This is a genomic window from Bradyrhizobium commune, assembly GCF_015624505.1.
In the GTDB taxonomy this organism is placed as follows: Bacteria; Pseudomonadota; Alphaproteobacteria; order Rhizobiales; family Xanthobacteraceae; genus Bradyrhizobium; species Bradyrhizobium commune.
On record NZ_CP061379.1, the window covers coordinates 5,455,570 to 5,513,240 of the forward strand.

At 64.8% G+C, this 57,671-nt stretch carries 47 protein-coding genes and 1 pseudogene (2 of these 48 only partly in view); 28 read left to right on the forward strand and 20 right to left on the reverse strand.

From position 1 onward, the window contains the following. Nucleotides 1–1,754 carry the 3' portion of a beta strand repeat-containing protein gene (locus IC761_RS25645; protein ID WP_195799470.1) on the forward strand. It extends 1,708 nt beyond the left edge of the window, so the window shows 1,754 of its 3,462 coding nt (coding positions 1,709–3,462); the start codon falls outside the window, past its left edge; its stop codon occupies nt 1,752–1,754. A 187-nt stretch (nt 1,755–1,941) separates the two neighbouring features. Then, on the forward strand, nt 1,942–5,418 hold the full coding sequence (locus IC761_RS25650) for an indolepyruvate ferredoxin oxidoreductase family protein (RefSeq protein ID WP_195799471.1): 3,477 nt from the start codon (nt 1,942–1,944) through the stop codon (nt 5,416–5,418). Nucleotides 5,419–5,555: 137 nt separating this feature from the next. Here IC761_RS25650 and IC761_RS25655 read toward each other — a convergent pair. From IC761_RS25655 to IC761_RS25670, 4 genes and pseudogenes are all read right to left on the reverse strand, one after another. Beyond that, a pseudogene (locus IC761_RS25655) lies at nt 5,556–7,279 on the reverse strand (FAD-dependent oxidoreductase). A gap of 59 nt (nt 7,280–7,338) precedes the next feature. Beyond that, the gene (locus tag IC761_RS25660) at nt 7,339–8,358 is read right to left on the reverse strand and encodes a S1C family serine protease (protein WP_195799472.1); all 1,020 of its coding nucleotides are present in this window, start codon (nt 8,356–8,358) and stop codon (nt 7,339–7,341) included. An 89-nt stretch (nt 8,359–8,447) separates the two neighbouring features. Further along, nucleotides 8,448–8,897 (reverse strand): hypothetical protein, encoded by a 450-nt coding sequence (locus IC761_RS25665; RefSeq protein ID WP_195799473.1) that lies wholly within the window; start codon nt 8,895–8,897, stop codon nt 8,448–8,450. 7 nt (nt 8,898–8,904) lie between these two features. Continuing rightward, entirely contained in the window at nt 8,905–10,503 is a 1,599-nt protein-coding gene (locus IC761_RS25670; protein WP_195799474.1) for a GMC family oxidoreductase, read from the reverse strand. Between the two features lie 200 nt (nt 10,504–10,703). On the opposite strand from IC761_RS25670, the gene IC761_RS25675 reads away from it, so the two are divergent. After that, a complete protein-coding gene (locus IC761_RS25675) occupies nt 10,704–11,492 on the forward strand; it encodes a thermonuclease family protein (protein ID WP_195799475.1) in 789 nt (262 codons plus the stop codon). A 238-nt stretch (nt 11,493–11,730) separates the two neighbouring features. Here the strand turns inward: IC761_RS25675 and cyoD are convergent, their stop codons facing one another. The 4 genes from cyoD to IC761_RS25695 are packed head-to-tail and all read right to left on the reverse strand — an operon-like array spanning nt 11,731 to nt 15,581. Next, entirely contained in the window at nt 11,731–12,120 is a 390-nt protein-coding gene (gene cyoD, locus IC761_RS25680; RefSeq protein WP_195799476.1) for a cytochrome o ubiquinol oxidase subunit IV, read from the reverse strand. Further along, a complete protein-coding gene (locus tag IC761_RS25685; RefSeq protein ID WP_195799477.1) occupies nt 12,117–12,758 on the reverse strand; it encodes a cytochrome (ubi)quinol oxidase subunit III in 642 nt (213 codons plus the stop codon). The genes cyoD and IC761_RS25685 overlap by 4 nt, the downstream gene beginning before the upstream one ends. Next, the gene (cyoB, locus tag IC761_RS25690) at nt 12,758–14,758 is read right to left on the reverse strand and encodes a cytochrome o ubiquinol oxidase subunit I (protein WP_195804770.1); all 2,001 of its coding nucleotides are present in this window, start codon (nt 14,756–14,758) and stop codon (nt 12,758–12,760) included. Before cyoB ends, IC761_RS25685 begins: the two co-directional genes overlap by 1 nt. Beyond that, nucleotides 14,748–15,581 (reverse strand): cytochrome ubiquinol oxidase subunit II family protein, encoded by an 834-nt coding sequence (locus IC761_RS25695; protein ID WP_195799478.1) that lies wholly within the window; start codon nt 15,579–15,581, stop codon nt 14,748–14,750. Before IC761_RS25695 ends, cyoB begins: the two co-directional genes overlap by 11 nt. A 234-nt stretch (nt 15,582–15,815) precedes the next feature. Here IC761_RS25695 and IC761_RS25705 point away from each other — a divergent pair, with 234 nt between their 5' ends. Then, the gene (locus IC761_RS25705; protein WP_246791314.1) at nt 15,816–16,625 is read left to right on the forward strand and encodes a carboxymuconolactone decarboxylase family protein; all 810 of its coding nucleotides are present in this window, start codon (nt 15,816–15,818) and stop codon (nt 16,623–16,625) included. A 1-nt stretch (nt 16,626) separates the two neighbouring features. Next, nucleotides 16,627–17,427, forward strand: coding sequence for an SDR family NAD(P)-dependent oxidoreductase (locus IC761_RS25710; RefSeq protein WP_195799479.1), 801 nt, complete (start codon nt 16,627–16,629; stop codon nt 17,425–17,427). 64 nt (nt 17,428–17,491) lie between these two features. On the opposite strand, the gene IC761_RS25715 is transcribed toward IC761_RS25710, so the two are convergent. Next, entirely contained in the window at nt 17,492–18,793 is a 1,302-nt protein-coding gene (locus tag IC761_RS25715) for a PQQ-dependent sugar dehydrogenase (protein ID WP_195804772.1), read from the reverse strand. Nucleotides 18,794–18,995: 202 nt separating this feature from the next. On the opposite strand from IC761_RS25715, the gene IC761_RS25720 reads away from it, so the two are divergent. From IC761_RS25720 to IC761_RS25730, 3 genes are all read left to right on the forward strand, one after another. Further along, nucleotides 18,996–20,189, forward strand: coding sequence for a urate hydroxylase PuuD (locus IC761_RS25720; protein WP_195799480.1), 1,194 nt, complete (start codon nt 18,996–18,998; stop codon nt 20,187–20,189). Nucleotides 20,190–20,344: 155 nt separating this feature from the next. After that, the gene (locus IC761_RS25725; protein ID WP_195799481.1) at nt 20,345–21,202 is read left to right on the forward strand and encodes a VOC family protein; all 858 of its coding nucleotides are present in this window, start codon (nt 20,345–20,347) and stop codon (nt 21,200–21,202) included. A 201-nt stretch (nt 21,203–21,403) separates the two neighbouring features. Continuing rightward, nucleotides 21,404–22,360 (forward strand): lytic transglycosylase domain-containing protein, encoded by a 957-nt coding sequence (locus IC761_RS25730; protein WP_195799482.1) that lies wholly within the window; start codon nt 21,404–21,406, stop codon nt 22,358–22,360. Nucleotide 22,361: 1 nt separating this feature from the next. On the opposite strand, the gene IC761_RS25735 is transcribed toward IC761_RS25730, so the two are convergent. Genes IC761_RS25735 through IC761_RS25745 form a run of 3 tightly spaced genes read right to left on the reverse strand, consistent with a single transcriptional unit; the run spans nt 22,362 to nt 25,305 of the window. Continuing rightward, entirely contained in the window at nt 22,362–22,745 is a 384-nt protein-coding gene (locus tag IC761_RS25735; protein ID WP_195799483.1) for a cupin domain-containing protein, read from the reverse strand. Between the two features lie 11 nt (nt 22,746–22,756). Continuing rightward, nucleotides 22,757–23,461 carry an SDR family oxidoreductase gene (locus tag IC761_RS25740; protein ID WP_195799484.1) on the reverse strand — a complete coding sequence of 235 codons (705 nt, stop codon included), beginning with the start codon at nt 23,459–23,461 and terminating at the stop codon, nt 22,757–22,759. Between the two features lie 44 nt (nt 23,462–23,505). Beyond that, on the reverse strand, nt 23,506–25,305 hold the full coding sequence (locus IC761_RS25745; RefSeq protein WP_195799485.1) for a thiamine pyrophosphate-binding protein: 1,800 nt from the start codon (nt 25,303–25,305) through the stop codon (nt 23,506–23,508). Nucleotides 25,306–25,529: 224 nt separating this feature from the next. On the opposite strand from IC761_RS25745, the gene IC761_RS25750 reads away from it, so the two are divergent. The 4 genes from IC761_RS25750 (at nt 25,530) to IC761_RS25765 (ending at nt 31,267) form a co-directional block, all read left to right on the forward strand. After that, nucleotides 25,530–26,438, forward strand: coding sequence for an IclR family transcriptional regulator (locus tag IC761_RS25750; RefSeq protein ID WP_195799486.1), 909 nt, complete (start codon nt 25,530–25,532; stop codon nt 26,436–26,438). Nucleotides 26,439–26,579: 141 nt separating this feature from the next. Next, a complete protein-coding gene (locus IC761_RS25755) occupies nt 26,580–27,824 on the forward strand; it encodes an ABC transporter substrate-binding protein (protein WP_195799487.1) in 1,245 nt (414 codons plus the stop codon). Nucleotides 27,825–27,854: 30 nt separating this feature from the next. Further along, on the forward strand, nt 27,855–28,730 hold the full coding sequence (locus tag IC761_RS25760) for a branched-chain amino acid ABC transporter permease (RefSeq protein ID WP_195799488.1): 876 nt from the start codon (nt 27,855–27,857) through the stop codon (nt 28,728–28,730). Further along, nucleotides 28,727–31,267, forward strand: a complete 2,541-nt coding sequence (locus IC761_RS25765) for a branched-chain amino acid ABC transporter ATP-binding protein/permease (RefSeq protein WP_195799489.1) — start codon at nt 28,727–28,729, stop codon at nt 31,265–31,267. The genes IC761_RS25760 and IC761_RS25765 overlap by 4 nt, the downstream gene beginning before the upstream one ends. Before the next feature lie 67 nt (nt 31,268–31,334). Here the strand turns inward: IC761_RS25765 and IC761_RS25770 are convergent, their stop codons facing one another. Beyond that, the gene (locus tag IC761_RS25770; RefSeq protein WP_195799490.1) at nt 31,335–32,309 is read right to left on the reverse strand and encodes a Bug family tripartite tricarboxylate transporter substrate binding protein; all 975 of its coding nucleotides are present in this window, start codon (nt 32,307–32,309) and stop codon (nt 31,335–31,337) included. Nucleotides 32,310–32,720: 411 nt separating this feature from the next. Between IC761_RS25770 and IC761_RS25775 the strand changes: the two genes are divergently transcribed. The 8 genes from IC761_RS25775 (at nt 32,721) to IC761_RS25810 (ending at nt 37,531) form a co-directional block, all read left to right on the forward strand. After that, nucleotides 32,721–33,320, forward strand: a complete 600-nt coding sequence (locus IC761_RS25775; protein WP_195799491.1) for a hypothetical protein — start codon at nt 32,721–32,723, stop codon at nt 33,318–33,320. Continuing rightward, nucleotides 33,317–33,586, forward strand: coding sequence for an HGGxSTG domain-containing protein (locus IC761_RS25780; protein WP_195799492.1), 270 nt, complete (start codon nt 33,317–33,319; stop codon nt 33,584–33,586). Before IC761_RS25775 ends, IC761_RS25780 begins: the two co-directional genes overlap by 4 nt. A 332-nt stretch (nt 33,587–33,918) precedes the next feature. Further along, nucleotides 33,919–34,113, forward strand: coding sequence for a hypothetical protein (locus tag IC761_RS25785; RefSeq protein ID WP_195799493.1), 195 nt, complete (start codon nt 33,919–33,921; stop codon nt 34,111–34,113). A gap of 70 nt (nt 34,114–34,183) precedes the next feature. Next, nucleotides 34,184–34,834, forward strand: coding sequence for a Fic family protein (locus IC761_RS25790; RefSeq protein ID WP_195799494.1), 651 nt, complete (start codon nt 34,184–34,186; stop codon nt 34,832–34,834). 241 nt (nt 34,835–35,075) lie between these two features. After that, complete coding sequence (locus IC761_RS25795) at nt 35,076–35,324, forward strand: hypothetical protein (protein WP_195799495.1); 249 nt, start codon at nt 35,076–35,078, stop codon at nt 35,322–35,324. Nucleotides 35,325–35,707: 383 nt separating this feature from the next. After that, nucleotides 35,708–36,589, forward strand: a complete 882-nt coding sequence (locus IC761_RS25800) for an NmrA family NAD(P)-binding protein (protein WP_195799496.1) — start codon at nt 35,708–35,710, stop codon at nt 36,587–36,589. 15 nt (nt 36,590–36,604) lie between these two features. Beyond that, a complete protein-coding gene (locus IC761_RS25805) occupies nt 36,605–37,093 on the forward strand; it encodes a MarR family winged helix-turn-helix transcriptional regulator (RefSeq protein ID WP_438265054.1) in 489 nt (162 codons plus the stop codon). 36 nt (nt 37,094–37,129) lie between these two features. Continuing rightward, complete coding sequence (locus IC761_RS25810) at nt 37,130–37,531, forward strand: hypothetical protein (RefSeq protein WP_210338484.1); 402 nt, start codon at nt 37,130–37,132, stop codon at nt 37,529–37,531. A gap of 53 nt (nt 37,532–37,584) precedes the next feature. Here the strand turns inward: IC761_RS25810 and IC761_RS25815 are convergent, their stop codons facing one another. Beyond that, nucleotides 37,585–37,722 (reverse strand): hypothetical protein, encoded by a 138-nt coding sequence (locus IC761_RS25815; protein WP_195799497.1) that lies wholly within the window; start codon nt 37,720–37,722, stop codon nt 37,585–37,587. A 177-nt stretch (nt 37,723–37,899) separates the two neighbouring features. Here IC761_RS25815 and IC761_RS25820 point away from each other — a divergent pair, with 177 nt between their 5' ends. From IC761_RS25820 to IC761_RS25845, 6 genes are all read left to right on the forward strand, one after another. Further along, nucleotides 37,900–39,411, forward strand: a complete 1,512-nt coding sequence (locus IC761_RS25820) for a CYTH and CHAD domain-containing protein (protein ID WP_195799498.1) — start codon at nt 37,900–37,902, stop codon at nt 39,409–39,411. Nucleotides 39,412–39,463: 52 nt separating this feature from the next. Further along, a complete protein-coding gene (locus tag IC761_RS25825; protein ID WP_195799499.1) occupies nt 39,464–39,832 on the forward strand; it encodes an avidin/streptavidin family protein in 369 nt (122 codons plus the stop codon). A 56-nt stretch (nt 39,833–39,888) separates the two neighbouring features. Beyond that, nucleotides 39,889–41,508, forward strand: a complete 1,620-nt coding sequence (locus IC761_RS25830) for an inorganic phosphate transporter (RefSeq protein ID WP_195799500.1) — start codon at nt 39,889–39,891, stop codon at nt 41,506–41,508. A 126-nt stretch (nt 41,509–41,634) separates the two neighbouring features. Then, nucleotides 41,635–42,882, forward strand: coding sequence for an MFS transporter (locus IC761_RS25835; RefSeq protein WP_195799501.1), 1,248 nt, complete (start codon nt 41,635–41,637; stop codon nt 42,880–42,882). Between the two features lie 96 nt (nt 42,883–42,978). Continuing rightward, nucleotides 42,979–44,184, forward strand: coding sequence for a M20/M25/M40 family metallo-hydrolase (locus IC761_RS25840; protein WP_195799502.1), 1,206 nt, complete (start codon nt 42,979–42,981; stop codon nt 44,182–44,184). Nucleotides 44,185–44,325: 141 nt separating this feature from the next. Beyond that, complete coding sequence (locus IC761_RS25845) at nt 44,326–45,474, forward strand: amidohydrolase (RefSeq protein ID WP_195799503.1); 1,149 nt, start codon at nt 44,326–44,328, stop codon at nt 45,472–45,474. A gap of 453 nt (nt 45,475–45,927) precedes the next feature. Here the strand turns inward: IC761_RS25845 and IC761_RS25850 are convergent, their stop codons facing one another. The 5 genes from IC761_RS25850 to IC761_RS25870 form a co-directional block, all read right to left on the reverse strand. Continuing rightward, the gene (locus IC761_RS25850) at nt 45,928–48,429 is read right to left on the reverse strand and encodes a two-component system VirA-like sensor kinase (protein WP_195799504.1); all 2,502 of its coding nucleotides are present in this window, start codon (nt 48,427–48,429) and stop codon (nt 45,928–45,930) included. After that, the gene (locus IC761_RS25855) at nt 48,426–49,256 is read right to left on the reverse strand and encodes a cytochrome-c peroxidase (protein ID WP_246791316.1); all 831 of its coding nucleotides are present in this window, start codon (nt 49,254–49,256) and stop codon (nt 48,426–48,428) included. Before IC761_RS25855 ends, IC761_RS25850 begins: the two co-directional genes overlap by 4 nt. A 325-nt stretch (nt 49,257–49,581) precedes the next feature. Beyond that, a complete protein-coding gene (locus tag IC761_RS25860; protein WP_195799505.1) occupies nt 49,582–50,187 on the reverse strand; it encodes a DUF1127 domain-containing protein in 606 nt (201 codons plus the stop codon). Between the two features lie 108 nt (nt 50,188–50,295). After that, nucleotides 50,296–51,021: a response regulator gene (locus tag IC761_RS25865; RefSeq protein WP_195799506.1), complete on the reverse strand. Its 726-nt coding sequence runs from the start codon at nt 51,019–51,021 to the stop codon at nt 50,296–50,298. A gap of 317 nt (nt 51,022–51,338) precedes the next feature. Beyond that, nucleotides 51,339–52,289: a cytochrome c gene (locus IC761_RS25870; protein WP_195799507.1), complete on the reverse strand. Its 951-nt coding sequence runs from the start codon at nt 52,287–52,289 to the stop codon at nt 51,339–51,341. Between the two features lie 332 nt (nt 52,290–52,621). Here IC761_RS25870 and IC761_RS25875 point away from each other — a divergent pair, with 332 nt between their 5' ends. Together IC761_RS25875 and IC761_RS25880 are read left to right on the forward strand one after the other, a co-directional pair. Next, a complete protein-coding gene (locus IC761_RS25875; protein ID WP_195799508.1) occupies nt 52,622–53,974 on the forward strand; it encodes a glycosyltransferase in 1,353 nt (450 codons plus the stop codon). Nucleotides 53,975–54,057: 83 nt separating this feature from the next. After that, complete coding sequence (locus IC761_RS25880) at nt 54,058–55,413, forward strand: multidrug effflux MFS transporter (protein ID WP_195799509.1); 1,356 nt, start codon at nt 54,058–54,060, stop codon at nt 55,411–55,413. On the opposite strand, the gene IC761_RS25885 is transcribed toward IC761_RS25880, so the two are convergent. Continuing rightward, on the reverse strand, nt 55,344–57,671 hold the 3' portion of the coding sequence (locus IC761_RS25885; protein WP_195799510.1) for a DEAD/DEAH box helicase. The gene runs 780 nt beyond the window's last position; 2,328 of the gene's 3,108 nt are visible here — the last part of the coding sequence; its start codon lies off the right edge, out of view; its stop codon occupies nt 55,344–55,346. The two genes, IC761_RS25880 and IC761_RS25885, sit on opposite strands and share 70 nt — an antisense overlap.

Consider the following 57,671-nt stretch of genomic DNA (forward strand, 5'->3'; position numbering starts at 1 on the left):
GCGCGACCATCACGGACCTCGCCGGCAATGCCGCTGACTATAGCGGCCTGTCCGTAAGCCTTCCCGGCCTGTCGGTCCGGCCGACCGCCGTCACGGCGGTCGTTGCCTCGCCGGGGAGCGGCGTCGAGCAGATTGGCCAGACCATCACGCTGACGCTGGTGTTCAACCAGGACATCACCGTGTCAGGCGGCACACCGACGTTCACGCTCAACAATGGCGGGACGGCGGTCTATGACGCGGCCGCGACCGCGGCGCTGGGCGATCCGACCAAGATGGTTCTCAGCTACACGGTTGCGGCGTCGGACTCGCCGACAAACGGCCTCGCGATCGTGGGCGGCGACCAGAACGGCGCCGTCATCGTCGATGCGGCCGGACACGGGCCGGACTTCACGGGCGCCTTCACCAGTTTCCCGGCCATCCAGGTTCAGTCGGGTGCGACGGTCGTCTCCGTGGTCGCATTACCTGCCGGCGGTGTCGAGCATGTCGGCGATACCATGACATTCACGATCGGCATGGACCGCGCCGTGACGGTCTCGGGGGGAACGCCGACGCTGAAGCTCAGCAACAGCGGGACGGCCGTTTATGATGCCGCAGCGACCGCAGCCCTCGGCGATCCAACCAAGCTGATTTTCAGCTACACGGTCGCGGCGTCGGATGGGTCGGTGAGCAGCATTAACCCCCTGTACGTCGCGTTCGGCAGCCAGAACGGCGCTGCGATCCTGGATCTCAGCGGTGCGGCCTCCGATTTCTCCGGGACGCTGACCGGATTCCCGGGCATTCAGATCGACGCGACGCCGCCGGTGACGGTGACGTCCTTCGTTGCTTCGCCCGCGAGTGCGTTCGAATTCCCCGGCAACACCGTCGTGTTCACGATGACCATGAGCGGGCCCGTCACGGTCTGGGGCGGCACACCGACGTTCACGCTCAACAACCGCGGGACGGCGGTCTATGACGCGGCCGCGACCGCGGCGCTAGACGATCCGACCAAGCTGATATTCAAATACACCGTTCAGGCATCGGACTTGATAGCGAACGGCCTGTCCGTTGTGCGCGGCGACCAGAACGGCGCCATCATCTTCGATGCGGCGGGGCACGGTCCCGATCTTTCCGGGGCATTCACGAACTTTCCGGGCATCGCGGTTTCGACGCCGGCGACGGGAGTCATTTCAGCCTCGGCCTCGCCTTCGAGCGGAACCGAGGAGCCCGGCGATGTCATCACGCTCACTTTCAGCATGAGCCGGGCCGTGACCGTGACGGGCGGCACGCCGACCTTGACGCTCAACGACGGCGGGACGGCCACCTACGACGCGGCCGCGACCGCAGCGCTGGGCGATCCAACCAAGCTGGTGTTCAGTTATGCCGTCCATGCCGATTATAACGTGCACAATGTGGATTCGCTCGCTGTCGTCCAGGAGAACCAGAATGGCGCGGTCTTCGCGGACGGTAACGCGAGACCGCCGGACCTCTCTGGCTTCACGAAGCCTTTCGCGAATCTCGCAGTGAAGGTCGGCATCGACCTCACCAATGTCGCGTTCGGCGCCAGCACGACGCTCGGCTATGCCGCCAACCCGGACAACAGTGGCGGACTGCTCACGGTGAGCGACGGCACTCACAGCTCCGCGATAACCCTGCTGGGTCAGTATGCCGCGGCGGATTTCCATGCCTGGAGCGATTTCCACAGCGGCACGCTCGTCACCGATCCTGCGCTGACGGGTGCGGCAGCCGCGACGTTCCTGTCGTCGCCGCACACCTGACGCGCTTTCCGGATCGTGTGCCTGCTGTCCTCCGCGACAAGCCATGACGAGCAGGAGCGCCACGGATGCGGCCCGCGATATTGACTTCGCCGGCCCATGCTTTTGACTGTCTCATCCCGCTTCGCAAGCCGCACCTCATACCGCGGCGCAAAATCCCCGACTGGATCAGACAACAAAGGCCCTTGAAATGACGCTGATGCAGGTCGAGCTGGACGACAAATACCGGCTCGAATCGAAGCGGATCTTCCTGTCCGGTACACAAGCCTTGGTCCGCCTGCCCATGTTGCAGCGCGAACGCGACCGGCTTCAGGGGCTCAACACCGGCGGCTTCATCTCGGGCTATCGCGGCTCCCCGCTCGGCATGTACGACCACGCGCTGTGGCGCGCGAAGTCGCACCTCCAGCAACACGACATCGCCTTCGTGCCTGGCCTGAACGAGGATCTGGCGGCGACCGCGGTCTGGGGCAGCCAGCAGGTCGGGCTGTTTCCCGGCGCCAGGGTCGATGGCGTGTTCGGCATCTGGTACGGCAAGGGCCCCGGCGTCGACCGTTCCGTCGATGCGCTCAAGCACGCCAATGCGGCCGGCACCTCGCTCAATGGCGGTGTGCTGGCGCTCGCCGGCGACGACCATGGCTGCCAGTCCTCCACGCTGGCGCATCAGAGCGAGCAGGTGTTCGCGGCAGCGTTGATCCCCGTGATCAATCCGGCCACCCTCCAGGACTATCTCGATCTCGGCCTCTACGGTTTTGCGCTGTCGCGCTTCTCCGGCTGCTGGGTCGGCTTCAAGGCGATCAGCGAGACCGTGGAAAGCTCCGCGTCCATCTACAGCGATCCAGAACGCATCCAGATCAGGCTGCCCGATGATTTCGAGATGCCGCCCGGCGGCCTCAACATCCGCTGGCCCGACCCGCCGCTGGAGGCCGAGCGGCGCCTGTTCGGCCCGAAAATGGCGGCGGTGCAGGCTTTTGCCCGCGCCAACCAGCTTGACCGTATCGTGCTGGATTCAAAGCCGGCGCGGCTCGGCATTGTCGCGACCGGCAAGGCCTATCTCGACCTCCGCCAGGCGCTCGCCGATCTCGGCATAACCGACAAGGACGCACAGGATCTGGGCTTGCGCATCTACAAGGTCGCGCTGACCTGGCCACTGGAGGAAAGCGGCGCGCGGCGCTTCGCCGAAGGGCTTCAGGACGTGCTGGTGGTCGAGGAGAAGCGCGGCTTCATCGAAGACCAGCTGATGCGAATCCTCTACAATGTCGATGCGTCGAAGCGCCCGACCGTCACGGGAAAACGCGATGAGAGCGGGGCGCCGCTGCTGCCGAGCGAAGGGGAGTTGACGCCGACCATCGTTGCGTCCGCGTTGGTGGCGCGCTTACGCAAGCTCGGCCATCACAGCCCGATGCTGGAGCAGCGGCTGGCGCGGCTCGAAGCCTTCGACAAACCCGTCACCACCAGCGCGCCGATCAAGCTGGCGCGCACGCCGTTCTTCTGCTCGGGCTGCCCGCACAACTCCTCGACCCGCGTGCCCGAAGGCAGCCGCGCGATGGCCGGCATCGGCTGCCACGGCATGGCCCTGAGCATGCCGACGCGCCGCACCGATCTGATCTCGCATATGGGCGCGGAGGGCGTGAACTGGATCGGCCAGTCGCCCTTCACGAACGAGAAGCACATTTTTCAGAATCTCGGCGATGGCACCTACACTCATTCCGGGCTTCTTGCCCTTCGTGCCGCGTCGGCCGCCGGCATCAATATCACCTACAAAATCCTCTACAACGACGCCGTTGCGATGACCGGGGGCCAGCCGGCCGAGGGCGGTTTCAACGTCGCGCAGATCGCGCGCCAGGTCTGGGCCGAAGGCGTCAAGCGCCTCGCGATCGTCTCGGACGATCCGACTAAGTACCCCAAGGGCAACTACTTCCCGCAAGGCGCGACCATCCATCACCGCCGCGAGCTCGATGCTGTGCAGCGCGAGCTGCGCGACATCAAAGGCCTGACGGTCGTCATCTACGACCAGACCTGCGCCGCGGAAAAGCGCCGCCGCCGCAAGCGCGGGCTCTATCCCGATCCCGCCAAGCGCGCCTTCATCAACGATCTCGTCTGCGAAGGCTGCGGAGATTGCTCGCAAGCCTCGAACTGCGTCTCAGTACAGCCACTGGAAACCGAGTTCGGCCGCAAACGCCAGATCGACCAGTCGAACTGCAACAAGGATTTTTCCTGCGTCGAGGGCTTTTGCCCGAGTTTTGTGACCGTGCATGGCGGTTCGCTGAAGCGCCTCAAGACCTCTTCGGTCGATTCCGGACAGCTGTTCGCCGACCTGCCGCTGCCGCCGGCGCGTGAGCTCGACGCGCCCTACAACATCCTCGTCACTGGCATCGGCGGCACAGGGGTCATCACCATCGGCGCGCTGCTCGGCATGGCAGCCCATGTTGACGGCCGCGGCTGCTCGGCGTTGGATTTTACCGGCCTGTCGCAGAAGAACGGCGCGGTGATGAGCCATGTCCGCATCGCACCGAAGCCGGAGGACATCTCCGCCGTCCGCATCGCCACCGGCGGCGCCGACGTGATCCTCGGCTGCGACATGGTCGTCTCGGCCGGCCCGTCCGCACTCAGCCGTGCCGAGCGGGGCGTGACCAAGGCCTATGTCAATGCCGACCTCCAGCCGACCGCGAGCTTTGTGCAAAACCCCGATCTCGATTTCGAGATGGGCACGATGCAAACGGTGCTGCGCGACGCCGTCGGCGACAAGAATCTCGACATCATCGACGCGACGGGCATTGCCGCGGCGCTGATGGGCGACAGCATCGCGACCAACCCCTTCATGCTCGGCTTCGCCTTCCAGAAGGGCACTATCCCGCTCTCGCTCGAAGCCCTGCTCCGTGCCATCGAGATCAACGGCGCCGCGATCGAGATGAACAAGCTCGCTTTCACCTGGGGGCGCCTCGCCGCCCACGACATGTCGCGGGTGCGCAGCGTGCTCCAGTTCAAGAGCCGGGCGTCCGCGCCGACAAGATCGCTCGACGACATCATCGCGACCCGCGCGGAGTTTTTGGCCGGCTATCAGGACAAGGCCTACGCAGATCGCTACCTCGCGGCCGTCGCCAAGGTGCGCAAGGCGGAGACCGCTGCCTTGCCCGCGTCCACAGAGCTAACCGAGGCGGTGGCCAAGAATCTGTTCAAGCTGATGTCCTACAAGGACGAGTACGAGGTCGCACGGCTCTATACTGATGGCAGCTTTGCCAAGAAGGTGTCCGAAAAATTCGACGGCAACTTCACACTGAAATACCACCTGGCTCCGCCGATCTTCGCGCAGCGCGACAAGACCACCGGGCATCTCAAGAAGAAGGAGTTCGGCGGCTGGATGATCCACGCGTTTCGCGTGCTCGCCATGCTGAAGTTCCTGCGCGGCGGAGCGTTCGATCCGTTCGGCCGTACCGAGGAACGCCGGATGGAGCGGAAGCTGGTCGCGGATTATCTCGGCATGATCGACCAGCGGACGGCCGGGCTGAAGGCGGAGCAGATCCCGCTGCTGGCAAGGCTCGCGCGCGTGCCCGAGACGATTCGCGGCTTCGGTCACGTCAAGGAAGCCAATATCAAGTTGGCGGCAGCGGAGAAAGCGCGACTGGAAGCGGAGCTGGAAAACAGCCGCTTCGCGGCAGCGGCGGAGTAGCGGGGAAAGCCCGAGTTCTCTCCACGTCATTGCGAGGAGCCCTTGCTGCGAAGCAATCCAGAATCCCTCCGCGGAGGCAGCCTGGATTGCTTCCTTCGCTCGCAATGACGGTGATTGTGGAGACGGCCCAGCGACAGTCAGATAGAGGCCGTTTCCGCACTCATCCCGGCCGCCACACCCTCCGCAAGATGCCGCCCAGCGATATACCCGAACGTCAGCGCCGGCCCGAGTGTGATCCCTGGCCCAGGATAGTTGCCGTTCATGATCGAGCCCATGTCATTGCCGCAGGCATAGAGCCCCGCGACCGGCGTGCCGTTCTCGCGCAACACGCGTGCCTGCGCATCCACTTTCATCCCAATGGCGGTGCCGAGATCGGCCGGATAGATCCGCATCGCGAAGAACGGCGCGCGGACGATGGGCGCGACGCAAGGGTTCGGCCTGTGAGCGGCATCGCCAAGGTGGCGCTGATAGATAGTGCTGCCGCGGCCGAATTCAGGATCGCGGCCCTCCTTTGCATCGGCGTTGTAATTTGCAACCGTCGCTGTGAGCGCGGGCGGCTTGATGCCGATCTTCGCCGCGAGCTGCGCGATGTCCGCCGCCTCGATCAATTCGCCGCTCGCGACATAGCGCAGAATGTTGCGCGTAAACGGCTTGATGCGGCCGACGCCGTAGCTCCACAGGAATTGCCGGTCGCAGATCAGATAGAACGGCGGTCCAGCTCGCCATTGCCGTTGCGGAGCATGGCAAACACGAACTCGTGGTAGGACAGCGCCTCGTTGACGAAGCGACGGCCGGCCGCGTTGACGGCAATCAGGCCGGGCTTGGCGCGGTCGGTGACCGTATGCGGGAAGACGCCTCGGCTGCCGTCGGCGCGGGTGAACAGCGAGGCCGGCACCCAATAGGCCGGACTCGTCGCATCGGCGTTGAGCGCAGCGCCGGCCGCGGTCGCGAGCCGAAGCCCGTCGCCGGTGCCGGACGTGCTGGTCGCCGAGACAAAGCCTACAGCCGGCGGAAAGAAACGTTTGCGCAAGGCCGGATCGTGCGAGAAGCCGCCGGTCGCCAGGACAACGCCACGGCGCGCGGCAATCAGGCGATCACGTGAGCCGTGGCGGATCACCACACCGCTGACGCGATCACCCTGCATCGAGAGATCCTCAACGTCAGTGCTGAAGAGGATCTCGACCTGCCGCGCCAGCAGTGAGGCGTATAGCCGTGCCGCGAGCGCATTGCCGAGATGCAGCGTCGTGCCGCGCGGCGAGCGAAGCCGCTGCAACGCGTATTCGGAGACGAGCCTGGCCGCGCGCAGGGTCGAGCGCAGCGATTTTCCGGCCTTGCGTAGATGCGGGATGTCGAGCCGGTTGACCATCATCCCGCCGAACAGCGTGAACTCCGGCAGCGGTGGCCGCAGCCGCGCGAAGTTTTTGCCCAGCCGCATGCCGTCGAAAGCAACCGGCTCCAGCACACGCCCGCCGGACGTCGCGCCCAGCCGTTCCGGATAATAATCGGGATATGCTTTCACAGGCTGGAGCCGCACCTCTGTCCTGTTCTCGAGATAGGCGACAGCCTCTGGCCCGCGCGCAAGGAAGGCGGCGCGCAGGCTGGCATTGGCGGGCTCGGGCACCGTGCTCGACAAATATTGAACGGCGTCAGCGACGCTGTCGGAGAGGCCCGCCTCTCTCATCTTGGGATTGGCGGGAATCCAGACCATGCCGCCGGACCAGGCGGTGGTGCCGCCGACAAAGGCGGTCTTCTCGATCAACAGCACGCGAAGGCCTTCGGCGGCGGCCACCGCCGCAGCCGTCATGCCGCCCGCGCCGGCACCGATGACAATGACGTCGTAGATCTCATGCGCCGGCATCATGCGGCGAGTTTCCCGGGACAAGGCATGACATCGTCATACCCCGCCTGGGGCGTCAGAGGCTAGCGCTGCGGCTTGCGCTCGATCGGATCGATGTCGATCGCCCGCAGGCGGCCAAGCCGCAGCACGTCCACGGCGAGCCGTCGGCCGATCCGGTCACGGTCGAGCACACGGATCAGGTCGTCGACCCCGTTGATCTCGACACCGTCGAGCCTGATCACGACATCGCCGGGCAGCAGGCCCGCTTTCGCTGCCGGGCCGTCCGGTTCGATCTGCGCCAGCAGCGCGCCCATCCTGTTCTCGACGCCGGCCAGCACAGCGTGCCGCCGCGGGACCGGCGCGGTCTGCCCGGCCACGCCGATGAAGGCGCGGCGGACGTAACCGTGGCGGATGATCTCAGACAGCACGAATTGCGCGGTGTTGCTGGCCACCGCGAAGCAGATGCCTTGCGCGCCGTTGATGATGGCGGTGTTGATGCCGATCACCTCGGCATTCGACGACACCAGCGGACCGCCGGAATTGCCGGGATTGAGTGCGGCATCGGTCTGGATCACGTCTTCGATGGTACGGCCGCTGACCGAACGGATCGAACGGCCCAGCGCCGAGACCACGCCCGCGGTCACGGTCGACTCGAAGCCGAGCGGATTGCCGATCGCAATCACGAGCTGGCCGCGGCGCAGGCTCTTGGAGTTGCCGAGCGCGGCATAGGGCAAGTCGCGCACGCCGTTGGCGCGCAGCAATGCCAGGTCGGTGTCCGGATCAACACCGAGCACCTGGGCGTCTCCAACATGGCCCTCGACATCCCGCAGCCGGATCTCCTTGGAGGAGCCGACCACATGGCTGTTGGTGAGCACGAGCCCGTCCGGCGAGATCACGATGCCCGAGCCGAGCCCACCGCGCTCGCGGCCGTTCGGCGTCTTTGGCCCGGTCTCGACGCGCACGACCGCGGGGCCGACGCGGTCGGTGACGTCGATCACGGCATTGGAATAGGCGTCCAGCAAGGTCCGGTCATCGACCGGAACAGCCGCCGCCGTTCGCGATGACGAACCGTCATCGGCGATATCTGAGGTAAAATCCAACATGGCAAGAGTCCTTGAGGCTCACACAGATGGTGGCCTGATCTCTCTCCCGCAAGTGGCCCACCGGGGGCAAGGCCGGACTGCCCAGGTAGCTAGGGCGCGCGCCGCAGCGTGCCTGACCTGGCCTTGACCGGATCGAGCAGCGACCAGTCGCCATCCGGCAGCACATAGCCCTTGGGGAACGGTGCGCGCAGCTCCAGCCCAAGCGATCGCAGCACGCGATCGTCGCGGTAGTAGCATTGCAAGACGACGCGGACGAGGGTCGCGGCGGCCGCGCCGCCGGTCGCTCGGAACTGCTGCGCCACTGCATCGCGCCTAGCGGCATCGAGCTCGGCAAGCGGTTGGCCTGCGAGCCGCGCCAGATGGTCCAGCGCCGCTGCCACCAATTTGGTGTCGCGGCCGAGCGTCGCAAGGATGTCTGCCTGGATCGCAGGATCGTCGGCGCCAGGCACCTTGTACTCGTCGCTGGTTGGAACGATCATCGCAGCAATGGTGCGAAGATCGCTGCATTGGACGCGTGTCAATTGACTGTCTGCGGACATGACGGCCTCAATCGAACAGATTGGCAAGGCGGCTTTTCATCTGATCAGCGATGTAGAGCGCAAGCGCCTGGATGGTGGACGTCGGATTCACGCCGCCCGAGGTGACGAAAATGCTGCCGTCGACGATGAAGAGGTTTTTCACGTCGTGCGCGCGGCCCCATTCATTGACGACGGACCTCTTGGCATCGGTGCCCATCCGCGCGGTACCGAGCAGGTGCCAGCCGCCCCACGGGATCGGCGAGTTAATGCAGATATCGGTCGCGCCTGCCATTTCCAAAACCTCGCGGCCGCGCGCGAGCGCATGGTCCATCATCTTCCGGCTGTTCTCAGAGATCGTGTAGTCGATCTTCGGCGCGGGAATGCCGTGGCTGTCCTTCAACACCGGATCAAGCGTGACCTGATTATGCTCCTCGGGCAGGTCCTCACAGATCGCGGAGAAGCCGAGCCTGTGGCCGTTGAGCTTGCGAAAAACGCGATGGTGGTCGGCGCCCCAGGGCAGAATGCCCTTCTGCTCGCTGACGACAGCCTCGAACACGGGACCTGCGCCACGCACGAACTGGACGCCGTAGCCGCGCACGAAGCCGCGCGACAGGTCCGTGTCGTACCACTCCTTGCTCCACAGGCAGGTCGGCGGTGCGCGGTTAGAGTCGGTCGGCTCCTTCACATAGCCGTAGATCTGCGCATAGGGATGGAACATCAGGTTCTTGCCGACGAGCCCCGACGAATTGGCAAGGCCGTTCGGAAAGCGGCTCGACTTCGAGTTGAGCAGCAGCCGCGGCGTGCCGACGCCATTGCAGGCGATGATCACGACATGAGCCGGCTGGAACTGCTCGACGCCGTCCTTGTCGTAATAGACCACGCCCGAGGCCATGCCGTTCTCGTCGGTGGTAATCTCCCGCACCCGGCAATGGGTGCGGAGCTCGACGCCGGCGCGGACCGCGTGCGGCCAATAGGTGATGTCGGTCGAGGACTTTGCGCCTTGCGCGCAGGCCGGCGTGCAATGGCCGAGATTGATGCAGCGCGCACGGCCCTCATAATCCATGGTCGCGACCGTCGTATCCGACGGCCACCAGTGCCAGCCGAGCTTGTTCATCGCCTTGCCGATGATGGCGCCGGACAATCCCATCGGCTGCTGCGGCATCGGCGGATGTGTCAGCGGCGACAGCGGATCGCCTGATAACCCCGACGTACCCATCATGCGGTCGTTCTCTTCGAAGAACGGGGTCAGCGCGTCGTAGTCGATCGGCCAGTCGTCGGCGACGCCGTCCAGCGTCTTCACCTTGAAATCGGAGGGATGCAGCCGCGGCCAGTGCGCGGTGTACATCACGGTCGAGCCGCCGACGGCATTATAGTTCACGACCTTGATCGGCGAATTGTCGTCATTGATCGGATAATCCTCGGGCCGGCCGCGGACGTTGGGGCTCGACGACCATTCGCCGTAGAACTTGGCCTCCCAGTCGCGGCCCGTGCTCGGATATTCCGCCGGGTTCATCCAGCCGCCCTGCTCCAGGCAGAGAATGTGCATCTTGGTCTCGGCCAGCGACCACGCGACCGCGGCGCCAGACGCGCCGGCGCCGATGATCAGGACGTCTACGGGATCGTTCATCGAGCTTCTTTCCTCCCGCCCTCGCCGCTTCCCGGGCGATTCGGCCACCACGACTTGCAAGGCCTGCAAACGATAGGATCAGAGCGACCAGCGAGTAAAGACACAGGTCCGGAATGTCGCACTTCGCCGGGCGCAGACCATTGGTGTTGCCACATCCGGATGCTAGGAACGACGGGAAAGAGCAATCCCAGCGAGACCGCATGTCCTTCCAGATTTCCTTTGCCGCCGCACGCGCTGTCGCGCTCGTCTTGTTTCTCGCTCTATCAGGAATTTGGACCCCGTCCGGACCAGCCTCGGCGCTGACCGCAGCTGCGACCGTCCGGGACGCCAACTCGATCCAGCTCGGTGACGTCACCTACCGGCTCGACGGCGTCGATGCGCCGGAGCTGGACCAGGTCTGCATCGACGACCACGCCGATCCCTGGACTTGCGGGATCGAGGCCCGCGAACAGCTCACCAAGCTCATCAACGGCAGATCCGTGCATTGCGACGACGTTGGCCCTGAGAAGAACTTTGGCAAGCGCCACCGCGCGATCTGCACGGCCGAGGGCGACAAGGTCACGTTGAACGAGCAGCTGGTGAAGCTCGGCTATGCCATCGCCCGCGAGCCGATCAAGGCCAACGTCAAGCCGGCGGCGGATGAGGCCAAGACGGCCTCGGCCGGGATCTGGAAGGGTTGTTTTGTTGGACCGCAAGAATTCCGCACCGGCAAGAAGGACGGCACGCTGCTGGGCGCCGCCTGCCGTTCCGACCGCGACAAGGAGATCCGCGCGGTGCTGTTTCCGGACGAGCTGACGGCGCCGCCAAGCTGCGCCATCAAGGGCAAGCTCGCGGTGCGCGCCCGCGTCACCGGCAATATCGGCATCTATCATTTGCGGGGCTGCCCGAGCTATGCCGCGACCTCGAAGCCGGACCGCTGGTTCTGCTCGGAGGACGACGCGCAGGCCTCCGGCTTCCGCAAGGCCTACAATTGCCGGCGGCCAAAGTGAACAATTGGTTCACGCAGCCGTGAGTGGTAGCCGGAGACAGTATTGATCCGGAATTGAACTCTAGCGCGAGTTGCCGCACTTATAAACGTGCGCACGCGCCTTGCGCGAGTGCATCCTTGGCAGCAATCCGGCTTCGGATTGTCCTTGCTCGGGCGTTTCCTCCCTAGACTTGGGCCGCTTGTCACACACAAGCGGCTCTTCTTTTTTGGACCGCGCTATCTGCGCTTTCCTGCTCGCGTTAGCGATGCATCGGCATGATCTGGTCCATCGGCGGCATATTCTGGTTGAGATGCGACATGATCCAGACCGTGCCGCCAACGACCAGAAACACGACCAGCAGCCCAAAGGCCAGCGCCAGCACGTTGTTGGTGTTATCCGGCCCCGTCGTGATGTGCAGGAAGAACACGAGATGCACGCCCATCTGCGCGATCGCCAGCACGATCAGCGCGACGGGAATCGACGGCTGCCAGACCAGATTGGTGCCGGCGATGAAGAACGAGGTCGCCGTCAGCAGCAGCGCGAGGCCAAGGCCAACCACGTAGCCGAGGATCCGTTCACCAACGGTATGCTGCTCTTCCTCGCCCGGCGCGAGGTCGTGCGCGGCCGGCACGTGCGTCTCGTCGCTCATACGCCACCTCCAAGCAGATAAACGACGGAAAAGACTCCAACCCAGATGATGTCAAGCGCGTGCCAGAACAGCGCAAAGCAGTACATCCGGCGCATGATGTCGGCGCGAAAGCCCTTGGCGAAGACCTGGGCCATCATGGTGAGGAGCCACAGCACGCCGGCGGAAACGTGCAGGCCGTGGCATCCGACCAGCGAGAAAAACGCGGTCAGGAACGCGCTGCGCGACGGGCCGTAGCCGCGCGCGACGAGATCGGCGAATTCGCGGAACTCGATGGCGAGGAAGATCAGCCCGAGCACGCAGGTCACGGTCATACCCAAGTAGAACCATAACCGGTTGCGCTCGTCGGCCGCAATGCTCGCCATGCCGCAGGTGAAGCTCGACAGCAGCAGGCAGACCGTCTCGATCGCGACATTGCGCTGCTCGAAAATCTCGGAGCCCTTCGGGCCATCGGCAGTCTGGCTGACCAGCACCGCATAGGCCGCAAAGAAGCAGGAGAACATCACGATGTCGGAGATCAGGAAGATCCAGAAACCGTACGCGGTCACGATGCGTTTCGGCGCAGGCCCGGGATGATCGACCACGAGTCCGATATGATGGGGATCGGCCTGGGCGTGGCCGGCTGTTGCGGTCATCGACATCAAATCGCTCCCGCCATGCTGACGAGGCTGCGCCGTTCCTCGAGATTGACGCGGTCGATCGCCGCGACGTCGGCGGCCGGGATGACGTATTCGTCGTGGTCACGCCAGGCGAACACGACGAAGGTCGCGAAGGCGCCGATGGCGCCCAGGATCACCATCCACCAGATGTGCCAGATCAGCGCAAAGCCCATCACGGTGGCGAAGAAGGCGCAGACGAAGCCGGTCGGCGAATTCCGAGGCATCTCGATATCATGATATTCGGGCACGGCATGGTCGAGCGCTTGCTGCTGGGCATGGATCTTCATGTCCCAATAGGCGTCCTCGCCGCGCACGTCTGGGTGGAAGGCGAAATTGAACACCGGCGGCGGTGACGAGGTCGCCCATTCCAGCGAGCGCCCGTCCCAGGGATCGCCTGTGCGGTCGCGCAAGGCCTCGCGATTGCGGATGCTCACGACGAGCTGCATGATCTGGCAGATCACGCCGATCGACAGCACCGCCATGCCGGCCGCCGCAACGAACATCCAGGGCCGCCACGCCGCGACATCGTAGTGCTGCATGCGCCGCGTCATGCCGAGCATGCCGGCGGCATAGAGCGGAACGAAGGTGACGTAAAATCCGAGGAAGGTGAACCAGAACGCGAGCTTGCCCCAGCGCTCGTCGAGGCGGAAGCCGAAGGCCTTCGGAAACCAATATTCGAAACCGGCAAAGGCGCCGAACAGGACGCCGCCGATGATGACGTTGTGGAAGTGCGCGACCAGGAACATGCTGTTATGGAGCATGAAGTCGGCCGGCGGCACTGCAACCAGCACGCCGGTCAGGCCGCCGATGATGAAGGTGACCATGAAGCCGACCGCCCACAGCATCGGCGTCGCGAAGCGGATGCGGCCGCCATACATCGTGAACAGCCAGTTGTAGATCTTCACCCCCGTCGGCACCGCGATGATCATGCTGGCGATGCCGAAGATGGCGTTGACATCGGGCCCCGCCCCCATCGTGAAAAAATGGTGCAGCCAGACCATGAAGGAGATGACGCAGATCGCCATGGTCGCGAGCACCATGGACCGATAGCCGAACAGCGCCTTGCCGGAGAAGGTCGAGACCACCTCGGAGAAGATACCGAAAGCGGGCAGCACGAGGATATAGACCTCCGGATGGCCCCACGCCCAGATCAGGTTCATGAACATCATCATGTTGCCGCCGGCTTCATTGGTGAAGAAATGAAAACCCAGATAGCGGTCGAGCAGCAGCATCGCGAGCGTGGCGGTGAGGATCGGGAACGCCGCAACGATCAGGAGATTCGAGGCGAGCGTGGTCCAGCAGAACATCGGCATACGCATATAATTCATGCCCTTGGTGCGCAGCTTCAGCACGGTGGTGACGAGATTGATGCCTGCGACCAGCGTCCCGATGCCGGAGATCTGAAGCGACCAGGCGTAATAATCGACGCCGACGCCGGGCGAATAGGACAATTCCGAGAGCGGCGGAAAGGCGAGCCAGCCGGTCCGCGCGAATTCGCCGACCACGAGCGAGACATTGACCAGCAGCGCCCCAGTCGCAGTCAGCCAGAAGCCGACCGAATTGAGCGTGGGGAAAGCGACGTCGCGCACGCCGAGCTGGAGCGGCACGACAAGGTTCATCAGCCCGATCACGAACGGCATCGCCACGAAGAAGATCATGATGGTGCCATGGGCCGAAAAGATCTGGTTGTAGTGCTCCGGCGGCAGAAAGCCATTTGCCTGGTAGGCGATCGCCTGCTGGACCCGCATCATGATCGCGTCGCTGCCGCCGCGCAGCAGCATGACCGAGGCCAGAAGCACATACATCACGCCGATACGCTTGTGATCGACGCTGGTGATCCATTCAGTCCAGAGATAAGGCAGATGCCCCTTGACTACGACCCAGAGCACCACCGCGAGGATGACCACGATCACGACACCGCCCGTGACAAGCGGGATCGGCTGGTCGAACGGAATCGCTGACCAATCGAGCTTACCGAGCATCATGGCCTCCACTGTGCGGCCGCCCGGCATCCGAGATCAGCTCCGGGCCGGGCCCGGGCGGAATGTGCTGGGTCGAGATCAGGTCGAACAGGCGGGGATCCTCGAGCCGGTAGCTCGACGGTCCCTTCGGCACGAATTGCTGCATCAGCTTCTTGTAGCTGTCCTCGTTCAGCACCGCATCGGTCTTCGCCGTGGCCGCCACCCAATCGGGAAAAGCGAGCGGCGACACCACATGAACGTCGAACATCATCTCGGGGAAACCGTCGCCGGAGAAATGCGCCGACAGCCCCTTGAGATCACCTTCATTGTCGGCGCGCAGGTTCAGCCGCGTGACCATGCCGTTCATGGTGTAGATCATGCTGCCGAGCTGCGGGATGAAGAACACGTTCATCACGCTCGACGATGTCAGCTGGAAGTTCAGCTCCGCGCCGGCCGGCACCGTCAACGTGTTGACCGTGGCGATGCGCTGGTCCGGATAGATGAAGAGCCATTTCCAGTCGAGCGAGACTGCTTGGATCCTGACCGGACTGCCTGTGCCAGGCACGGGGACCGCGGGATCGAGCTGGTGCGCGCCGATCCAGGCGACGCCGCCGAGCAGGATCACGGTGAGCGCGGGGATCGACCACACCACGATCTCGATCCGCCCGGAATGGACGAAGTCCGGCTGAAACTGCGCCTTCGGATTGGAGGCGCGAAACCAGAAGGCGAACGCCAGGATCGCGATGATGGTGGGCACCACGATCGTGAGCATGATGAAGACGGAATCGACCAGGATGGTGCTGTTGGCGGCAGCCACCGGCCCTTGTGGATCGAGCAGATTCATCGGCAAGCCACTGGCGATTAGGAAGCCCCAGGACGAGAGCGTAGCGCGAAAATACCTCCGCAACAAATGCAGTTGTGTGAAGGCGGTTCCGTAAGCGCACCCGGCCTTGCATGCGCAATCTCGCGTCGCGGCATGCAATTCCATGCGATGTCAATGACATCCGCGCGGGACAACCCGCCTTCTCACCTCCGCACTCCATTGCTAACTTGCACGAAAATTTCGGGATGGAACGACATGCAGGGCTCTGAGGACGATGCCGGCCTCGCCGGCAAGGTGGCGCTGATCAGCGGCGACGGTGCGGCGGGCAACGGCATCGGGAACGGCCGCGCCGCAGCAATCCTGCTGGCCCGTGCCGGCGCAAAAGTGCTGGCGGCCGACCGCGACCTCAAGCTTGCCGAACGTACGCTCGAGATGATCACGGCCGAGGGCGGAACGGCTGCAAGCCCCCGAACGCGAGTCACAAGAACACTAGCAAGAGGAAGCACTGTGATGGCCCGCCTGCCCTATCTCGAGGCCGACCAGGTCGCGCCCGAATATCGCGACATGCTCAAGCGCAACACCAATCTGCACAAGCTGCTGGTCAACTCTCCGGAGATGGCCCGTGCCTTTAACGGCATCGGCGGCTACATCCGCTTCAAAAGCAAGCTCGACCCGCGCCTGCGGGAGCTCGCGATCCTCCAGGTCGGCTGGATGGAGAAATCGGAATACGAGTTCACCCATCACGTGAAGATCGGCAAGGAGTTCGGCGTCACCGACGAGGACATCGCCGGCCTGATGGCCGAGACCGAGGGCAAGCCGTCGAAGCTCGAGCCGTTGACCAAGGCAATCCTGAAAGGCGCCCGCGAGATGGTGCGCCAGCTTGCGATGTCGGAGGCGACCTTCGCCGAGATCAAGCAGCATCTCTCCGACGAGCATATGGTCGATCTCGTTCTGACCATCGCCTTCTATTGCGGCGTGGTGCGCGTGCTCGCCACCATGAAGATCGACAACGAGCCATATTACAAAGAGGTACTCCAGCAGTACCCGATCCCGGGAGTGAATTGAGATGCGCCTGAAGGACAAGATCGCAATCGTCGTCGGCGCAGGCCAGAGCCCCGGCGAAGGCATGGGCAACGGCCGCGCCACCGCGCTCACCTTCGCGCGCGAGGGCGCGAAGGTGCTGTGCGTCGACCATCATCTGGAGTCGGCGCAGGAAACAGCCGCGATGATCGCCGAGAGGCAGGGCACGGCAGCGGCGTTCAAGGCCGACGTCACCAGGTCCGCCGACATCAAGGCGATGGTGGCCGACGCGCAGGTACGCTGGGGCCGGATCGACGTGCTGCACAACAATGTCGGTGTGAGTCTCGCCGGCGGCGATGCCGAATTACTTCAACTGACCGAGGAAGCGTTCGACCGCGTCGTCGCCATCAATCTGAAGAGCTGCATCCTGGCGGCGAAAGAGGTGATCCCGGTCATGCGCGCGCAAAAGGGCGGCGCGATCATCAACATCTCCTCGATGGCAGCGATCACCACCTACCCTTACGTCGCCTACAAGGCGACGAAATCGGCCATGATTGCCTTCACCGAACAGCTCGCCTACCAGAATGCCGAATACGGAATCCGCGCCAACGTCATCCTGCCCGGCCTGATGAACACGCCAATGGCGGTCGATACCCGCGCCCGCGAATGGCACAAGACCCGCGCCGAGGTCGAGGCCGAACGCGACAGCAAGGTGCCGCTGCGCAGGAAGATGGGTACCGGCTGGGATGTCGCCAATGCCGCGCTGTTCCTGGCGTCGGACGAGGCGAACTTCATCACCGGCGTGACGCTGCCGGTGGATGGCGGGGCGAGTGTGAGGAGGGGATAGCGACGCGGGCGCGCTGCCCCTTCTCCCCTTGTGAGCGAGGGTGCACTTTCGCTGCCGCGCGAGTCTAATGGGTCACCCGCCAGATCGTCCCGCCCGTATCCTCCGAGATCAGCAGCGCGCCGTCCTTGGCCACGGCGATCCCGACCGGCCGTCCCCACACCTGGGTGTCGTTGACGACGAAGCCGGTGACGAAGTCCTCGTATTCGCCGGTCGGTTTGCCCTCCTTCATCCTGATGCGGATCACCTTGTAGCCGGTGCGCTTCGATCGGTTCCAGGAGCCGTGCTCGGCGGCGAAGGCGTCGCCCTGATATTCGGAGGGAAACTGCGTGCCCTGGTAGAAGGTCATGCCGAGCGAGGCCGAATGCGGCTGCACCAGCACGTCCGGCACCGTCACCTTGTCCTTGAGGTCCGGCCGCGCGCCGGCATGGCGCGGGTCTTCGTTGCTGCCGATATAGAACCACGGCCAGCCGTAGAAGGCGCCCTCTTTCACGCTGGTCACATAGTCCGGCACGAGATCGTCGCCGAGACCATCGCGCTCGTTGGTCGAGCACCAGGGCAGGCCCGTCTGCGGCTGGATCGCGAGACCGACGCAGTTGCGGATGCCGGTGGCGTAGAGCTTGCGGTCCTTGCCGTCAGGGGCGAAGGCGAGCACGGCCGCGCGCTCGGCCTCGTAGCCCCAGGACGCGCCCACGGGCTGCGCCTTCGACCAGGCTTCGGGGCCGCCGGGCGGACTGCCCATGCCGTCGCCGACATTGCTGGCCGAGCCCACCGACACGAGCATCCGTTTGCCGTCCGGCGTGAACACGATGTCGCGGGTGGAATGGCCCGATCCCGCCGGCAGGCTTGCAACCGTATCCGCCTTGGCGGACGCCTTGAGATCGCCGGCGCGATAAGGAAAGCGGACCACGCCGCCGGTGTTGGCAACATAGACCCATTGCGGATTGTCGCCGTTCGGGAAGAACGCGATGCCGAAGGGACGGTTGAGCCCGCTGGCAAAGACCTCGTTGGTAACAACCTTGCCATCCTCCCCGAGACGCAGCACGCGAATGCGCCCCGGCGAAGTCTCCGCAACGAAAATGTCGCCGTTCGGCGCGACACGCAGCACGCGCGCGTCGGCGAGGCCATCAGCAAGCAGCTCGATCTTGAATCCCGGGGGAACCAACGGTGTGGCGCTGCCACGAGACGTGACGCGCGTGGGATTGGAGACCGACGGCGAAGCCCCGGGCTTCGGCAGGTCCTCCGGGCGGATCAGCCTGACGGTGCCGGGCTTGTCGGCCTGCCAGCTGCCATAGGCGTCCTTGCCTTGCAGCACCGGCTCGGCTTGCGCGGCGGCGCAGGCTGCCACGAGCCATGCGGGCGCCAACATGCGCGAAACACGTATCTTCACGTCGCCTTCCTCCCGGACTTTTCTGCTAAATCCCACGTCAGCTCATGCCCGCACGATGTGCATTTCGTGTAACCCATCGTACTGGAAAACAACGCGGATCGGTGCGACACATTGTAAGGGCACGGCCGCCGGTTGCGGTCATCAAAGCTGCGGCACCGATGTCGCGATTGATGGGGTGATCATGTGGGGATCGATCGTATCGGAATGGGCAAGCCTGCTGCTGCGCTGGCTGCATGTGGTGGCGGCGATCGGCTGGATCGGCAGTTCCTTCTACTTCATCCATCTCGACCTCAGCCTGAAGCCGAAATCTGACCTGCCGGACGGCGTGCAGGGCGAGGCCTGGCAGGTCCACGGCGGCGGCTTCTACCGGATCATGAAATATCTGGTCGCGCCAAGCCAGATGCCGGAGGAGCTGACCTGGTTCAAATGGGAGGCCTACACCACCTGGTTGTCCGGCTTCGCGCTGATGGTGGTGGTTTATTATCTCGAGGCCGATCTGTTCCTGGTCGACAAGTCGATCCTCGACCTCACGCCATTCCAGGCTGGGCTGTTCAGCTTCTCCAGCCTTGCGCTCGCATGGCTGCTTTACGAGGTCGCCTGCCGCACCGGGCTCGCCCAGCGCGAGCTGCCCTTTGCGATCGGCGGCTATCTGTTCCTGGTCGCATTGACCTACGCCTTCACGCACGTGCTGAGCGGCCGCGGCGCCTTCAACCAGATCGCGGCGCTGATCGGCACCATCATGGTCGCCAACGTCTTTGCGGTGATCATTCCGAACCAGAAGAAGATCGTGGCGGCGCTGGTCGCAGGACAGGCGCCGGATCCGAAGCTCGGCAAGACCAGCAAGGAGCGCTCGGTCCACAACAACTACCTGACGCTCCCAGTCGTCGTGCTGATGATCAGCAACCACTATCCCCTGCTCTATGCCACCCGCTTCAACTGGATCATCGTCGCGATCATCCTGGCGCTCGGCCCCGTGATCCGCCACTTCTTCAACGAGCGGCATGCCGGGAACAAATCGCCCTGGTGGGTGTGGGGCGTGGCCGCGATGGGCGTGATCGCCATCCTCTTCCTGTCCGCCGCCGGTCCGCGCGAGGTCAAGACGGGCGCACTGCCGACGCCGGTCACGGTCGCCAATGTCGAGGAGATCGTGATGTCCCGTTGCAGCATGTGCCATGCGGCGGAGCCGGTCTGGGAGGGCATCATCACCGCGCCGAAGGGCATCTTGCTCGATGCGCCCGAGCACATCCATCGCAACATCCGCCTGATCGGCCGCGTGGCGGCCTGGTCCACCGCGATGCCGCCGGGCAACATCACGGAAATGACCAGCGAGGAGCGCGGCGTCCTCGCCGCCTATCTCAGCGGGCAGGATCGCTGACGCCATCGACGGTACGCGTCGACGATGCCTTTCGCGGAATGAAATTCCGCATCTCCCGCCGATTTGAAAATGACTCGATCGCCTATCCGGCGTAGATAGGGACAACGGCCGTTCGCGCCGTCCAGATCAGTTTGCATTGTTGCGGGGAAAGAGCAGTGGCCCTCAAGAACGTCATCGGGATCGACCACGCCGTGGTCATGGTGAAGGACCTCGACAAGGCCGCCGAGAACTACCGGCAGCTCGGTTTCACCCTCTCGCCGCGCGGCACCCACAGCGCGCATATGGGCACCGGCAACTACACCATCATGTTCGACCCCGACTATATGGAGCTGCTCGGCGTGCTGGTGGCGACCGAGCACAATGCGCCGGCACGCGCCTTCGTCGACCGGCAAGGCGAAGGCATCGAGCGCATTGCCTTCACAGCGGTCGATTCCGCCGCCGGCGCCGAGGAGATCCGCGCACGCGGCCTGGTGCCCATCGGCCCGACCGATTTCGAGCGGCCGGTGACGCTACCGAACGGCACGGTCTCCGCGGCAAAATTCCGCACATTCATGTGGCCCACTGCGGAAGCACCCGGCGGCGTGCGCATCTTTGCCTGCCAACACAAGACCCGCGAGACGGTGTGGATTCCTGAATTGATGACACACGCCAATGCGGCGAAGCGCATCAAGCAGGTGCTGATCGCAACGTCGGAGCCCGCAAACGAAGCCGCGCATCTGGCGCGGCTGATCGATCGCGAGCCGAAGGCGGAGGCCGACGGAGCAGTGACGGTGACATCCGGCGGCGACCGCGCCGACTTTGTCTACCTAACGCTCGACCAACTGGCCAAGCGCTATCCCGGCGTGCCGCTCGCCGGCCTCTCCGGTCGCGGCGGCGCAGCGCTGGTGCTCGTCAGCGGCGATCTCGCCGCGACCGAGAAGGCGCTTGGTTCGGCCGGTGTTCGCAGTGGCTCCGCGATCTGCGTGCCGCCGGCGAAGGCCAACGGCACCCTGCTCGCCTTCGTTGCCGGCTGATTTGAGCTGATTTCAGCGTTCCACGTCTCTCTGCGATCCCCGTAGATCCGCGGAGCCACGACGCATTTTCGGCTTGCGGGAACACCGTACTAACACCGGCCACGCGTCGGAATCGCAGCTTTGCCGCAATTGCGGTTAAGCAGTCGTTGTCACCGGCGCACGCGCTGGCCGTTCCCCCACAGTTCGAGGACTTTTCCCGAGATGCGATTTCTCGTCGCAGCTTGCGCTGCGTTCCTGATTCTGATGTGCGACACCGGCTCGTCGCCGTCCTGGCAAGTCTCGCAGTTCGACCGCGCCATGCCCAAGGCCGATCGCGCGCCATCGCTGGTTCCGATCGTCGAGCTGTTTCTCGCAAGCGTGCAGGCGATCGAGCTCGCGAATGCGCGGGCGTCGTATGAGACAATCGAGCCGGCGCAAGCGATCGAGCCCGCGCCGCGCGGCCCGACCTCACCGACTGAACAATTCTGCCACGCGCTCAGAGAGGCCGCAGAAGCCAGCGGCATTCCCGTGCCGTTCTTCGCGCGCCTGCTCTGGCAAGAGAGCCGTTTCCGCTCCAACGAAGTCAGCCAGGCCGGCGCGCAAGGCGTCGCGCAGTTCATGCCGGAGACAGCCGCCGAAGTCGGGCTCGACGATCCCTTCGATGCCATGAAGGCCCTGCCCGCGTCGGCAAAATTCCTGCGCAAGCTCCGCGACGACTTTGGCAATCTCGGCCTCGCCGCAGCCGCTTACAACGCAGGTCCCGGCCGCATCCAGAAATGGCTCGCCAGAGAAAGCGAGCTGCCGCGTGAGACACGCGACTATGTCCGCATCATCACCGGCACCAAGGCGGAAGACTGGATCGAGCGTTCTGAAGCGCTGGCGATCCGGATCGACCTGCCCCGCGAAGCGCCTTGCGAGGGTGTCGGCAGCCTCTCCAAAACGAGAGACGTCGCCTGGGTACCCGTGAACCTGACACCGTCAGTTATCACCATCATGCGCAAGGCCGAGCAGCTGGCGGCGCGGCTGACGGCCAATCGGGCGCGCAAGCGGTTCGTGTCCTTGCTCCGGAAGAACGGCTCGGCCCATGGCAAGGCGCGCAGCATGATCGCGGCCCGCGCGACGAAGGGCGCAAGGGCCCACGCCATCCGGATCGCGGGGCGCGAGCGTTCCTCCAGCTAGCTCACACCGGCTTCTCGTCGTCGGTGACCGGCGAGGTCACCACCAGGAACACGAGATCGGTCAGGCCGGAATTCGAGATCGCGTGCTCGACGCCGGGCGGCAGGAAAATCACGTCGTGCTTGCGCACGACATGGTTCTTGCCCGCGATCTCCATCAGTCCCTCGCCGTCGAGCACGTGATAGACCTGCTCCTGCACCTTGTGATGATGCCGCGCCACATAGGCCATCGGCTGGTACATCGAGATGCGGTAATCGATCCGGCGCGAGCCCGCGGTTTCCGGCATCACCAGCGGCTTCGACAGCGCGCCGCCAAAGTGGTTCGGGAATTCGCGCCAGGGCACTTCCGCAATGTTGCGGATGAAGGCGCCGCCAGTCTCCTCGGCCATGATCGTGCTCCCTAGTTCACCAGCGCGCCGCCGTCGATATAGACGATCGAGCCGGTGGCAAAGCCGTTGCTCATGAAGCTCGCGATCTGCTGGGCGATGTCCTCGGCCATGCCGACGCGACCGACCGGCAGCGCAGCCGCCGCCTTGGCCAGCATCTCCTTGCGCGCCGCTTCCGGCATCGCGGCCCGGATCGGCGTGTCGATCACGCCAGGCGACACCGCATTGACGCGCACCGGCGCAAGCTCGAGCGCCAGCGCGCGGGCGAGCGATTCCAGTGCACCATTCGCCGCGCTGATGATCGCCGAGTTCGGCCGCGGCCGCACGCTGAGGAAGCCGGTGACCAGTGTCAGCGAACCACCGGGCCGGATCTCGGCCTCGCGCGCAACGCGCCAGGCGCCCCAGAACTTGCCTTCCATCGTGGCGCGCACATCGTCCATCGCCACCGTCTTGAACGGCCCGGTGCGCAGCTGCGCGGCCGTCAGCACCACGTGATCGACAGGGCCGGTGCGGCGAAACAGGTCAGCGACACTCTGATCGTTGGTGACGTCGGTCGGAATCGCCGTCACCTTCAATCGCTCGGCGATCGGATCGAGTTTGACCGCGCTGCGCGAGGCGATGACAACGTCGGCGCCTTGCGCCTTGGCAAGCTCCGCCGCGGCAAGGCCGATACCTGAGGAGCCGCCTATCACAACCACCTTCTTGCCTGCGAGCGCCATTCCGATCTCCCCTATGTTTATTGTTGATTTGCGAGGTCGCGCGATCAGCCCGGCTGGAAGCGCGTGCCGATGCCGGCCTTGCTCTGGCCGAGACCAGGCAGTTCCCAGACGCCGGCGCCGGAGGGATTGACGTCGGCGGCGATGTCGACGTCGATCAGATAGGGCCTGTTGGCGGCGATGCCCTTGCGGATCGCCTCGCCAAGATCTCCGGCGCGATCGACCCGCACGCCCTCGACGCCGCAGGACCGCGCCATCGCCGCAAAATCGGGATTGTAGCGCTCGCCCGTCTCCGGATGCTTGAAGTCGGTCGCAAGCTCGCGGCCACCGAGATAGCCGCGCTGGAGGCCGCGGATCGAGGCATACGCATAATTGTTCCAGACCACCCAGACCACGGGCAGATTGTACTCGACCGCGGTGCCGAGCACGTTGGCGTGCATGAAGAAGGCGCCATCGCCGCACACGGACACGCAGGGACGATCGGGTGCGGCGAACTTCGCGCCCATCACGCCGGCGACGCCAAAGCCCATGGGGCCGAACCCCATCGAGCCGATCAGCGAATCCGGCCGCTTCGGCTTGCAGAAGCCGAGCAGCCAATTGTGATGCACACCGATGTCGGAGACGAGGATCGCGTTCTCCGGCAGCGCCTTGTCGATCTCGGCGGCCGCGCGCTGCGGATTGATTGGCGTCGTATCGTCGGAGAAACCGGGCGCGACGAACTTGTCCCACTCCTTGCGATAGCCGTCGATCTGCGCCAGCCATTTCTTGCGGGCGTCTTCCTTCTTGGTGAGGCTGACGCGGCGATCGAGCTCGGCGTGGATCTGCCGCAGGAAGGTGCGGACGTCGGCCATCAGCCCGAGCGCGACCGGATAGTTGCGGCCGATCTCCTCGGGATCGATGTCGACGTGGATCAGCCTGGTCGGCGGGATCGTGAAGGAATATCCGGGGATCCACGAGCTCGAGGTGCGGTCGTCGAAGCGGACGCCGAGCGCGAGCAGAACGTCAGCCTGACGCGTTGCGTGATTGGCCTGGTAGTGGCCGGCGCGCGCGACAAGACCGAGCGCGAGCGGATGATTGACGTCGAGCGCGCCGAGGCCGCTTGCGGACGCCGCCACAGGAATCTGAAGCCGCTCGGCGAGCTTGCGCAGTTCTTCCGCCGCGCCGCCATAGCGCACGCCCTGCCCGACCAGCATCACCGGCCGCTCGGCCGCAAGCAGCATGTCGACGGCTTTCTCCACGCCCTCCGGATCAGCACCGCAGCGGCTGGAAATATTCGCGCTCCACTCGATCGCCTTCGGCGCCTCTTCCGCCGCAGATTCCATGAAGACGTCGAAGGGCACGTCGACCACCACGGGGCCGGGCCGCCCTGTCACCATGGTCTTCCAGGCCTGCCGCACCGCGAGCGGCACCATCTCGCCGCGGGTCGGCTGGAACACCTTCTTGCACATCGTGCGCACGGTTGACGGGAAGTCGGCCTGATAGTGCCGGTACATCTCCTGGAACGCGCCGCGGTTGAACTGGCTGGTCGGCACATTGCCGGTGATCGCCATGAACGGCACGGAATCGAGGAAGGCGTTGGCCAGCGAGATCGGCAGGTTCGCCGAGCCCGGCCCGCAGGACGTGAAGGTCGCGGTCGGCCTGCCGGAGACACGGTAATAGACATCAGCCATGAAGCCGGCGACGCTCTCGTGATGCACGGAGATGGTCTTGATTTCGGAGGAGCGCTCGTACAGCGCGTCGATGAACTGGATGTTGCCGTGGCCGCACAGCCCGAACACCTGCGGCACGTTCTCCTGGATCAGATAATCGACAATGACCTGGGCGCCATTGAGCATGTTCTTCGACATCAACCCGTCTCCCTCTCGGGCCCCTCGACTTCTTCTGTACCGATGCGGGGAACGCGGCCGGTCATCATTGGGCCGCGGGCACACTATTTCTCATAATGCTGTACGTCAATTTATATTGTGATAGTCTATTGCCTTGAGGGAACGCAGAGCTCCGCGCCGACGGCCGCGCTTGATGCGTGCTACTGTCGCAAGAACGGAGCCACGACGATTCACCAGAGAGGGCCTTGTCCTTGAGATCGCGCACCAAGCCCACCACCGGCGAGAAGCCCGCAAGCCCGCGCAAGCCCGCGATTGCCAAGCTGGTCCCTGCTCCGAAAGCCGATGGCGACGATGACGCCGACGACAAGCAACGCGGCGGCGGCGTGCAGTCGCTGGGGCGCGCCTTCTCGATTCTCGAAGAAGTGGCGCGGCATCGCGAAGGCATCGGGCTCGCCGAGCTGAGCAAGCTCGTCGGTCTGCACAACTCGACCACCTTTCATCTCGCCAAGACGCTGGTCTCGCTCGGCTACCTCCGCCAGGAGAAGGACAACAAGCGTTACCGCGTCGGCCGCCCCCTGTTTGCGCTCGCGGCATCCGCGCTCGACGAGATCGAGATGGTCAATGTCGCAACGCCGGTACTGGAGGAACTATCGCGCCAGACCGGTGAAAGCAGCCATTTTGCCGTGCGGATGGGCGATGCGGTTGTCGTGATCGCCCGCACCAGCGGGCCCGGCGCGTTCCAGCTGACCGATCGCGTCGGCGTGGTGCGGCCGGCCCATTGCACCGCGCTCGGCAAGATCATTCTGGCCTCGCTGCGCCCCGAGCAGCTGAAGCGGTTCATCGAGCGGGTGGAACTAAAGCCGTCGACGCCGAAATCGATCAGCGACGTCGGCGCACTGACGCGCGAAATCGCCGAGGTGCAGCGCACCGGCGTCGCCTTCGACGACGGCGAGTTCAACATGGAGGTGCGCTGCGTCGCCGTGCCCGTGACCGATTTCACCGGCCAGGTGATCGGCGCGCTCGGCATTTCCGGCCCGATCTGGCGGCTCTCCAACCAAGCCCTGCACGCCAGCGCTCAGGTCGTGCAGGCCGCGGCCGACCACCTGTCGGCCGAATTCGGCGCGAAGCACAGGGGGCTCGCGCAAAAGGCGTAAGACGCGCGCAAGCGGCGATTTTGCCGGTTGACACCGGCAGCGCCGTTCGGGATTATCCTCCAGCATTAAAAGAACGTCTCTCACAATATCGAATACTCGATCTTGAAGGGAGGCACGCGATGCACCCGGGAGGAGACAGACATGATCCGCTACCCACGACGGACGTTGTTGAAGGCGGGCGCCGCCTTCGTTGGCGCATCGGCACTCGGGTTTCCGGCGATCGTCAGGGCGCAGGCCGAGAAGATCCGGATCGGGCACCTGACGCCGCTGACCGGCTTCCTCGGCGTGATCGGCAGCTACGCGCAGCTGGGTGCGAAGCTCGCGGCCGAAGAGATCAACGCGTCGGGTGGCATCCTCGGAAAGCCAATCGATCTGCTCTCGGAAGACTCAATCAATCCGGCGACCGCCGCCACCAAGGCGCAGCGCATGCTGGAGCAGGACGGCGCGGTGGTGCTGCTCGGTGAAATCTCCTCAGCGTCCTCGCTTACCATCATGCAGGTCGCCGAGCGCAACAAGAAGGTGTTCTTCTCGACCGGCGCGCGCTCGGACGCGCTGCGCGGCAAGAACTGCAACAAATACTCGTTCCACTGCGACATCCCGAACACCGTGATGGTCAACGCGGTCGGCACCGCGCTGTCGCAGAAGGGCATGGTGAAGGGCAAGAAGTTCTTCACGCTCACGGCCGACTACATCTTCGGCCACGATTTGCTGAAGGCCGCAAAGGTGTTCTTCGGCGCGCATGATGCGAACCTGATCGGCGACGAGCTGATCGCAACCGACGTCACCGATTTCAGCCCCTATCTCCTGAAGGTACGCCAGGCCAAGCCTGACGTGGTGTGCTGCAATCTCGCCGGCAACCAGGTGACGAATCTCGTCAAGCAATATGCCGAGTTCGGCTTCCCCTACCCGCTGGTCGGCTTCAACCTCAACACCGGCGACGCCTGGGCCGCGGGCCCGGGCAATCTCAGCGGCACCTGGCCGACGGTCTGGTATCACACGCTGGACAATCCGGCGTCGCAGGCTTTCGTCGCGGCCTTCAGCAAGAAATACGGCAAGCCGCCGGAGAACCACGCCTGGATCGACTACGTCACGCTGAAGCTTCTGGCGGAGGAGATCAACACCACGAAATCGACCGACAGTGCTGAGCTGATCGCCTATTTCGAGAAGCAGGCGCAGTTCGACATTGGCAAGGCGCGCAAGGCCTATTTCCGCGCCTGGGATCACCAGCTGGTGCAGGAGGCCTACCCGTTCACCGTCAAGCCGAAAGACCAGATGAAGGACCAGTGGGACATGCTGGTGCTCGGCGATGCCGTGCCGGCGGCGAACGATCCGCTCGAGACGATCTATCCGACCAAGGACCAGAACCCCTGCGAGATGAAGGCCTGACGCAGGTAGCCGCGGCAAGGCGGACGCAACATGCAGTTCGAGTTCTTGCTGGAACAGGTGGTGAATGGCCTCGTGCTCGGAGGCTATTACCTGCTCATCGCGCTCGGCCTGTCGCTGATCTTCTCCGTCGGCGGCATCGTCAATCTCGCGCATGGCGCCTTTTATGCGCTCGGCGCCTATGTCTGCGTTGAGCTGACGAAGCACCTCGGCTTCGGCCCGTCCGTGGTGATCTCGCCATTCGCGGTCGCGCTGCTCGGCATCCTGTTCGAACGCTTCATCCTGCGGCGCTTCTACGCGGCGGACCCGATCCTCAGCCTGCTCGTGACCTTTGGCCTCGCGATGGTCGCAGAACAGGCGATCCGCATGATCTGGGGCGCCGCACCGGTGTCGACCGAGATCCCGCAAAGCTTTCGCGGCTCGGTCATCGTCGGCGATTTCCTGTTCTCGCGCTATCGCCTGCTGATCCTTGGCGTGGTCGCACTCGTGATGGTCGGCGTCTGGTTCCTGCTGCAAAAGACCTCGTTCGGGCGCGTGGTGCGCGCCGGCATCCAGCGGCCGGACATGGTCGCGGCGCTGGGCATCCGTCTCCAGCCCTACATGACCGCGATCGTGATGCTCGGCGTCGGTCTCGCCGCGCTCGGCGGCGCCTTCTTCGCGCCGATCACCACCGTGCATCCGGCGATGGGCGCCGAGATCATGACCATCGCCTTCGTCGTGGTCGTCATCGGCGGCCTCGGCAGCTTTTGGGGCGTCATCATCGCAGCGCTTCTTGTCGGCGTGGTGCGCGGCGTCGCCATTCACTTCGAGCCTGCCGCGGGCGAAGCCTCGATCTACATCCTGATGTTCCTGGTGCTGCTGGTGCGCCCGCGCGGCCTGCTCGGCGAACGCATCGAGAAGTTCGAATGACGCGCGCCTCGACCATCGACAGGCTCCGGCCGCTGCTGATCGCGACCGTCGCGGTCATCGCACTGCCCTTCCTGCTGCGGGCGCTCGGCTTGTCGCTCAACACCGGCACCTGGATGCTCGGGCTCGCGATCGCGGCGATGGGGCTCAACCTCTGCATCGGCTACACCGGCCTCGTCTCGTTCGGCCACAGCACCTGGTTCGGCATCGGCGCCTATGCCGCTGGCCTGATCCAGCTGCGATACTTCCCCGGCGAGATCTGGCTGCCGCTGTTGGGATCGATGATCGTCGTCGCGATGGCATCGACCGTGACAGGCCTGCTGATCCTGCGCCGGCGCGGCGTCTATTTCTCGCTGCTGACGCTGGCGCTGGCCGCACTCGTCTACACCACCGCGTTCCGCTGGACGAGCCTGACTGGTGGCGAGGACGGGCTTGGCGGGCTGAAGCGCGGCGGCATCGGGCCCGTCAGCTTCGACAGCGCGCTCAGCTACTACATCGTGGTCGCAATCATCGGGCTCGCCGTGCTCTATGTGCTGATGCGCCTGGTACGCTCGCCGTTCGGCCATGTCCTGGTCGCGATCCGCGAGAACCAGCTGCGCGCGAGCTTTCAGGGTTATCCGGTCGAGCGCTACAAGCTCGCGGTGTTCGTGATCTCGGCCGTCGTCACCGGCATCGCCGGCGCGCTGATCGCGTTCCTGAACTATCTCGTCTCGGCCGAAGCCGTCTCGGTGCCGTTCGCCGGCGAGCTCTTGGCGATGGTCGTGATCGGCGGCATGCGCAGCCTGCTGGGACCTGCGCTTGGCGCGGTGTTCTTCATCCTGTTCCGAGAGCTGTTCTCGATCTGGACGTCGGACTGGCTGTTCTGGTTCGGCCTCACCTTCGTGGCCTTCGTGATGTATTCGCCCGGTGGCCTCGTCGGCATTGGTTCGCTGATCATGCGGCGCTTCCGCCCGGCACCGGAAGAATCCGCCGCGATGAGCCGGCGCAAGATCTATGACGGCCTGCCGCTGCCGGACTTTTTGCGACCGCAGGCGCTGAAGGGCACGGTGCTCGAAGTCAGCGGCGTTTCGAGAAAGTTCGGCGGCATCCGCGCAGTCGTAAATGCAAGCCTCACCGTTGCCGCCGGCGAGATCCACGCGCTGATCGGGCCGAACGGTGCCGGCAAGACCACGCTGTTCAACCTGGTGTCCGGCCTCTACGCGCCGGACCAGGGCTCGATCCGCCTTAGGGGACGCGACATCGCCGGCGTACCGGCAAACCTGATCTGCCATCAGGGGCTGGCGCGTTCGTTCCAGATCACCAATCTGTTTCGCGGGCTCTCGATCTACGAGAACCTGCGCTTGTCGTTGCAGGCCTGCCGGCCGATGCGCTTCAACATCTGGAACGACATCGACGCCTATCCGGATATCCATGCCGAGACGGCCGCGCTGACAAAATTCCTCGGGCTCGAAGGCATCGAGGCGATCGAGGGTGGCGAGCTCTCCTATGGCGGGCAGCGGTTGGTCGATCTCGGCATCGCGCTCGGCTCCAAGCCGCAGGTGCTGCTGCTGGACGAGCCGCTCGCCGGCCTCGCCGCGGCGGAACGCGAGCGCGTGTCCAACCTCGTCAAGAACATCGCGGCCAACATTCCGGTGCTGATCGTCGAGCACGACATCGACCGTGTGCTCGGCTTCTCGCAAATCGTCACCGTGATGAACCAGGGCGAGGTCCTGATGTCCGACTGCCCCAGCGCGGTGCGGGCGGATTTGCGGGTGCAGGAGATCTACACCGGCAAGGGCATTCCGCCCGTCGAGCACCGGCGTAGCGCTGATGATACCGGCGAGCACCCGACCGTGCTGCGGCTCGACCGCGTCAACACCTTCTACGGCAAGAGCCACATCCTCAACGACGCCGCGCTCGACGTGCGCGAGGGCGAGATCGTCGCACTGCTCGGGCGCAACGGCGCCGGCAAGTCGACGCTCTTGAAGACCATCGCGGGCCTCGTGCCGGCGGCCTCTGGAACCATCGAATACAACGGCACGGACATCGCAAGCCTGGCCGCGCCCGATATCGCGCGCCGCGGCATCGGCTATGTGCCGCAGGGCCGCGGCCTGTTCGCCGGCATGACCGTGCGCGAAAACCTCGCGCTCGGACGTCTCGCGCGCAAGACCGACGGCAGCGACGGCGTGGTCTGGAACGAGGAGCAGATCCTGCAATATTTTCCGCGCCTGAAGGAGCGCATGAACATCGCGGCCGATTATCTCTCCGGCGGCGAGCAGCAGATGGTCGCGGTTGCCCGCGCCATGTCCGGCAATGTCCGTCTGCTGCTGCTCGACGAGCCGTTCGAGGGCCTGGCGCCGGCGGTGACGCTGGAGCTGTTCAAGGTGTTCGACCAGCTCCGCAGGCACATGTCGATCGTGATCGTCGAGCACAATCTCGATCTCGTGCTGGCGCTCGCCGACCGCGTGTTTGCGCTGGAGCGCGGCGCCGTGTTCCACCAGGGACCGGCGGCGCCGCTGCTGAACGATCTCGGCTATCGCAAGCAGATCCTGTGGCTGTGATGGAAGCAAGAGCGCTCCCTCTCCCGCAAGCGGGAGAGGTTAGGGAGCCCGCGGTGCCAGCGACGCCTCACTCCGCCTTGATGTTCGCGGCCGCGACGACCTCGGCGAGCTCCTTCGTCTCCTTCGCGATCTTGGTCACATAATCCGCCGGACTGAGCACGCTCACGACGCCCTGTGAGCCGAGCTTGTCCGCAACCGCGGGATCCTTGGCGGCAGCGGTGATCTCCCGGTGCAGCGTCTCGAGGATCGGCGCGGGTGTCGCCTTCGGCATGAAGAAGCCGACCCAGAACGACAGGTCGAAGCCGGGATAGCCTGCTTCCGCAACGGTCGGCACATCCGGCAGCGACGGCAGCCGCTCGGCCGATGACACCGCCAGCGCGCGCAGCTTGCCGGCCTTCACCAGCGGCACGGCGGAGAGCGGATCGAACACGGCGAGCACCTCCTGCGCGAGGATGCCGACCTCCGAGGCCGCACCGCCGCGATAGGGCACGTGGATCATCTTGATGCCGGCCTTCTCGCCGAGCAGCTCCATCGCGAGATGGGCGAGGTTGCCGTTGCCGCCCGAGCCGTAAGCGAGCGCGCCGGGTGCGGCCTTTGCCGCGGCGACGAGATCGGCCACCGTCTTGATGTCGGCGGTCTTGGGATTCTCCGGATTGACCACCAGCACCAGCGGCGCCGAGACGACGGTGGTGAGCGGCGCGAAGTCGCTGACCGGGTCGTAGCGGATATCCCTGAACAGCGTCTTGTTGAGCGTGATCGTCGACGAGTTGCAGGCGAGCATGGTGTAGCCGTCGGCCTCGGCATGCGCGACGCCCTCGGCGGCGATCATGCCGTTGGCGCCGGCACGGTTCTCGACCACGAAGGGCTGACCCAGCTTGGCACCCAGCCGGTCGCCGATGATGCGCGCGACCACATCGACCGGGCCGCCCGCACTGAAGCCGACCATGACCTTGACCGGCCGCACCGGATATTTTTGCGCGAGCACCTCGGTCGACACGCACAGTCCGGCGATCAGCGCCAGCACGCGAAGCGTTCGTTGCATTCGTTCTCTCCCCGGACTTTTGCACCGCCTGTGCTTGTTGGTACGACACGCTTGGGATGATGATGAGCGGCCACACGGGATTTCGCAATCGCGTTTCGTCCCACGCGAGGCCCGGCATTCCGTTGCGCGGCAAGCGAACGATGCTTCCCAACAAAAATGCGAAAACAACCCCATGCACAGTAGCGGCGCTTGCGAGAACAGGGACTTGCGCGTTGCGCGCGGTGGTTTGACTCGTCGGGCAAAACAGGAGCAGGATGGCATCATCGCAACAATCGCAAGCGTGACGGCCGCCCCGACCTGGGCCGCCTCGACCTTGTTGCGCGTAAACCCTTCATCGACATTCCGAAATTCGCATTCGCGCGCAACGGCGAAGGGCCGTTCGCGCGCCTGCGCCATCACAGGACACAGCCCATGACGACAGCTCCGAGCCTCCGCATCACCACACCGGTTGCGGCAAACGACCGCACCGGCCCGACCACGAGCCCGCGGATAAGACTCACCAAGCGGCGCATCGCGATCAGCCATCCGGACCCGCAAGCCGGCGAGCAGCTGCTGGCCGAGGCGCTCGGCGCCGTCGACCGCGACGCGATGCACGGCATTCTGAAGCAATTGGTCAAGGCCAGCGCGATCGGACAGAAGCCCGATGAAGCCAATCTCGCCTTCATGGTCTCGATGATCCGGAGCATCGCGCCGAAGGATTCCATCGAGGCCATGCTGGTGTCCCAGATGGTCTCCGTTCATATGGCCGCGATGCGCTGCGCCTGCCGCCTCGCCTGCACCGACGACCTTCCGCAGCAGGAGGGCATCACGCGCGCATTGACCCGGCTCTCCCGCACCTTCGCGGCACAGATCGAGGCCCTGAGCCGCCACCGCAACAACGACGAGCGCACGATCACGGTGCGGAATTTGTCCGTGCAGGACGGAGGACGGGCGATCGTGGGCAACGTCACGCAGCATGCGAATGTTGCCGGAGCGAACCCAAGCGACGCACGGCGAGACATCCCCGCATGAGCGACGGCCACACCCGCAACACCGCCCCGATGCTGGCCAGTCGCCGCTGCGGCGCCACGACCCGCAGCGGCGAGGCGTGCCGCTCACCGGCCGCGCGCGGCAAGACCCGGTGCCGCATGCACGGCGGCGCGCCAGGGTCAGGCGCGCCGAGGGGAAACCGGAATGCACGGAAGCATGGATTGTTCGCCCGGGATGCGATCGCCGAGCGACGAGAGATCAAGGGCCTGCTGGATGATGCGTGCAAGCTGCTGGAGGGGCTAACGTGATTCTAGTGCTTGTTTGCCCATGCAGGGCTCGAATTGCCGTCGAAGGAGTAGACGTACGTCGTACGGTACGGGCCACCTGTATTGGCACCTTTCGCCCCTTGGTCCCGTCGAACTCCAACATCTGTCAAATGCTGTGCGCTAGGGACAGCGTTAGAGGTACATATAGACCACGCCTAAAGGTTAAAACGCGTCAACAGGTTACGTACGGACTTGTCGGCACAACCCCGAATATGCATATGATGAGCTGCAAGGCTGGCCCCTGGAACCAAAGTTGTAAGAAAGTGTTGAAGAATCAAGAGCATCATGCTGGGGCCGCCCCACGGGGAGTTGCCATGGCCACGCTGACACTGGAACAGATTGCTGAAAAAGCTAAAAATCATCGCGTCACTCCTTCTGAGCGCAAGGCCCAGAGGGTGAGTTTGATTATGGGTCTGCGGTCGAAAAACTCGACCCTCACGCGCGATGAGGTGTCCAGTTTTCTTGACCAAAACGAGGGTCATGAGACAGCCGAAAAGAAAGCTGGTTGACACCGGGGAATAGACAACCGCTAATAGAAAGGCCCAGCTTTTTGCTGGGCTTTTTTATTTGGGCGGAACGATGCTCGATAGCAATTGGGAATTGATCAACGGACCATCGGCTCATCACATTGAGCAGCTAAATGCCGCGAACAGCATCAACGTGCTGGAAGCGCTAGTCACCTTTCTTATCCACTTCAACCAGCCGGATAAGTTGCCCTGGTCGCCAAACGAAATGGCGCTGCGAGAGCTTCATAGATCCGGCACGCTTTTCTTACTCAACAAGCCTGGCGAATACCGAGACGTCCCCGTCCAAGTGGTAAACATACAAACGGGAGAGGTGCTGTATCAAGCCCCGCCTTGGGAGCAGGTACAGCAACTGATGACGGAATTCTTTGATGAGCTTCAAGCAATTTGGCGCGACGGAGATGCGCTTGACGCCGCAGCATTCGCCCTTTGGCGTATCAACTGGATACATCCGTTCAGGAACGGCAATGGCCGGACGGCGCGCGCTTTCTGCTATGCCTGCCTGAATGCAAGACTCGGCGTGATCCTGCCGGGCACTACCACCGTAATCGACCAAATCATGCTTACTCGCCCGGACTATGAGGCGGCCATCCGAGTTGCGGACCAAGCGGCAGCTGCGAACCCAACAACAAGGGATTTGGATCAGATGAAAGACTATCTGAACCGGCTGCTCCAGATTCAGATCGCCAGCATTCCAGATTCGTAAACCCAAACCAGAGCCCGTAGGATGGGTTCAGCTCTTCGCGAAACCCATCATCGTCGCGGATGAAGTGATGGGTTTCGCAAGAGCTCTACCCATCCTACGTGCTGGCGGCGGAACGGTACCAACGATGTAACAGCCCTGCTCCAGTACACGGCCTTGGCGGCCCCCGTTTGGCATCTCTCTTGCTGCACTGCGTACAAACCTCAGACCCGCGATAGGGTCTGTTTCAAATTGAGGCCATCACATGCAGCCAGCGTCCCGTTTCGACACGACCTTCTTGCACCTCGACGCACTCATTTCTGACTTGCAATGGCGGATCCAGATGCTCGATGCCGACATTCGCGAGGAAGAGGACAAAGCCGGCAATGCCGACCCGGGCAGCGCCACCTATTCCATGCTTGCTCAGACAATGAGAACGCGCCGCGACAACCTTCGCGCTTCAATCGCCCTGTTGGAGGACCGGCTGCCCGCGGACCACGCGCAGGCGGCCTAATGCGGCCCGCCATCCTTCGACGTTCGGCGAAATCCGTCAGCATCGCGAATGAACCGATGGATTTCGCATCTGCTTTTACCACTTGCGCTTGACGGACGGGACACTCTCCCCGCCACGAATGAAGCGATAGGTTTCGCGTCCGCCTTTGCCCGTTGGGCTGCGGCGGACGCTCTACCCACCCTACGGCTGCGGAATGTTGCGAAAGCCGGGGCGAGCCTACGTTCGCTCCCTTCAGCCGCTGTGCGATGCGTCACCTATCTCGCCGAAGATAGACCGAATCCAAGGTCCAGCGGTCTCACGATCACGCTTGACATATAGGAGTATATGCTCCTATATCTCTCGGATAAGAGAGCATATGCTCTCAGTTGAAAAGGACCCTCGCCATGACCAACGCAGAAATTCTCGTCAGCGGCGCCACCGGGCGCACCGGGGGTGCGGCGATCGACGAGCTCTTGAGGCTCGGCAAGCGGGTGCGGGCCTATGTGCGCAAGGACGGCGAGAAGGCCGCCGGCTTGCGGGCGCGCGGGGTCGAGACCGCGGTCGGCGATTTCACCGACATCGACGCCATTCGCGCGGCGATGGAGGGCATCCGCTCCGCCTATTTCCTGCATCCGATCGCGCCGGGGATCATCGGCGCCGCCGCCTACTTTGCGCAGGCAGCGAAGGAAGCCGGCGTCTCGGCCATCGTCAACATGTCGCAGATTTCGGCGCGCCGGGAATCGGCGAGCCATGCGGCGCAGGATCACTGGGTCTCCGAGCGCGTGTTCGACTGGTCGGGGGTCGCGACCACGCATCTGCGCCCGACCTTCTTCGCCGACTGGCTGGTCTATCCGCACTTCGCCAAAGCACTCTGGGCCAGGAAGACGATCGAATTCCCGTTCGCCAACGGCCGCCACGCGCCGATCGCGAGCGACGACCAGGGGCGCGTCATCGCCCATCTCCTGGCCAAGCCCGAAGGCCACGCCGGCAAGATCTACACGCTCCATGGCCCTGTCGAGATGAACCACACCGAAATCGCGGCCGCCATGAGCAAGGTGCTCGGCGCCGAGATCGCTTATGCGCCGGTTTCGATCGAAGAGTTCAGGCAGAGGATGGAGCAGCTCTACAAGTTTCCGCCATTCCTGGTGCAGCACCTCGTCGAAGTTGCCCAGAACTATCAGGACGGTATCTTCGCCGGCACCAACGACAATGTCGAAAGGATCACGGGAACGCCGGCCCTGTCGGTGCCGGCCTTCATCGAGAAATACAGGAACGCCTTCGCCTGAGGCGGACGCCAGGCGATGAGCAGAAGTCGAGAGAACAGACAGATGATGCAGATCAACCAGCCGCTTGGCATCGACGAATGCAACTGCAACGCCATGCGCAAGGCGAGCCGGCAGATTACGCGCCTCTACGATGCCCACCTCGCGCCAACCGGCCTTCGCATCACGCAGTTCCTGACGCTCGCGGCGCTGAACGAGGTCGGAAGCGCAGGGATCAACGCGCTGGCCGAACGGCTCGACATCGAGCGGACGGCGATGGGCAAGATGGTCGGCTTCCTGGAGCGCGACGGCCTGATCAGGCTCCGTCCGTCCCCCACCGACGGCCGCAGCCGCCTGATCGAGCTCACCGAGAAGGGGCGCCGCCTTCACAAGGAGGCGGCTCCGCTCTGGCGCGACGCGCAACGGCAATTCGCGCAGCTGAATGGCGCGAAGAACGTCGCCGAGCTGCGCAAGGGATTGCAACAGATGGTCGTCGGCGACATGGCCGCGACCTCGTCCGACGACTGAACGTCTCGGCACATCGCCCACTCCATGGAGATGATCATGAAACACACTTTCGCCGCCGGCCTGACGTTGCTGCTCGGAATGCTCGGCCCGGGCGCCGGATACGCGCAATCCGCGCCACCACCGCCGACGCCGACCACGAAAATCCTTGCGATCGGCACCGTGAATCCCGGTGTCGACCCGGCAAAAGTGTTCGCGACCCTGCCGAACGAGGTTCGCGACACCGTGGACCTCTATCTGAACGGCAAGATCGACCAATGGTATTCGCTGGCAGACCGTCGCGGCGTGGTGTTCCTGCTGAATGTCACGGATGTCGCGGCCGCCCATGAGATGCTCGAAAAGCTGCCGCTGGGCCAGGCCCATCTGATGAGCTTTGAGCTGATTCCGATCGGACCGCTCAACCCGCTGCGCGCGTTGCAGGGGATGAAGGCAAATCCGTGAAGTCGCGCGGTCATTGCGGGACCAGCGCGGCATCGCTGCCTTCACCCACCCGATCAGTCCGATGCCGTCTTGGCCGAGACCGACTGGCTCGTGCGGGTGCCTTCGCCGGTGTCGAGGCGATAGAGAGCCACCGCGCCGCCGGCCAGGACGACGACGATGACGACGATCGCGATCACGTTCTTGCTGCTCAAGCGAACATCCTCCGGCTGATACGCTGGTTGTAACCGATCACGAGCGTCCCAAGTTCCGTGAAGTTTCCATGACGTCCACGCAGCGTTTTCCCGGCTACGATTCCGCGCGGGAATGTCGGCCAACAATCGGAACTTCTCGCCGTTGCGCTGCTTTGATTCCCGCAACGGAAGCCGCCCATGACGACAGAAACGGAACTGAAATTCCGCCTTGCGCCGCGTCAGCTCTCGACCGTTTTGCGCAATGGCGCATCGCGCAGGCATGGCGACCCGACCGGGCAGACACTGATCTCGACCTATTACGACACGAAGAAGCACAAGCTGAGGCGGAACGGCTTGGTGCTCCGGGTCCGCAAGATCGACGACCGGTACGTCCAGACCGTGAAAGCGCGCGGCCTCACCGACGTGACGCGCGGCGAATGGGAGAACGAGGTCGCCGGCGCCAAGCCTGAGCTCGCGAAAACAAGACATACGCCGCTCGACGACATTGCCACCAGAAACTTTTCCGGCAAGTTGAAGCCGGTCTTTCAGACCGACGTCCGCCGCACGGCGCGGATGCGGCGCGTCCGGAGAAGCCGGATCGAGCTCGCGATCGACCAGGGCCGGATCACCGCCGGCCGCCGCTCCCGTCCCGTCGCCGAACTCGAGCTGGAGCTGAAGTCCGGGCAGATCGCCGACCTGTTCAGACTGGCGCGGATCTTTGAACGCAAGGCAGGGGCCGAACTCGATCCGCGCTCGAAGGCCGAGCGAGGTTTCGAGCTCGTGGCGGGGAACGGCCGGAGCGCGCAACGCGCCGAGCCGATCCGGCTCACGCACGAGGTTTCACCGCAAGACGCTTTCCGCATCATCGCGCATTCGGCGCTTCGTCAGGTGACCACGAACGCCGATCCGGTGCGTAACAAGGATTCCGAGGGAGTTCATCAGATGCGCGTCGGCCTGCGCAGGCTGCGAGCGGCGATCTCGCTTTTCGACGACATCATGCCGCGGGTAGGCACGGGCCGGATCAAGGCCGAGCTCAAATGGCTCACCGGCGAACTCGCGCCGGCACGCGAGATCGACGTCTTTGTCAAGGACAGCATTGAACCGCTTCCCGAGCAGGGCGTCCCGCGACGCGGCGCCGGCGCGATACGCAAGAAATTCTCCGCGCAACGGATGGCAGCCTTCCGGCGTGCCGGCGAGGCGGTTGCGTCGGCGCGCTATCGCCGCCTGCTGATCGACGTCGCCGAATGGATCGAGGCGATGCGGGCCAGCGCCGACGACGGCCGCTCGATCGCCGCCTATGCCGCCGAGATGCTCGACCGGCACACCAGGAAGGTGCGAAAGCAGGGCAAGCAGCTCGCCGAGCTCGATCCGCGGCGGCGCCACAAGCTGCGCATCAGGATCAAGAAGATCCGCTATGCCGTCGATTTCTTCAAAAGCCTCTACCGCGATCGCGACCAGAACGAGCTTGCGGATTTTTCCGGCCGGCTGAAGCAGCTGCAATCGGCGCTGGGATCGCTGAACGACTTCATGGCGCATCGCGAGCTGGCGACGAAGGCAGCGTTGGCAGCGCCGCCTGCGAACCGGCGCGCCCAGGCTTTCGCATCCGGCTTCATTGTCGGCCAGGAGCGCGAGGCGGCTCACGGCCTGATGAAGAATGCCGCGCGGGAGCTGCGTCGATTGCATCGGCTGCGGGTCGAGCCGCGCAAGTGACCTCGCAGAAAAAAGCGACCTTGCAGAAACAAGCGACCTTGGAGAAACCGGCATGGCATGGGTCGGCAGTTGGCGAAATCAATTCGGATCGATCCTGCGCATCATCAGCGATGCGGAGGGCCGCATCGAGGGAACATTCGAGACCGCGCTCGAAGACAGCGGCTTTTACGGTCAGACAATCCAGGTCATCGGATTTCACAAGGGCAATTGCATCGCCTTCGTCGCCGCAGGCGCGTCTCCGTCAGGCGACCGTGTGGTGTCATACACGGGCCTGTTGCGCCACGGGAAAATGGAGACCGCCTGGTTCGTGGTCGCCGACCAGGCGCTGAGCGCCGCCGGCGAAGGCGAACCCGCGAAGCTCAAGCCGTTGAACTGGTGGCGCGCCGTGACAACGAACGTCGACACCTTCGAGCGGGCCTAGATCCCGCCTCCGATCCGTAAATTCCTGGCCAACACCCTGCGCAACGAGCGATCCCCATGTCCGATCTCGCCCTCAACGATGCACAGCTGACCTCCGAAGCCACCGCCAGGCCCGACCTGCACCGCAAGCCGCATGTGAGCATGGTGGCGGTGTTCCTGCTCTTCCTCGTCAGCGGGATCGGCTACGCCGCCTACGGCATCTTCACCGACACGCACAGCGTCGGCGAGCCGCTGGCGCTCACAGCAATGCTCCTTCTCGGCGTCGCCCTCATGATCGCGCTCGGCTTCGAGTTCGTGAACGGCTTTCACGACACCGCGAACGCGGTCGCGACCGTCATCTACACGCACAGCCTGCCGCCACTGACCGCGGTGATCTGGTCGGGCCTGTTCAACTTCCTCGGCGTGCTCGTATCCACCGGCGCGGTCGCCTACAGCGTCATCACGCTGCTGCCGGTCGACCTGATCCTGCAAGTCGGCAGCACCGCCGGCTACGCCATGATCTTCGCCTTGCTGATTGCCGCCATCATCTGGAATCTGGCGACTTGGTCGATGGGCATTCCCAACAGCTCGTCGCACTGCCTGATCGGTTCGATCATGGGCGTCGGCATCGCCAACCAGTTGATGGCACCCGCGGGCCAGGCCACGTCGGGTGTCGACTGGTCGCAGGCAATCAGCGTCGGCAAGGCGCTGCTGTTCAGCCCGGCGGTCGGCTTCGTCCTCTCCGCCCTGCTGTTGCTCCTGTTGAAAGTCGTGGTTCCCGTGCGGAAGCTGTACGAGGAGCCGAAGGGCGCGACGCCGTGGTGGATCCGCGGCATCCTGATCCTTACTTGCACCGGCGTGTCCTTTGCGCATGGCGGCAATGACGGCCAGAAGGGCATGGGCCTGATCATGCTGATCCTGATCGGCGTGGCGCCGACCGCTTATGCGCTGAACCGGACCATGCCGGAATCGAGCACGCCGGCCTTCGTCGACGTCACCGGCAAGGCCAAGTCGGTGTTCGCAGCTCAGGCGCAAGGTGCGCAGGCGGGCAACGCCGACGACGCGCGAGGCCTGATCGGCGATGCGCTCAAGACGCGGAATCTGAACCGCCCGGAGGTGTTCGCTGCGCTGGCTGTGCTTTCGGACGACATCGCGAACGGGGTGAAGAACTATGGCTCGATCAGCCGCATTCCGGCCGCGGCGACGGCGAACATGCGCAACGACATGTATATGGTGTCCGACGCGGTCCGCCTGTTGCCGGAAGCCGGCGCCAATCTCAACGCGGGCGACGGCGCGATCCTGAAGCAGTATCGCGCCGACCTCGAGCATGGCACGCGCTTCATTCCCAACTGGGTCAAGGTCTCGGTCGCGATCGCGCTTGGGCTGGGCACCATGGTCGGCTGGCGGCGGATCGTCGTGACGGTCGGCGAGCGCATCGGCAAGCAGCATCTCACCTATGCGCAAGGTGCCTCTGCCGAGATCGTGGCCGCCGGAACGATTTTGGGGGCCGAGTTCTACGGCATGCCGGTGTCCACCACGCACATCCTGTCGAGTGGTGTTGCCGGCACCATGGCAGCCAACGGCTCGGGGCTGCAAACGGCCACGATCAGGAACATCGTGCTGGCGTGGATCCTGACACTGCCGGCCGCGATGCTGATCGCAGGCTGCCTGTATCTGCTGTTCCGCATTGTGGTCTGAGCCGCGCGGGTCCAGTTCTTACCCGCACGAAGGCCACATCCGGAATAAGGGGGCTGCTACTGTCGCCATTGGCACCCGCCCTCCAATCATGTAACCCCACCCAAAAGCTTTTCGGGACGGGACGCTATGGGGACCGCTGCCACTGACGACGCGGGAGACGGCAGCCGCGCATTGATCTTTGCGCTGGTGGCGCTTGCCTGCGGGCACATGCTCTCGACATTGCTGCGCACGATTCCGGCCCTCAGCCTCGATTTGATGGCGGCGGATTTCCGCATCGAGCCGCAGGCGCTGGCAAGCCTCACCTCGGTCTATCATTTTGCTTTCGCCGCGTCGCAGATCCCGGTTGGCGCCGCGATGGACCGGTTTGGCGTGCGGCCGGTGTCGCTCGGCCTGCTGGCGGGAACCATCGTCGGCGCGATCGCGTCGGGGTTCGCGACCGGGCCTGAGAGTTTTGCATTCGGGCAATTGCTGCTGGGGATCGCGACGTCGGGCATGCTGATGTGCCCGATGACGCTGGCAGCCAAGCAATTGTCGGCGGCGCGCTTCGGCCTGTGGTCGGGCGCGATCCTGTCGATCGGCAACATAGGGATGCTGCTGTCGTCGAGCCCGCTCGCCTTCGTGGTCGATCATTATGGCTGGCGCGCCGGGTTCTGGATCGCTGCTCTCGGCGGCGTCGCGGTGGCGCTGGCGGTACTCGCGCTGGTGCCGAACCAGAAGGCCGAGCACCAGGACGCCTCCTCGCCGCTGGCGCAGATGATCGAGGTGCTCAGGCTCGGCCTGTCGCGGCCGCTGCGCGGGCTGATCGCGCTGGCGCTGGTGTCGCTTGCGACCTCGCTGGTGCTGCGCGGGCTGTGGGGCGGGCCGTGGCTGATGCAGGTGAAGGGCCTGTCGCGGGTCGAGGCCGGCAACCAGCTCGGCGCCTATACGCTGGCGATGATCGCGGGTCCGCTGCTGCTGGGCATGATCGACCGCAAGGTCGGCCGCCGCCGCGAGCTCGTGGCCGGCGCCCACGCGACCGCGGCGCTGCTGGTCGCGCTGATGGCGCTCGGCGCGCCGCATTTTCCCGTTGCATGGCTGTTCGGCGTATCCGTCATGCCGCCGCAATACGACCTGGTTCTGTTCGTGCTGATTGGCCTTTCGACCTCCGCGCAGCCGCTGCTGTTCGGGATGTGCCGGCAGCTGGTCGACGCGCAAACCGCCGGCAAGGCGCTGGCCGCGGTGAACCTCGCCTTCTTCCTCGGCACGGCGCTGATGCAGTCGATCACCGGCGCGGTGGCGGCATTTGCGGGACTGCCGGCGGTGCTGCTGTTCATGGCGGCGGCGCTGCTCGCGGGGGTGACGATCTTTTTGACTTACACGTCATCGCGTTCGTAGGATGGGTAGAGCGACAGCGAAACCCATCGTTCTTGCCGGAAGGTGATGGGTTTCGCGAAGAGCTCTACCCATCCTACGCGTCAAGGAATGACCTCCATGCCAGTCGACCACCAAGCCGCCACCGACCGCCTCATGCGCTTCCTCTCCGTGGAAGGCATCACCGGACAGGAGGCGGCGATCGGGCGCGAGCTCACGGCCGCGCTGAAGGAGGGCGGCGTGCCGGCCAAGGCGATCCGGCTCGACGATGCCAACACCCGCATTCCGGTGCCGACCGAGACCGGCAATTTGATCGTCGACCTGCCCGGCCGCGGCGCGCTGCATAACCAGCCGCGGATCATGTTCATGACCCACATGGACACCGTGCCGCTCTGCGCCGGCGCCAAGCCGAAGAAATCCGGCCGCAAAATCGTCAACTCCGCCAAGACCGCGCTCGGCGGCGACAATCGCTGCGGCTGCGGCGTGCTGGTGACCTTGGCGGCCGAGCTCGAAAAGCAGAAGCTCGATCATCCGCCGATCACGCTGCTGTTCTGCGTGCGCGAGGAGAGCGGGCTCTATGGCGCGCGCCACGTCAAGCTCGACGAGCTCGGCAAGCCGGTGATGGCCTTCAACTATGACGGCGGCTCGGCGTCCAACGTCGTGATCGGCGCGGTCGGCGCGGACCGCTGGACCGTCGAGATCTTTGGCCGCGCCTCGCATGCGGGCGGCGCGCCCGAGCGCGGCATCTCCTCGACCATGATCATGGCGCTGGCGCTGGCGGACGTGAAGGCCGGCGGCTGGTTCGGCAAGGTGGTGAAGGGCAAGGGCGCGAGCGCGCGGATGGGCACCAGCAATGTCGGGCCCGTCACCGGCGGCGAAGGCCGGCCCGCCGGCGATGCCACCAACGTCGTCACCGATTACGTGCATGTGCGCGGCGAGAGCCGCAGCCACGACGGAAAGTTCTTCAAGGAGATCACGAAAGCCTACAAGACCGCGTTCGAGAGGGCGGCCAAGAAGGTGACGAACACGCTGGGCAAGTCCGGCAAGGTCAAGTTCAAGGCGGAGACCGATTACTATCCGTTCCGCATGAAGGACAACCTCCCCGTCGTCAAACGCGCGATCGAGGCGGTGTCCGCGGTCGGCGGCACGCCGAACGTCCGCGCCGCCAATGGCGGGCTCGACGCCAACTGGATGGTGCGCCACGGCGTTCCGACCGTGACCTTCGGCGCCGGCCAGAACGAGGCGCACACCATCGACGAGTGGATCAATCTCGACGAATATGATCGCGCCTGCGCGCTGGCCGTGCAGCTTGCGACGATGCGGTGAGCCGTTGAGACGCACTCGTAGGGTGGGTTGGCCGAAGGCGTAACCTACCTCTTGACTTTCCACGCAGACAGAGACGCGGTGGGTTACGCTTCGCTAACCCACCCTACGATCCACCGGCAACCGATGCGAGAGACCCGCGCCTTGACCCCCGAGCTGCATCAAAAACTCACCGAATGGCGCCGGCATCTGCACGCCCACCCCGAGCTCTCCTTGCAGGAGAAAGCCACCGCCGCCTTCGTGCAGGAAAAACTCACCGAGCTCGGCATTCCCTTCGAGGCCGGCATCGGCGGCCACGGCATCGTCGCGACGCTCACACGAGGCTCGGCGCAAAGCCGTGTCGGCCTGCGCGCCGACATGGACGCGCTGCCGATCACCGAGGATACCGGCCTTGCCTACGCCTCGACCAATCCCGGCGTGATGCACGCCTGCGGCCATGACGGGCACACCGCCTCGCTGCTCGGCGCCGCCGCGCTGCTGGTGGCCGACTCGAGCTGGAGCGGCTCGGTCGACTTCATCTTCCAGCCGGCCGAGGAAGGTTATGGCGGCTCGCGCGCGATGGTCGCGGCCGGGCTGTTCGAGCGCTTTCCGATGGATCGGGTGTTCGGCTTCCACAACTGGCCGGGGCTTGCGGCCGGCACCATCGCGGTGCATGACGGCGTGGTGATGGCCTCGGGCGGACGCGTCACCATCACCATCGAGGGCCACGCAGGCCACGCCGGCATGCCGCATCTGACGCGCGATCCGGTGATGGCGGCGGGCCACCTCATCGTCGCGATGCAATCGATCGTCTCGCGCAGCGTCGATCCGCTCGACGCCGCCGTGCTCTCGCTCTGCACCATCGAGGGCGGCACCGCGCCCAATCAGATCGCCGGCAAGGTCGTGATCCGCGGCACGCTGCGGCATCACCGCAATGCCGTGAAGGACATCATCGTCGGGCGGATCGGCGAGATCTGCGCCGGCATTGCCACGAGCTTCGATGTCAAGGTCACGCCCGACATCGTCATGGGCGTCGGCGTGGTGATCAACACGCCGGAGGAAGCAGGCTTCGCGCGCATGGCGGCCGACAAGGCGCGGGCGCAGCTCACGCGCGATCTCGCGCCGAGCATGGCCGGCGAGGATTTCGCCTTCTACCTCCAGCAGCGGCCGGGCGCCTTCGTGTGGATCGGCAACGGCGAATTGCGCGCCGGCGCCGAGCTGCACGGCCCGCGCTACGATTTCAACGACGCGATCCTTCCGGTCGCCTCGACCTGGATGGCCGAAGTCGCCAAGACAGCGCTGTCGGCGAACTAGCGTGGGAGCGACGGGCCGGTCGCGCGGCCCGTCACCTTCCACCATGATCAGCAGCCGCGGCAGATGATCAGCTTGCGATCAATCTCTGCGTCAAGCCGTCGCAACTCGGCATCGCCGGGCGCGGCTTGCACAGGCTCGGACATGTCGCTCGGCCGCGGCTGGCGGTGACCAATCGGCGCCTGCCGGAACAGGTCGGCGTACCTTGTCGGAGCGGGCGAGGCGATGGTCGTGTGCGTCCCGGCCGGCGTGCTTCCTCCCGCCCTGAGGTTTGATGCTGAACCCAACAAGAAACTCGCTGCGAGAACGCTCACGCCAAATCTGAATGCCATCATCTCTCTCCTGTCGCGGTGACATTTCGCGCATGCGAATGCGCGCCTGCGATGGATAGGAGATGCCGGCTACCCGACCATGTCGTCCGCACCGATATCGCGTTACCGCTGAAATCGCGGCGCGCTAGGACGCACCGGCGGCTCGCTTCAACCGGCCGCTCCGCGCCGAGGTCACGAGGCTCCGCGCCAGCACGCCGGCGAGTTCCGCCGAGACCAGCGGGTGATGAACGAGCGCGGTGATGCCGGATGTCTTGAGCGACGGCATCGCCAGGTCGCGCGTCGAGGGCGTCGCCAGAATGATCCGCAGCGCCGGCGCGGCATCATGCAACGCCGCCGCGAGATCGAGCGAGGAGCCACCGGGCAGATGACACACCAGCGCCACGTCGAAACGGGTCTGGGCGGCCCGGCAGGCGGCAATCGCCTCCGCCAGCTTGGTGAAGCCAACCGGCTCGTAACCCAGTGCCGCGAGGATTTCCTCGTAGCGCAACAGGCGGCGGCCATCGGTCTCGAGCACGAGCACGGTTTCGCCGGCGCCGCGGAACGCCGGTTCGGAGCCGGGTTGAACCACCTGTAGCTCGTCCGGCTCGCCGGACGGCAACCAGACGTCGAAGCGCGTGCCGGCGTCCGGCTCGCTCTGCACGCCGACGGCACCGCCATGCTGCTCGACGATCTCGCGAACCGTTGCGAGCCCGAGTCCGTTGCCGTCCGGCCGGGTCGTGAAGAACGGCTCAAAGATCCGCTCCAGCGTCGCCTCGTCCATGCCGGGCCCGGGATCGGCGACCGAAATGACGGTGAAGCGGCCAGGACCGACTTCGTTGCGCCCGATCAGCATGGCATGCGGAAGATCGCGCACTTTGATGCGAAGCTCGATGCGACCGGGCTCCTGCATCGCCTGCGCCGCGTTGTTGCACAGATTGAGGATCACCTGCTGCAACTGGCCCGGCTCGCCCATCACGACTGCGGTCTCGATCGGCTCGTTCACCACGACCTTGACGTGCGAGGGTAGCGAGGCAGCCAGCAGCGATCTGGTTTCGTCGACCAGGATCTTGACGCACACGCGTTCCCGCCTGCCCTCGCCGCGGCGTCCGAAGCCGAGAATTTGCTCGACCAGCTCGCGCGCCCGCTCGCCGGCACGGCGAATCTCGGCAAGGCTCGCGGCCGACCCGCTTCCCGACGCGACCCCAGCGTCGGCCATTTCGGCGTAGCCGAGAATGGCGCCGACGATATTGTTGAAGTTGTGGGCGATGCCGCTGGCAAAGGTTCCGATGGTCTCCATGCGACGGGCGTGCTGCAGGCTCGCCTGGAGGCGCTCCTTCTCGCCTTCCAGCCGGGCGCGCCGGATCGCGTTGCCGATGGCGTCGAAGGCCATGCGAAACAGCGAGACCTCCGACCAATAGGTGAGCGCGCCGCCCTGCACGGCATCGAAGCCGAGAATGCCGTCGCGGTTTCCACGGGCCGCCATGATGCACAGCCAGCCACTCACGCCGGCATCGGCCAGGAGGTTCATCGTGTCGTAGGGATGGGCAGGCTTCACGCTGGGGATATAGACGATGCCCTCCTCGCCGCCGTCAAATCGCGGCGCGAGGCTGAGCACCCGCTCCGGCCAGCCCTGCTCGAATTCGACGCCCTCGCGGGACCACCGATAGGCATGCATCGTCGAGCCGGACACGCAGGCAAAATAGGCCCGGTCCGCGCCGATGCAATCCGCAAGCTGATGCAGCGCCGTCTCGACATCGGCGGCGATCCTCTCGCTGCCCGAATTGATGAAGCGCATCGAGATGTTGGCGATCAGATGTTCGAATGCGGCGCGACGGCGCAGCGTCATCGCCCGTTTGCGCAACAGCATGCCGAAATAGATGATGCCGGTGAGCAGCAGCAGCGAGGTGATGTATTGCAGCAGGCGCGTCTTGCGCGCCGAAGACCGCGCGGCCAGCTGGCGCTTCATGATCACCCCCAGCACGGCATCCTGCTCGCGATTGTTGGATTCGGCGACCAGCGTCTTCAGGATGGTGTCGATATCCGGCAGCAGGTCATGCAGCATCTGTCCGTGGGTCAGGAGCGCGCGGACCGAGTCCGCTTCCGCCGGCGGCGCCGGCAGCTGCGCGAGTTCCTCCAACCGGTCCTGGACCTGGCGCGCCGTGACCACGGACGTATCGAGGGTCAGCCGCAGCATCGCTGCCGCCAAAGCGGAGGAAGCCGTCACCAGCGGCCGGGTCTCCGATGTGGCCAGCTTGTCGCTGAACATCGCGAAATAGGCGAAGGAGTTCTGGAGCAACGCGTTCCTGCTCTTGAACCGCTCGATCATATCCTCCTGCCGGCTGGCGCGCGCCGACAGCACGTCGATCGCCCTGGTTTGCTCGGCGTCGAGGCCCGCGGTGTCGCGCAGCCGCGCCAGGGCATCGTCATAGGCATTCACCATCTGCACCAGCCCGTCATAGTTGCGCGACAGGCCGCTACGCGCGGTGAGCACTTCCCTGGTCATACCGCGCTCGTAGCGGGTGAAATCATCGAGCGCCCGCAGCTGGCTGTCATAGCGCGCCGAATTGACGTTCAGCCCGTTCAGCAACAGCCAGGTGAGAAGGGCGAGCACGAACGCGAAGCCGGCCACGGCGGGGGCAGATCTCATGGCGAGCCTCCGACGGGCGCGCCGCGATAGGTTCCGGTCAGGCTGCCGAGAAAGGCGACCAGCGCGCTCGCCTGCTGGTCCGTCAGCGTCGCGTTCAACTGCGCCACCGCCATCTTGCGAACCGCGTCATCGAGCGTCGGCGCGCTGCCGTCATGGAAATACGGCGGCGTCGTCGCGACGTTGCGCAGGCTCGGCACGCGCAGGATTTTCGGCTCGGGCGAGGCGAGCGGATGGAATATGCCGTGGCGCTCGTACAGATTGCCGCCGACATTGACGCCCTGATGGCAGGCCGAGCACCCCAGCGATTTGAACAGGCGGTATCCGTCCAGCTCGTCGGCCGACAGTGCCGAATCGTCGCCCGCCAGCCAGCGATCGAACTTGCTGCCCGGCGTGACCAGCGTGCGCTGGAAGCTTGCAAGCGCGTCGATGACATCGGCGCCCTCCGGCCGGCGGCCATAGGCCGCGAAGAAGCGATCACGCATGTCGGCATCGGCATCGAGCTTTGCGGCAATCTCTGCCGCGCTGCTCCCCATGGTGTTCGGGCTTTCCAGCGATGACTTGATATCGGCCTCGACGGTGCGGAATTTTCCTTCCCAGCCGTAGCGAAAGCTCAGCGTCGAATTGAAGACGGTGAGCGTGTTGAGCGGAAGCTCCGCGCCGTTGAGGCTCACATCGTGCCGCTTCTGGCTCGCGCCGTTGGTCGCGACATCGTGGCAATCCTGGCAGGTGCGCGAATCGTCGTGCGACAGCCGGCGATCGCCGAACAGTTTCTCGCCGAGCGCGACCTTCAACGGATCGATGGCGGGAGCTGCGAGAATTGGCGTCACTGGCTCACCACGGTCCGATGCAGTCGGCGGCGGCGACTGCGACGGCGCGGGAGTGACCTCCAGGCAGCACAACAGCACCGCGCAAATGGCGATCACGCCGCCCCGATAGCCGGCACCTAATCCGGCTCCGCGAAATCTGATCAACCGTTGCACAATCAGGGATATGGGGTGGAAGCGAACAGCAACTGCATCTGTTCAAGGGCTTTTGATCGCAGAGTGGTGATTCCGTGAACGCGGCCAGATGCGGCGACTGAGGCCGCCCGAGACGATCGAGCGGCACGCCGCATGACATAGACCCAGTCCGGCGAAGGCGAGATAGACCGCGTCAGCAATCACGACCGGATCTCACCACCCGCTCGATGTCCGCCCGGCCACAAATGCCGAGATCCCGCAAGGTCCGGTCGTCGAGTTCCATCAAAGTGTCAACCGCCCTTTTGATTTCGTGCTCCCGGCGCCATTGCGATGGCAGAGCCACCAGTGTCTCACCGACCGACCGCAGCCAATTCCAACGCCGTTGCGCGTTGGCCGGCGAGATGCGATCGAGCTCAATGACATTGCCGCTGCGTCCGGCCGCATCGCTCGCACTGACCTGCATTCGCTCCGGCGGCTCACAACCATCCGGCAGCCGTTGCCAGTCCTTCCTGGCCGCCAACATCGTGTGAACCGGCACCGCCGCAGTCGGATGCAACGCCGCGCCGTACAGGGCAAACCCCTCCATGAAGAAGGTGAAGACCGCCCACCAGAATGTCGCGACCTCTTCGGTCGGCTCCGCCGGGCGGGACTCGATCTCGTCAAAGCGCCGCCTCGCGGTGTCGTCAGGATCGAGACGGACAATGCCCCGACGATCGGACCATCCGACCCAGCCCAGCCCATCAAGCTCCGTGTCATCCGGCCGAACGGGACGGACCGCACTGTAAGAACGCGTGCTCATCGTAGATCTCCCACATGTCGTTCGTGGGAGGCAATGTGCCGGCCTGCCGTTACGCCGAGGTCACGGCCCAGGGGCAAAGAGGTTACAATTGCAATCCAGCGGTTGTGCTTAGAACGGTTCTACAGGGATCGCGAAGACATAGCCGACGCCGCGCTCGGTCTGAATGACACGCGGTGCGCTTGGATCGGCCTCCAGCTTGCGCCGCAGCCGCAACACCTGGACGTCGATGCTGCGATCGAAAATGTCCTCATGGATGCGGGTCGCCTGAAGCAGATGCTCGCGGGTCAGGGGCCGCTGCGGCGCCTCGAGAAAGGCCAGCAACAGCGCATACTCTCCCTTGCTGAGCGCGACCTGCGTTTCGCCGGGATCGATCAGCTTGCGGCCGCGGCGCTCCAGCTTCCAGCCGCTGAAGCGATAGCCGCCGCGTTCGGGATCGCGGGCGCGCGCGGCACGGCCCATCTCCTGCCGCCGCAACACCGCGCGAACGCGTGCCAGCAACTCTCTCAGCGAAAACGGCTTGATGATGTAGTCGTCAGCGCCGAGCTCGAGCCCGACGATACGATCGATCTCGTCGGGTCGATGGCCGGTCGTGATGATGACGGGCACATCCGAATGCGACCGGATCTCGCGCAACAGGTCCAGACCGTCGTCCTGACCAAGACGAAGATCCAGAATGATCAGGCTGGGCTGGCTGGCTTCGAGGTGGTGATTCAATTCAGATCTGTTGGAGGCTGCCCTGGTCGGGACATCGTGCTCCTCCAGATATCTGATCACCATCTGTCGTAAGGTAGGATCGTCATCGACAACAACGATGTGGCCAACATCTGCAAGCATACGTCTCTCTCAAAATCGGCCCCCGCCTAATTGAGTCGCTTTAACATCCGCAATCATTCAAAATAATATAGGCGACGACCAGAACGTCGCCATGCGACGGCAGCGTTCATGACGCCTCGATGACGCTGTAACGCGGTAATTCTGCGGCCAATTCCGCTGACTATCGCAGACGTGAAGAATTGTGATCCTAGCGCCTGCTACTTTTGGGCGATGTCCCGTGCGCCGCCTGCGCGACTGTTCGGCAGTAACGACAGGACTGTTCGGCGATGGCGACGGGCCGCGCGAGCGGCCCGCACCAGATCATTCGCCGGGATACATCAGGAACGCGGCAGGCCTGCGAGGTACTGGTACATCGCAGACAGCTCGTCGTCATCCATCCGCCCGATCGGCCGCCACGGCATCTGCTCGTCGAGCCGATGTCCGTTCGGATCGACGCCCGTGCGCATGGTGGCGACGAACTGCGCCAGGCTCCACTCCTTGACGATTCCGAGATCGGGCCCAAGCGGAGGCAATTGTCCGGGCACGCCACCGCCGAGATCCTTGCCGTGACACTCGCGGCAATCCTGATAGGACAGCAGGTACTTGCCATAGCGCGCCGTCGGCGCCTTCGGCGGAGCAATGATCACACCGGTGAAGACCGGCTTGGCGTCCGGCAACATCCCGGCGCCGAGCATGGCGAGGCCCAGCAGCGTGAAACGATCCGGAGGATCCGGGGTCCGTTCGCCGCTCTCGGGCAGGCTGCGGATATAGGCAATCACGGCCTTGGTGTCGTCGTCACTGAGCCGGTTGGCATTGGTGAAGGACATGATCGCCAGCCAGCGCCCTCGCGCGTCGATGCCGTTGCGAATCGCGCGAAAGATCTCGCCGTCGGACCAGTGCTTCAGGTCTCCGGCGGCGGTCAGATTCGCGGGCACGAACGAGCCGATCGGAATCGGGAGATCCTTGCCGACATCGCCGCCACCCGACAGCACGCCAGTCTTCGAGTGGCATCCGGCGCAGAAACCATCTGCGACTGCCCTGCCACGGGCAATTCGTTCCGCTGTCGCCTCGACCTTGAGATCCGGGACCGGCGCGGAACGCATATGCTGCCTGACGATGCCGGTTGCCGTCAACGCGCTGACGCCGGACAACGCGACGGCCAGAATCGCCGCCAGCATCACGCCGCCCCACCTCACCAGAGAATTCCTGGCCCGCAAGGCGCGGACCCCCAACCAGATGAAAAGCGCGATGACAACGACCATCGCGATCAGGGCGACAATATTCTGCATGTGGTCCTCAACGAATTCTGCGCGGTCAGGCCCGCGCGATATCTCGGTCGTCAATAATCAGGACCGGCCCACGCCGCTCAATGCCTGCGGCACGCCAACCGGCGATCTGCCCGATTACGCGCGCGGCATTACCGCCCCGTTTCATGGCCGGCCGCTCGCGTTACGATTGTAATCCTCGTGCGGCGACATCATCGCGCCACGATGCGTTGCCGCCGTAACCATTTGCCGGCCATCGGAAGCCTTGGTGTAACGGCGATCCCCTCAACTGCCTCTGCTCACGCGAGCGGCCGCCCTGCAGCGACCGTGCATCGATCATCAAGAGGTCAGCTTCCATGAAGATTCTTATCGCTTCGACGCCTGCGACGGGTCATCTCAATCCGCTCCTGGCGATCACGAAGATCCTGCTCGCCGAAAACCACGAGATTGCCTTCCTCACGGGTAGCGCTTTCCGCGACCGCGTCGAAGCGAGCGGCGCCAGGTTCTTTTCCCTCTCCGGAGACGCGGACTTCGATCCAAGCAACGTCTTCTCGCGTGCTCCCGAGCTCAAGACCACCCCGCCGGGATTCGATTGGCTGCGCATCGCCTGCGAGCGCCTGTTCGTCGAGGCCATTCCCGCCCAGCACGACGGGCTGCTGCAAGTGCTGCGGCAATTCCCCGCCGACGTCATCGTCGGCGACGACATGCTGTTCGGCGTGCTGCCGATGCTGCTCGGCCCGCGCTCGCAGCGGCCGCCCATCGTTCTCTGCGGGACGTCTTTCCTGCACTGGACGCGCGAAGACGGCGCGCCGAATTTCCTCGGCCTGCCGCCGGCGACGAGCAACGAGCAACGCGATCAATATGCGGTCATCGGGAGGGAGTACGATGCGGCGGTCGATCAGCCGGTTCTATTGCGCCTGAACAGGGCCCTGAAGAGCCTTGGCGTCGGGCCGATATCAATGCCGATGTTTCATTCCGTGGTCGCTCTCGCCGACGCCTATCTGCAATTGTCGGTGCCGAGCTTCGAATTTCCGCGCGAGATCCCGCCAGGCGTGCATTTCGTCGGCACGCCTCCGATCATTGCCAAGCAGGTCCCGCCGCCGTCATGGGGCAAGGACCTCGACGGTTCGCGCAAGGTCGTTCTGGTGACGCAGGGAACGGTGGCCAACCACAATTTCGATCTGCTGGTCGCCCCGACGCTGGCGGCACTTGCCGACGAGCCCGACATCCTGGTGGTCGCGACCGCCGGCGGCCGCCCGGTCGACGCCATCCCGGGCAAGGTGCCGTCGAACGCACGAGTCGCCAGCTATCTGCCGTTCGAATGGCTGCTGCCGAAAGTCGACGTGCTCGTCACCAATGGCGGCTATGGCAGCGTCAACCAGGCGATGAGCTTCGGCATCCCGCTGGTCACAGCGGGAACAACCGAAGACAAGGCCGACGTCAACGCGCGCGTCGCGTGGTCCGGTGTCGGCATCAACCTCGCGACCAACGAGCCGACGCAGGAGGCCTTGCGCAAAGCGGTGCGGACGGTGCTCGACCGTCCCAGCTACAAACTGCGCGCATCGCAGATCGCGGACGAGTTCGCCGAGATCGACACACGGTCGGAAATTCTCCGGGTCATCGGCGAGCTCGTGACCGACGAGACAGGCGTGTCACGCCTCCGCGCGGCCGCGGCGAGCCAGGGGCGTCGCGCCGGCCGGCGCGGCTGATCCAGCTACGAGCGAACGATGGAGGCGCGGGTGCAATCGCGCCTCCATCGGCTTCATTCATCGAACAATGTCGGATCTCGTCCATGCGCATCGAGCCTGAAACCTTTGCCTTCACGCTGCTGCTCGGCTTTCTCGCGGCCGTGCCCTATTCCGGCATCGACATCAATCTGCCGGCACTGGCGGCCACCGGTGCCGCGCTTGGCGTGACCGCCTCGGATGTCGGGCTGACCATGAGCGCGTTCATGCTGAGCCTCGCCACTGCGCCGCTGATGTACGGACCGGTCTCCGATCGTGTCGGCCGCAAGCCGGTTCTGGCATTCGGCCTCGCGCTGTTCGTTGCCGCCAGCCTCGGCTGTGCGGGTTCCACCTCGCTGCCGGCTCTCCTGCTGTGCCGCTTCCTTCAGGGCGTCGGTGCCGCCGCAACCTCGACGACCTTTGCCATCATCCGCGATCTCTTCGGCGGCAACGCCGCACGCGGCAAGATTGCCAATGTCATGGTCGCGGTGAACGTCGCAACCGTGATCGCGCCGACGGCGGGTGCTGCGCTACTGGCGGCCGCCGGCTGGCAATCGATCTATGCGACCCAGGCCGGAATCGGTCTGGCGCTGCTGGTGGTGGTGATGTGCCGGTTCAATGAGACTGCGACGATCGCTCCATCCGGGCGGCTGATGCCGTCTACCGTGATCGACAGCTATCACAGGGTGCTGATGCATCCGGTCGCGCTGCCCTTCATCCTCGTCGGCGCCGCGGGCGGCGCGACGGTGTTTGCCTATGTCACCGGCGCCTCGCTGTACTTCATCGGCGCCGTCGGACTGCCGCCTGAGCAATACGGCCTGATCTTCAGCGCCTGCTCGGCGGCGGTGATGATTGGCGCCTTTCTCGACGGCCAGCTCGGCCGGCGCGGACTCTCATCGGCACGTATGCTTGCAACGGGCCTGACGCTGTCGACGACAGCCAGCGTCGCCCTGCTCGCCATGACGCTGGCCGGCTGGATGCCCACGGCAGTCGTCGTCGCGCTGCTGATGGCGGTGGCGCTCGGCTTCGGGCTCAGCGTGCCGAACGTGATGAGCGCGACGATGCAGCGCCTGCCGGAGATCGCCGGCGCCGTGAGCGCCGCGGCCGGCAGCATTCAATTGACCGCGGGCGCGATATCGAGCGCGCTGGTCTCGGTCCGCTTCGACGGGCGGACCGCACTCTCGATGACCTCGGTCATGGCGGCCTCGTCGCTGCTCGCGCTGGGCCTTTATCTGCTGGTCGCGCGTCCCGCCGAACGTCGTCTTCAATCGCTGACGATCGATGCCAACGCTGCGATCCAAAGCCCCGCGAAACTCCTGAGTTCGCGGGATCGCGCGTCCCTTGCGCTCCGCGATCACGCCTCGTCCAGCAGTTCGAACATTTCCTCGACGCGGTCGAACGGGGCATCCCGCATCGGGCTGTGATAGACGACGCGATCGCCGTCGCGTTGCAGCGAGCGTCCTTTGGATTTCCGTAACCGTCCCGGCAGGAACGTCGCGGCCACCGCGCCTGACCCGACATCGAGGCGGATGATGCCTCTGCGCTTGCAATCCAGTCTCAGTCGCGCTGCCGCAAAGACGTCGCGGGCCGCCGGCGGCAATGGTCCGAAGCGGCGGGAGGTTTCCTCCTCGAGATCGTCAAGCTCGTCCTCGCTGGCACACCGCGCGGCGCGGGCATAGAGCTCGAGCCGCACCGGCTCGGATTGCACGTAACTTTCGGGGAGCATGTCCGCGACCGGAAGATTGAGGTCGGGCACCCACACCGCGGCCCTGCCGTGATCGACCTTCTCCGAAGCCATTTTCAGGAGGCGGCTGTAGAGCACGGGTCCGAACACCTGGACATGGCCGGATTGCTGTTCCGAGAACAGATCGCCGGCGCCTCTGAGATCGAGGTCGCGCTCGCTGATGGCAAAGCCCGCGCCCGGCCGGCTGAATTCTTCCAGCACAGCGAGCCGCTTCTCGGACTGCTCGGAAGCCGTCTCGGTCAAGAGATACGCGAAGGCGCGGATGCCGCCACGGCCGACGCGGCCGCGCAGCTGATGAAGCTGGGCGAGGCCGAACTTTTCGGGCCAGCACACCACGATCGTATTCGCGCGCGGGATATCGAGGCCGCTCTCCACGATATTGGTCGCGAGTAGAACGTCGGCCTCGCCCTCGACGAAGCTCATCATGCGGTCGTCGATCTCGTCGGCCGGCAACCGGCCGTGGAGAGAGACGATGCGCAGATCGGGCGCCAGCGCCTGAACGCGCGCCAGCATGGGATCCAGATCCTGGATGCGCGGGCAGATCAGAAAGCTCTGGCCGTGCCGCCGCTGCTCCCGCAGCAGCGCCGACGCGATGGCGGCGTCCGACAGGGGCGCGATCTTCGTTGCGACCGGAAGCCGATATGCCGGCGGCGTCGCGATGACGCTCAGATCCCTGAAGCCGGCAAGACCGGCGGCGAGCGTACGCGGGATCGGCGTCGCGCTCATCCACAGCGTATGGACGCCTTTGGCGAGGCCCGAAAGCTTCGCCTTCTCCGCCGCGCCAAAATGCTGCTCCTCGTCGATGATGACGAGACCGAGATCGCTAAACTTCACGTCCTTCGAGGTAAGCGCCTGCGTGCCGATCGCGACCTTGATTCGGCCGCTGCGTAAGCTCTCTTTCGTTTCCCGCATCTCTGCGCCCGAGACGGCTTGCGACAGGATACCCACCTCGATGTCGAACGGGGCGAAGCGCCGGCGGAACGTGGCGACATGCTGCCGCGCCAGCACGGTCGTCGGCACCGCGATCGCCACCTGCTTTCCCGACAGCACCACGGCTGCGGCCGCACGCAGCGCCACCTCGGTCTTGCCGAAGCCGACGTCGCCGCAGATCACCCGGTCCATCGGGTGACCGGAGGCGAGATCATCCAGTACATCCCGGATCGCCTTGGCCTGATCGGCCGTCGTGAAGTAAGGAAAGCGCGCGACGAATTTCTCATAGGCCGATCCCGGCGGGACCAGCTTTTCCGCACGCCGCCGCCGGCGCTGGCTGATGTGTTTGGCGAGCACCTTGCCGGCGATCTGGATCTCCCGCTCGGCTTCGGTGCGGCGGGCCCACCATGTGCTGCCGTCCGCCTTGTCGAGCGATAGCTTGCCGCGCTCTTCCGCATAAGGCCACATCAGCGCCAGATCAGGCGGCGGCACCAGAACCGCATTGTCTCCCGCGAAGGAGAGCCTGACCATCTCCCGCAACGCGCCGCCGCCCGTGTTCACGGTCTGCAAGCCATCGAGCACGGCAAGGCCGCGCTGGAGATGCACGACCACCGTGCCCTGTTCCGGCACGTCGGCATGATCGAAGGCCGTGCTCCAGCTTCGCGCCAACGGCTGCGGATGATGCGCCCTGCTGCCGAGCACGTCGGACGCCGTCACGAGCACAAGCGGCTTTTTCCCGGGCACCACGAAGCCTGAGTCGAGATCGGCGAGCAGCGCCGCGTCGCGGCCGCTCCCGCTCGTCACCTCATTCCAGTCCGCAAGACGCTCCGCCTTGACGCCACTCATCCGCTCCATCGCACGCAGGTCCTCCTCCTGCGCTGCCACGAAGACCAGGCGTGAACCCGCGCGCTGCGCCTCATCGACATAGGCACGAAGCGCTTTCCTGGCGGATGTCAGCTTCGAAAATTCCGGCGTGGGCTGGAAGGGAGCTGCCTTCGGCAACACCTT

Bases quoted from the DNA above. Each gene is read 5' to 3' on its own strand.
- IC761_RS25875 (WP_195799508.1), top strand. From the start codon at position 52,622: ATGAAGATTCTTATCGCTTCGACGCCTGCGACGGGTCATCTCAATCCG.
- IC761_RS25835 (WP_195799501.1), top strand. From the start codon at position 41,635: ATGGGGACCGCTGCCACTGACGACGCGGGAGACGGCAGCCGCGCATTG.
- IC761_RS25675 (WP_195799475.1), top strand. From the start codon at position 10,704: ATGTCCTTCCAGATTTCCTTTGCCGCCGCACGCGCTGTCGCGCTCGTC.
- IC761_RS25705 (WP_246791314.1), top strand. From the start codon at position 15,816: ATGCAGGGCTCTGAGGACGATGCCGGCCTCGCCGGCAAGGTGGCGCTG.
- IC761_RS25790 (WP_195799494.1), top strand. From the start codon at position 34,184: ATGCTCGATAGCAATTGGGAATTGATCAACGGACCATCGGCTCATCAC.
- IC761_RS25820 (WP_195799498.1), top strand. From the start codon at position 37,900: ATGACGACAGAAACGGAACTGAAATTCCGCCTTGCGCCGCGTCAGCTC.
- IC761_RS25760 (WP_195799488.1), top strand. From the start codon at position 27,855: ATGCAGTTCGAGTTCTTGCTGGAACAGGTGGTGAATGGCCTCGTGCTC.
- IC761_RS25685 (WP_195799477.1), bottom strand. From the start codon at position 12,758: ATGTCGATGACCGCAACAGCCGGCCACGCCCAGGCCGATCCCCATCAT.
- IC761_RS25765 (WP_195799489.1), top strand. From the start codon at position 28,727: ATGACGCGCGCCTCGACCATCGACAGGCTCCGGCCGCTGCTGATCGCG.
- IC761_RS25850 (WP_195799504.1), bottom strand. From the start codon at position 48,429: ATGAGATCTGCCCCCGCCGTGGCCGGCTTCGCGTTCGTGCTCGCCCTT.
- IC761_RS25830 (WP_195799500.1), top strand. From the start codon at position 39,889: ATGTCCGATCTCGCCCTCAACGATGCACAGCTGACCTCCGAAGCCACC.
- IC761_RS25670 (WP_195799474.1), bottom strand. From the start codon at position 10,503: ATGAACGATCCCGTAGACGTCCTGATCATCGGCGCCGGCGCGTCTGGC.
- IC761_RS25735 (WP_195799483.1), bottom strand. From the start codon at position 22,745: ATGGCCGAGGAGACTGGCGGCGCCTTCATCCGCAACATTGCGGAAGTG.
- IC761_RS25650 (WP_195799471.1), top strand. From the start codon at position 1,942: ATGACGCTGATGCAGGTCGAGCTGGACGACAAATACCGGCTCGAATCG.
- IC761_RS25870 (WP_195799507.1), bottom strand. From the start codon at position 52,289: ATGCAGAATATTGTCGCCCTGATCGCGATGGTCGTTGTCATCGCGCTT.
- IC761_RS25720 (WP_195799480.1), top strand. From the start codon at position 18,996: ATGTGGGGATCGATCGTATCGGAATGGGCAAGCCTGCTGCTGCGCTGG.
- IC761_RS25745 (WP_195799485.1), bottom strand. From the start codon at position 25,305: ATGTCGAAGAACATGCTCAATGGCGCCCAGGTCATTGTCGATTATCTG.
- IC761_RS25865 (WP_195799506.1), bottom strand. From the start codon at position 51,021: ATGCTTGCAGATGTTGGCCACATCGTTGTTGTCGATGACGATCCTACC.
- IC761_RS25665 (WP_195799473.1), bottom strand. From the start codon at position 8,897: ATGTCCGCAGACAGTCAATTGACACGCGTCCAATGCAGCGATCTTCGC.
- IC761_RS25805 (WP_438265054.1), top strand. From the start codon at position 36,605: ATGAGCAGAAGTCGAGAGAACAGACAGATGATGCAGATCAACCAGCCG.
- IC761_RS25800 (WP_195799496.1), top strand. From the start codon at position 35,708: ATGACCAACGCAGAAATTCTCGTCAGCGGCGCCACCGGGCGCACCGGG.
- IC761_RS25775 (WP_195799491.1), top strand. From the start codon at position 32,721: ATGACGACAGCTCCGAGCCTCCGCATCACCACACCGGTTGCGGCAAAC.
- IC761_RS25730 (WP_195799482.1), top strand. From the start codon at position 21,404: ATGCGATTTCTCGTCGCAGCTTGCGCTGCGTTCCTGATTCTGATGTGC.
- IC761_RS25795 (WP_195799495.1), top strand. From the start codon at position 35,076: ATGCAGCCAGCGTCCCGTTTCGACACGACCTTCTTGCACCTCGACGCA.
- IC761_RS25660 (WP_195799472.1), bottom strand. From the start codon at position 8,358: ATGTTGGATTTTACCTCAGATATCGCCGATGACGGTTCGTCATCGCGA.
- IC761_RS25780 (WP_195799492.1), top strand. From the start codon at position 33,317: ATGAGCGACGGCCACACCCGCAACACCGCCCCGATGCTGGCCAGTCGC.
- IC761_RS25785 (WP_195799493.1), top strand. From the start codon at position 33,919: ATGGCCACGCTGACACTGGAACAGATTGCTGAAAAAGCTAAAAATCAT.
- IC761_RS25740 (WP_195799484.1), bottom strand. From the start codon at position 23,461: ATGGCGCTCGCAGGCAAGAAGGTGGTTGTGATAGGCGGCTCCTCAGGT.
- IC761_RS25860 (WP_195799505.1), bottom strand. From the start codon at position 50,187: ATGAGCACGCGTTCTTACAGTGCGGTCCGTCCCGTTCGGCCGGATGAC.
- IC761_RS25755 (WP_195799487.1), top strand. From the start codon at position 26,580: ATGATCCGCTACCCACGACGGACGTTGTTGAAGGCGGGCGCCGCCTTC.
- IC761_RS25825 (WP_195799499.1), top strand. From the start codon at position 39,464: ATGGCATGGGTCGGCAGTTGGCGAAATCAATTCGGATCGATCCTGCGC.
- IC761_RS25810 (WP_210338484.1), top strand. From the start codon at position 37,130: ATGAAACACACTTTCGCCGCCGGCCTGACGTTGCTGCTCGGAATGCTC.
- IC761_RS25695 (WP_195799478.1), bottom strand. From the start codon at position 15,581: ATGAATCTGCTCGATCCACAAGGGCCGGTGGCTGCCGCCAACAGCACC.
- IC761_RS25715 (WP_195804772.1), bottom strand. From the start codon at position 18,793: ATGTTGGCGCCCGCATGGCTCGTGGCAGCCTGCGCCGCCGCGCAAGCC.
- IC761_RS25880 (WP_195799509.1), top strand. From the start codon at position 54,058: ATGCGCATCGAGCCTGAAACCTTTGCCTTCACGCTGCTGCTCGGCTTT.
- cyoD (WP_195799476.1), bottom strand. From the start codon at position 12,120: ATGAGCGACGAGACGCACGTGCCGGCCGCGCACGACCTCGCGCCGGGC.
- IC761_RS25770 (WP_195799490.1), bottom strand. From the start codon at position 32,309: ATGCAACGAACGCTTCGCGTGCTGGCGCTGATCGCCGGACTGTGCGTG.
- IC761_RS25710 (WP_195799479.1), top strand. From the start codon at position 16,627: ATGCGCCTGAAGGACAAGATCGCAATCGTCGTCGGCGCAGGCCAGAGC.
- IC761_RS25840 (WP_195799502.1), top strand. From the start codon at position 42,979: ATGCCAGTCGACCACCAAGCCGCCACCGACCGCCTCATGCGCTTCCTC.
- cyoB (WP_195804770.1), bottom strand. From the start codon at position 14,758: ATGCTCGGTAAGCTCGATTGGTCAGCGATTCCGTTCGACCAGCCGATC.